The organism is Psychroserpens jangbogonensis (assembly GCF_000797465.1).
Lineage (GTDB): Bacteria > Bacteroidota > Bacteroidia > Flavobacteriales > Flavobacteriaceae > Psychroserpens > Psychroserpens jangbogonensis.
Map to the genome: position 1 here is coordinate 115,343 of NZ_JSWG01000008.1, position 57,671 is coordinate 173,013.

Annotated in this window: 63 protein-coding genes (1 of these 63 cut by a window edge); 28 read left to right on the forward strand and 35 right to left on the reverse strand. The window is 32.3% G+C overall.

Translation table 11 applies throughout. The features are described 5' to 3' along the window. From RH81_RS06320 to RH81_RS06335, 4 genes are all read right to left on the reverse strand, one after another. On the reverse strand, nucleotides 1-9 hold the 5' portion of the coding sequence (locus RH81_RS06320) for a TetR/AcrR family transcriptional regulator (RefSeq protein ID WP_033959095.1). It extends 552 nt beyond the left edge of the window; the window shows 9 of its 561 coding nt (coding positions 1-9); it begins with the start codon at nucleotides 7-9; its stop codon lies beyond the left edge, outside the window. 324 nt (nucleotides 10-333) lie between these two features. Further along, entirely contained in the window at nucleotides 334-939 is a 606-nt protein-coding gene (locus RH81_RS06325) for a WG repeat-containing protein (protein ID WP_033959096.1), read from the reverse strand. Nucleotides 940-1,194: 255 nt separating this feature from the next. Further along, nucleotides 1,195-2,055 carry a hypothetical protein gene (locus RH81_RS06330; protein ID WP_033959097.1) on the reverse strand — a complete coding sequence of 287 codons (861 nt, stop codon included), beginning with the start codon at nucleotides 2,053-2,055 and terminating at the stop codon, nucleotides 1,195-1,197. Nucleotides 2,056-2,151: 96 nt separating this feature from the next. Further along, nucleotides 2,152-2,577: a hypothetical protein gene (locus tag RH81_RS06335; RefSeq protein ID WP_033959098.1), complete on the reverse strand. Its 426-nt coding sequence runs from the start codon at nucleotides 2,575-2,577 to the stop codon at nucleotides 2,152-2,154. Nucleotides 2,578-2,728: 151 nt separating this feature from the next. Between RH81_RS06335 and RH81_RS06340 the strand changes: the two genes are divergently transcribed. From RH81_RS06340 to RH81_RS06395, 12 genes are all read left to right on the forward strand, one after another. Continuing rightward, the gene (locus RH81_RS06340; protein ID WP_033959099.1) at nucleotides 2,729-4,609 is read left to right on the forward strand and encodes a PAS domain-containing sensor histidine kinase; all 1,881 of its coding nucleotides are present in this window, start codon (nucleotides 2,729-2,731) and stop codon (nucleotides 4,607-4,609) included. Further along, on the forward strand, nucleotides 4,606-5,661 hold the full coding sequence (locus tag RH81_RS06345) for a response regulator (protein WP_033959100.1): 1,056 nt from the start codon (nucleotides 4,606-4,608) through the stop codon (nucleotides 5,659-5,661). The genes RH81_RS06340 and RH81_RS06345 overlap by 4 nt, the downstream gene beginning before the upstream one ends. A 71-nt stretch (nucleotides 5,662-5,732) precedes the next feature. Next, nucleotides 5,733-6,581: a universal stress protein gene (locus RH81_RS06350; RefSeq protein WP_033959101.1), complete on the forward strand. Its 849-nt coding sequence runs from the start codon at nucleotides 5,733-5,735 to the stop codon at nucleotides 6,579-6,581. A 4-nt stretch (nucleotides 6,582-6,585) separates the two neighbouring features. Beyond that, nucleotides 6,586-6,972: a hypothetical protein gene (locus RH81_RS06355; protein ID WP_033959102.1), complete on the forward strand. Its 387-nt coding sequence runs from the start codon at nucleotides 6,586-6,588 to the stop codon at nucleotides 6,970-6,972. A 313-nt stretch (nucleotides 6,973-7,285) separates the two neighbouring features. After that, nucleotides 7,286-8,134 carry a universal stress protein gene (locus RH81_RS06360; protein WP_033959103.1) on the forward strand — a complete coding sequence of 283 codons (849 nt, stop codon included), beginning with the start codon at nucleotides 7,286-7,288 and terminating at the stop codon, nucleotides 8,132-8,134. Nucleotides 8,135-8,155: 21 nt separating this feature from the next. Beyond that, complete coding sequence (locus RH81_RS06365) at nucleotides 8,156-8,986, forward strand: universal stress protein (RefSeq protein WP_033959104.1); 831 nt, start codon at nucleotides 8,156-8,158, stop codon at nucleotides 8,984-8,986. A gap of 65 nt (nucleotides 8,987-9,051) precedes the next feature. After that, nucleotides 9,052-9,459, forward strand: a complete 408-nt coding sequence (locus tag RH81_RS06370) for a hypothetical protein (RefSeq protein ID WP_033959106.1) — start codon at nucleotides 9,052-9,054, stop codon at nucleotides 9,457-9,459. Between the two features lie 81 nt (nucleotides 9,460-9,540). Next, nucleotides 9,541-10,380 (forward strand): ATP cone domain-containing protein, encoded by an 840-nt coding sequence (locus RH81_RS06375; RefSeq protein ID WP_033959108.1) that lies wholly within the window; start codon nucleotides 9,541-9,543, stop codon nucleotides 10,378-10,380. 13 nt (nucleotides 10,381-10,393) lie between these two features. Then, nucleotides 10,394-11,767 carry an MBL fold metallo-hydrolase RNA specificity domain-containing protein gene (locus RH81_RS06380; protein ID WP_033959343.1) on the forward strand — a complete coding sequence of 458 codons (1,374 nt, stop codon included), beginning with the start codon at nucleotides 10,394-10,396 and terminating at the stop codon, nucleotides 11,765-11,767. A 105-nt stretch (nucleotides 11,768-11,872) separates the two neighbouring features. Next, entirely contained in the window at nucleotides 11,873-12,325 is a 453-nt protein-coding gene (locus RH81_RS06385; protein WP_033959110.1) for an Hsp20/alpha crystallin family protein, read from the forward strand. Nucleotides 12,326-12,388: 63 nt separating this feature from the next. Beyond that, nucleotides 12,389-12,838 (forward strand): hypothetical protein, encoded by a 450-nt coding sequence (locus tag RH81_RS06390; protein WP_033959112.1) that lies wholly within the window; start codon nucleotides 12,389-12,391, stop codon nucleotides 12,836-12,838. A gap of 16 nt (nucleotides 12,839-12,854) precedes the next feature. Beyond that, nucleotides 12,855-13,544, forward strand: coding sequence for a hypothetical protein (locus RH81_RS06395; protein WP_033959345.1), 690 nt, complete (start codon nucleotides 12,855-12,857; stop codon nucleotides 13,542-13,544). 56 nt (nucleotides 13,545-13,600) lie between these two features. On the opposite strand, the gene RH81_RS16410 is transcribed toward RH81_RS06395, so the two are convergent. From RH81_RS16410 to RH81_RS06410, 3 genes are all read right to left on the reverse strand, one after another. Then, the gene (locus RH81_RS16410) at nucleotides 13,601-14,368 is read right to left on the reverse strand and encodes a hypothetical protein (protein WP_052172451.1); all 768 of its coding nucleotides are present in this window, start codon (nucleotides 14,366-14,368) and stop codon (nucleotides 13,601-13,603) included. Between the two features lie 396 nt (nucleotides 14,369-14,764). Continuing rightward, a complete protein-coding gene (locus RH81_RS06405; protein WP_033959113.1) occupies nucleotides 14,765-15,487 on the reverse strand; it encodes a retropepsin-like aspartic protease in 723 nt (240 codons plus the stop codon). A gap of 71 nt (nucleotides 15,488-15,558) precedes the next feature. After that, nucleotides 15,559-17,865, reverse strand: coding sequence for a transglycosylase domain-containing protein (locus RH81_RS06410; RefSeq protein WP_033959114.1), 2,307 nt, complete (start codon nucleotides 17,863-17,865; stop codon nucleotides 15,559-15,561). Between the two features lie 145 nt (nucleotides 17,866-18,010). Here RH81_RS06410 and RH81_RS06415 point away from each other — a divergent pair, with 145 nt between their 5' ends. Next, nucleotides 18,011-18,739, forward strand: a complete 729-nt coding sequence (locus RH81_RS06415) for a nitroreductase family protein (protein WP_033959115.1) — start codon at nucleotides 18,011-18,013, stop codon at nucleotides 18,737-18,739. On the opposite strand, the gene RH81_RS06420 is transcribed toward RH81_RS06415, so the two are convergent. The 5 genes from RH81_RS06420 to RH81_RS06440 all read right to left on the reverse strand — a co-directional run bounded on the left by RH81_RS06420 (nucleotide 18,740) and on the right by RH81_RS06440 (nucleotide 23,281). Next, complete coding sequence (locus RH81_RS06420) at nucleotides 18,740-21,148, reverse strand: protein-disulfide reductase DsbD family protein (RefSeq protein ID WP_152604798.1); 2,409 nt, start codon at nucleotides 21,146-21,148, stop codon at nucleotides 18,740-18,742. It lies immediately after the preceding gene. A gap of 146 nt (nucleotides 21,149-21,294) precedes the next feature. Continuing rightward, nucleotides 21,295-21,693 carry a rhodanese-like domain-containing protein gene (locus RH81_RS06425; RefSeq protein ID WP_033959117.1) on the reverse strand — a complete coding sequence of 133 codons (399 nt, stop codon included), beginning with the start codon at nucleotides 21,691-21,693 and terminating at the stop codon, nucleotides 21,295-21,297. An 11-nt stretch (nucleotides 21,694-21,704) separates the two neighbouring features. Next, nucleotides 21,705-22,019 carry a rhodanese-like domain-containing protein gene (locus RH81_RS06430; RefSeq protein ID WP_033959118.1) on the reverse strand — a complete coding sequence of 105 codons (315 nt, stop codon included), beginning with the start codon at nucleotides 22,017-22,019 and terminating at the stop codon, nucleotides 21,705-21,707. A gap of 120 nt (nucleotides 22,020-22,139) precedes the next feature. Further along, nucleotides 22,140-22,754 (reverse strand): thioredoxin family protein, encoded by a 615-nt coding sequence (locus tag RH81_RS06435; RefSeq protein ID WP_033959120.1) that lies wholly within the window; start codon nucleotides 22,752-22,754, stop codon nucleotides 22,140-22,142. Between the two features lie 8 nt (nucleotides 22,755-22,762). After that, the gene (locus RH81_RS06440) at nucleotides 22,763-23,281 is read right to left on the reverse strand and encodes a TlpA family protein disulfide reductase (protein WP_033959123.1); all 519 of its coding nucleotides are present in this window, start codon (nucleotides 23,279-23,281) and stop codon (nucleotides 22,763-22,765) included. A 108-nt stretch (nucleotides 23,282-23,389) separates the two neighbouring features. Between RH81_RS06440 and RH81_RS06445 the strand changes: the two genes are divergently transcribed. The 14 genes from RH81_RS06445 to RH81_RS06510 all read left to right on the forward strand — a co-directional run bounded on the left by RH81_RS06445 (nucleotide 23,390) and on the right by RH81_RS06510 (nucleotide 34,046). Next, nucleotides 23,390-23,845, forward strand: a complete 456-nt coding sequence (locus RH81_RS06445; protein ID WP_033959124.1) for a MarR family winged helix-turn-helix transcriptional regulator — start codon at nucleotides 23,390-23,392, stop codon at nucleotides 23,843-23,845. Nucleotides 23,846-23,886: 41 nt separating this feature from the next. Continuing rightward, a complete protein-coding gene (locus tag RH81_RS06450) occupies nucleotides 23,887-24,459 on the forward strand; it encodes a YceI family protein (RefSeq protein WP_033959125.1) in 573 nt (190 codons plus the stop codon). A gap of 261 nt (nucleotides 24,460-24,720) precedes the next feature. Beyond that, the gene (locus RH81_RS06455) at nucleotides 24,721-26,121 is read left to right on the forward strand and encodes an anthranilate synthase component I family protein (protein ID WP_033959127.1); all 1,401 of its coding nucleotides are present in this window, start codon (nucleotides 24,721-24,723) and stop codon (nucleotides 26,119-26,121) included. Continuing rightward, nucleotides 26,118-26,681, forward strand: coding sequence for an anthranilate synthase component II (locus RH81_RS06460; RefSeq protein WP_033959129.1), 564 nt, complete (start codon nucleotides 26,118-26,120; stop codon nucleotides 26,679-26,681). Before RH81_RS06455 ends, RH81_RS06460 begins: the two co-directional genes overlap by 4 nt. 1 nt (nucleotide 26,682) lies before the next feature. After that, on the forward strand, nucleotides 26,683-27,675 hold the full coding sequence (gene trpD / locus RH81_RS06465) for an anthranilate phosphoribosyltransferase (protein WP_033959131.1): 993 nt from the start codon (nucleotides 26,683-26,685) through the stop codon (nucleotides 27,673-27,675). Next, nucleotides 27,675-28,460 carry an indole-3-glycerol phosphate synthase TrpC gene (gene trpC / locus RH81_RS06470; protein ID WP_033959132.1) on the forward strand — a complete coding sequence of 262 codons (786 nt, stop codon included), beginning with the start codon at nucleotides 27,675-27,677 and terminating at the stop codon, nucleotides 28,458-28,460. Before trpD ends, trpC begins: the two co-directional genes overlap by 1 nt. Next, nucleotides 28,457-29,092, forward strand: coding sequence for a phosphoribosylanthranilate isomerase (locus RH81_RS06475; RefSeq protein WP_033959133.1), 636 nt, complete (start codon nucleotides 28,457-28,459; stop codon nucleotides 29,090-29,092). Before trpC ends, RH81_RS06475 begins: the two co-directional genes overlap by 4 nt. Next, the gene (gene trpB / locus RH81_RS06480; RefSeq protein ID WP_033959134.1) at nucleotides 29,082-30,263 is read left to right on the forward strand and encodes a tryptophan synthase subunit beta; all 1,182 of its coding nucleotides are present in this window, start codon (nucleotides 29,082-29,084) and stop codon (nucleotides 30,261-30,263) included. The genes RH81_RS06475 and trpB overlap by 11 nt, the downstream gene beginning before the upstream one ends. 1 nt (nucleotide 30,264) lies before the next feature. Further along, the gene (trpA, locus tag RH81_RS06485) at nucleotides 30,265-31,029 is read left to right on the forward strand and encodes a tryptophan synthase subunit alpha (RefSeq protein WP_033959350.1); all 765 of its coding nucleotides are present in this window, start codon (nucleotides 30,265-30,267) and stop codon (nucleotides 31,027-31,029) included. Between the two features lie 32 nt (nucleotides 31,030-31,061). Then, the gene (locus tag RH81_RS06490; RefSeq protein ID WP_033959136.1) at nucleotides 31,062-31,469 is read left to right on the forward strand and encodes a DUF805 domain-containing protein; all 408 of its coding nucleotides are present in this window, start codon (nucleotides 31,062-31,064) and stop codon (nucleotides 31,467-31,469) included. Between the two features lie 90 nt (nucleotides 31,470-31,559). Continuing rightward, the gene (locus tag RH81_RS06495; RefSeq protein WP_033959137.1) at nucleotides 31,560-31,784 is read left to right on the forward strand and encodes a hypothetical protein; all 225 of its coding nucleotides are present in this window, start codon (nucleotides 31,560-31,562) and stop codon (nucleotides 31,782-31,784) included. Beyond that, nucleotides 31,774-32,229 carry a tRNA (cytidine(34)-2'-O)-methyltransferase gene (locus RH81_RS06500; protein WP_033959139.1) on the forward strand — a complete coding sequence of 152 codons (456 nt, stop codon included), beginning with the start codon at nucleotides 31,774-31,776 and terminating at the stop codon, nucleotides 32,227-32,229. The genes RH81_RS06495 and RH81_RS06500 overlap by 11 nt, the downstream gene beginning before the upstream one ends. 9 nt (nucleotides 32,230-32,238) lie before the next feature. After that, a complete protein-coding gene (locus RH81_RS06505) occupies nucleotides 32,239-33,114 on the forward strand; it encodes a class I SAM-dependent methyltransferase (RefSeq protein WP_033959140.1) in 876 nt (291 codons plus the stop codon). Between the two features lie 17 nt (nucleotides 33,115-33,131). Next, entirely contained in the window at nucleotides 33,132-34,046 is a 915-nt protein-coding gene (locus tag RH81_RS06510) for a YitT family protein (RefSeq protein ID WP_033959142.1), read from the forward strand. Here RH81_RS06510 and RH81_RS06515 read toward each other — a convergent pair whose 3' ends face one another. The 12 genes from RH81_RS06515 to RH81_RS06570 form a co-directional block, all read right to left on the reverse strand. Then, nucleotides 34,047-34,271: a VF530 family protein gene (locus RH81_RS06515; protein WP_033959143.1), complete on the reverse strand. Its 225-nt coding sequence runs from the start codon at nucleotides 34,269-34,271 to the stop codon at nucleotides 34,047-34,049. Further along, nucleotides 34,271-34,486, reverse strand: a complete 216-nt coding sequence (locus RH81_RS06520) for a DUF6500 family protein (RefSeq protein WP_033959144.1) — start codon at nucleotides 34,484-34,486, stop codon at nucleotides 34,271-34,273. Before RH81_RS06520 ends, RH81_RS06515 begins: the two co-directional genes overlap by 1 nt. Nucleotide 34,487: 1 nt before the next feature. Continuing rightward, nucleotides 34,488-35,765 (reverse strand): DEAD/DEAH box helicase, encoded by a 1,278-nt coding sequence (locus tag RH81_RS06525; protein ID WP_033959145.1) that lies wholly within the window; start codon nucleotides 35,763-35,765, stop codon nucleotides 34,488-34,490. 128 nt (nucleotides 35,766-35,893) lie between these two features. Then, nucleotides 35,894-37,030 (reverse strand): N-acetyl-alpha-D-glucosaminyl L-malate synthase BshA, encoded by a 1,137-nt coding sequence (gene bshA / locus RH81_RS06530; protein ID WP_033959147.1) that lies wholly within the window; start codon nucleotides 37,028-37,030, stop codon nucleotides 35,894-35,896. Between the two features lie 138 nt (nucleotides 37,031-37,168). After that, nucleotides 37,169-40,087, reverse strand: coding sequence for a serine hydrolase domain-containing protein (locus tag RH81_RS06535; protein WP_033959148.1), 2,919 nt, complete (start codon nucleotides 40,085-40,087; stop codon nucleotides 37,169-37,171). A 129-nt stretch (nucleotides 40,088-40,216) separates the two neighbouring features. Further along, the gene (serB, locus tag RH81_RS06540; protein WP_033959149.1) at nucleotides 40,217-41,440 is read right to left on the reverse strand and encodes a phosphoserine phosphatase SerB; all 1,224 of its coding nucleotides are present in this window, start codon (nucleotides 41,438-41,440) and stop codon (nucleotides 40,217-40,219) included. A gap of 18 nt (nucleotides 41,441-41,458) precedes the next feature. Continuing rightward, nucleotides 41,459-41,944 (reverse strand): hypothetical protein, encoded by a 486-nt coding sequence (locus tag RH81_RS06545; protein ID WP_033959150.1) that lies wholly within the window; start codon nucleotides 41,942-41,944, stop codon nucleotides 41,459-41,461. Nucleotides 41,945-41,953: 9 nt separating this feature from the next. Next, nucleotides 41,954-42,148: a hypothetical protein gene (locus RH81_RS06550; protein WP_033959152.1), complete on the reverse strand. Its 195-nt coding sequence runs from the start codon at nucleotides 42,146-42,148 to the stop codon at nucleotides 41,954-41,956. Nucleotide 42,149: 1 nt separating this feature from the next. Next, nucleotides 42,150-42,941, reverse strand: a complete 792-nt coding sequence (locus RH81_RS06555) for a (Fe-S)-binding protein (RefSeq protein ID WP_033959153.1) — start codon at nucleotides 42,939-42,941, stop codon at nucleotides 42,150-42,152. Between the two features lie 4 nt (nucleotides 42,942-42,945). Beyond that, complete coding sequence (locus RH81_RS06560; protein WP_033959154.1) at nucleotides 42,946-44,253, reverse strand: 4Fe-4S dicluster domain-containing protein; 1,308 nt, start codon at nucleotides 44,251-44,253, stop codon at nucleotides 42,946-42,948. 8 nt (nucleotides 44,254-44,261) lie between these two features. Next, nucleotides 44,262-45,215, reverse strand: a complete 954-nt coding sequence (locus RH81_RS06565) for an MlaD family protein (protein WP_033959155.1) — start codon at nucleotides 45,213-45,215, stop codon at nucleotides 44,262-44,264. A gap of 54 nt (nucleotides 45,216-45,269) precedes the next feature. Beyond that, entirely contained in the window at nucleotides 45,270-46,388 is a 1,119-nt protein-coding gene (locus tag RH81_RS06570; RefSeq protein WP_033959156.1) for an N-acetylmuramoyl-L-alanine amidase family protein, read from the reverse strand. Nucleotides 46,389-46,515: 127 nt separating this feature from the next. On the opposite strand from RH81_RS06570, the gene RH81_RS06575 reads away from it, so the two are divergent. After that, complete coding sequence (locus RH81_RS06575; RefSeq protein WP_033959158.1) at nucleotides 46,516-49,293, forward strand: putative LPS assembly protein LptD; 2,778 nt, start codon at nucleotides 46,516-46,518, stop codon at nucleotides 49,291-49,293. On the opposite strand, the gene rimO is transcribed toward RH81_RS06575, so the two are convergent. The 11 genes from rimO to RH81_RS06625 all read right to left on the reverse strand — a co-directional run bounded on the left by rimO (nucleotide 49,290) and on the right by RH81_RS06625 (nucleotide 57,508). Further along, nucleotides 49,290-50,591, reverse strand: a complete 1,302-nt coding sequence (rimO, locus tag RH81_RS06580; protein WP_033959159.1) for a 30S ribosomal protein S12 methylthiotransferase RimO — start codon at nucleotides 50,589-50,591, stop codon at nucleotides 49,290-49,292. The genes RH81_RS06575 and rimO overlap by 4 nt on opposite strands. A 40-nt stretch (nucleotides 50,592-50,631) precedes the next feature. After that, nucleotides 50,632-52,272 carry an amidase family protein gene (locus tag RH81_RS06585; RefSeq protein ID WP_033959160.1) on the reverse strand — a complete coding sequence of 547 codons (1,641 nt, stop codon included), beginning with the start codon at nucleotides 52,270-52,272 and terminating at the stop codon, nucleotides 50,632-50,634. Between the two features lie 43 nt (nucleotides 52,273-52,315). Next, on the reverse strand, nucleotides 52,316-52,666 hold the full coding sequence (locus RH81_RS17200; protein ID WP_033959161.1) for a hypothetical protein: 351 nt from the start codon (nucleotides 52,664-52,666) through the stop codon (nucleotides 52,316-52,318). Between the two features lie 32 nt (nucleotides 52,667-52,698). After that, nucleotides 52,699-53,673 (reverse strand): signal recognition particle-docking protein FtsY, encoded by a 975-nt coding sequence (gene ftsY / locus RH81_RS06595; protein ID WP_033959163.1) that lies wholly within the window; start codon nucleotides 53,671-53,673, stop codon nucleotides 52,699-52,701. A 145-nt stretch (nucleotides 53,674-53,818) separates the two neighbouring features. Next, nucleotides 53,819-53,971, reverse strand: coding sequence for a DUF4295 domain-containing protein (locus RH81_RS16740; RefSeq protein WP_008271041.1), 153 nt, complete (start codon nucleotides 53,969-53,971; stop codon nucleotides 53,819-53,821). A gap of 7 nt (nucleotides 53,972-53,978) precedes the next feature. Then, nucleotides 53,979-54,161, reverse strand: coding sequence for a 50S ribosomal protein L33 (rpmG, locus tag RH81_RS06600; RefSeq protein ID WP_033959164.1), 183 nt, complete (start codon nucleotides 54,159-54,161; stop codon nucleotides 53,979-53,981). Between the two features lie 27 nt (nucleotides 54,162-54,188). Beyond that, nucleotides 54,189-54,425, reverse strand: a complete 237-nt coding sequence (rpmB, locus tag RH81_RS06605; RefSeq protein ID WP_033959166.1) for a 50S ribosomal protein L28 — start codon at nucleotides 54,423-54,425, stop codon at nucleotides 54,189-54,191. Nucleotides 54,426-54,505: 80 nt separating this feature from the next. Continuing rightward, nucleotides 54,506-55,753, reverse strand: coding sequence for a competence/damage-inducible protein A (locus RH81_RS06610; protein ID WP_033959168.1), 1,248 nt, complete (start codon nucleotides 55,751-55,753; stop codon nucleotides 54,506-54,508). Then, nucleotides 55,753-56,094, reverse strand: a complete 342-nt coding sequence (locus tag RH81_RS06615) for a hypothetical protein (RefSeq protein WP_033959169.1) — start codon at nucleotides 56,092-56,094, stop codon at nucleotides 55,753-55,755. Before RH81_RS06615 ends, RH81_RS06610 begins: the two co-directional genes overlap by 1 nt. After that, nucleotides 56,095-56,706, reverse strand: a complete 612-nt coding sequence (locus RH81_RS06620) for a fumarylacetoacetate hydrolase family protein (RefSeq protein ID WP_033959170.1) — start codon at nucleotides 56,704-56,706, stop codon at nucleotides 56,095-56,097. A 25-nt stretch (nucleotides 56,707-56,731) separates the two neighbouring features. Continuing rightward, on the reverse strand, nucleotides 56,732-57,508 hold the full coding sequence (locus RH81_RS06625) for a 3'-5' exonuclease (RefSeq protein ID WP_033959171.1): 777 nt from the start codon (nucleotides 57,506-57,508) through the stop codon (nucleotides 56,732-56,734). Nucleotides 57,509-57,671: the final 163 nt, after the last annotated feature.

Sequence of the window (57,671 nt, forward strand, 5' to 3'; positions counted from 1 at the left end):
TTTTTTCATAGGACAAACTTAAGGTAAATGTTTTAAAGTACAGACAAGTCAGTACTATTTTAACATTTAATTAACATTATAGGTTGTAAAAATTTAGTGAATTTATTGTCAATAAAATCGACTCAAGACCTATTTACAGTGACTTACTAGGTCTAAAATTTTTATTTTGAACCTTATTTGCAATAACATCTCGCTTCTTAACATCCAATATTACAAGGTTTAAGATTCTATACAAATAACAATATTGATAATACGAGCAGTACAATCGCAAATAGTAGTTTTAATTGAATTTTCAAAATCTGTTTTTCAATATTTATAAAAGATAAATACCATCTATAATTTAATAACGGTCCATTTATTATTTTTGCTTTTCACTGCGTAAAGGTCTTTTGAAATATACTTAGATGTGATTTCTGGTGGTGCTTTTAAAAATTTCTTGTCTAAAATAACATTAACACGTTCAGGACTTAAATATGCTTTGATATGTCCTTGAGTATCAATGATGCCTTGTAGATATTTATAATAAACTATACTTTTACCTAAAGCCTCATTTCTAGCTACTTCTTCCTTAAACACCTCTAATACTATCGCTGAACCTTCATTAAAGTTTGTAGCATTTAAAAATTGTGGCTCAATAACCATTTTGCCGCAAGTATTGATATAACCGAAATAGGAAATACCATCGCGTTTATCTTCAATTAAACATCTATCGCTCTTAAAAATAGGAAAATTACCATCAGCAGTTTCTGTCATAACTAAATCGTTTCTATAATCTATAATGATTTCACCTTTCAGATTAATAAAAGCCCATTGTTCATCTTTTTTAACTGCTGCTATATCATTATGAAATGGTGAGATATAATCTATATTTTCAACAAGTTGTGTGAATCCAAAAAACGGAATTGATACGACTAAAAACAGAATGATTGCTTTTTTCATGATTTCATCATTTTAAGGTTAATATTCCAAAATTAGTGTTGAAAATATTGCTGTAAAATGATATTGATCAGACTCTAACAATTATAACATTCTATTATGATTATTTTAATTCAAGGTTAACATTAGTAAGGCTTCAAACATTTAACAACAACACAATAGTTTTAGATACTATTAAAAGTAATTTGGATATCTACTTCAAAAAAAAAGGAAGACAAATACTTGTCTTCCTTTTTTTGAAACTATAATCCTTTTGAATTAAAATACGTTAGCTGGTAATTTTGATAAAGCTAACCAGTCTCCGCTTTCTGGTGAAAGTTTAGTAATGTAATTAAAAGTACCTGTTTCTAAATTAATAGTACCAAAAGCACCATTTTGATCCAAACCATATAATATTCCATTTGCATCTTTTTCAATACATCTAATATATGCTAGATAATTTCCACCTCCAAGTCTATCATCTGCTGGAAAACCTGATCCGGTTATTTCAATAACTTCAGAAACTAAACCGTTTAAATCCGATACAACAATTTCTCTTTCATAAGACATCAAAATCTCATTACTATTAGCTCCATATTCCAATCCCATACCACAACAAATATTATAGTCATCCCCTTGATATGTGAAATATTTACGATCGAAAACTGTTCCATCTAAATTGAACCAAACTAGACCTGAATATTCTTCATAGTTATACTCGTCCCAATATACAGTTCCTAATAGTTTACCATTAGATAATTCAATTCCTGGGACTGCATACCAATCATCATTTGCATTGTCATTAAGTACAGTAGCAACTAGAGTTGAAGGGTTAATGCTGTAAATTTTTCCTTCGGCTGGACTATTAGCATTAGAAGTTGCATAAATAGTAGCATTACTAGATCTATACACAACATCTCTCAAGCCTGTTAATATTTCTCCGTTCATGGTTATTGAGCCTAAAGTTGTCAATGCACCATCAACTTTATTAATGGCTGAAAAAACACCTGTAGTTCTGTTATAAACAACCATAATATCATTTATTACTGGTGTTGAATCATTGTCATCGTCGTTACTGCATGCTAAAAATGCGGTAAAGATTAATGTAATTCCTAATAATTTTAAAAGTAGTGTTTTCATGATATTTTATATTTAATGATTAATACGCCAAATATAAATTTGAAAGTATTTTCACACAATGATATCCGTCAGTACGAAAATAATTATTTCATTTGATTATGACTTTTGTAAACTAGAACTAGCATTCGTGTCCTTAAATTCAACACTTAATTTAGCCAACATAATAAGTTCTGACTTATTCTCTCGACTGAAACTTGATGCAATCTTTCCAGACGTTTTTAATATAAGTGACTTCATTTCACTATTAAAAAATTCTTCATGTCCTTTTTTAAAGCTTAAAAAGCTATCATAACATACTTCAGAATCGTATTCATTGTCAGTTCGTAACCACTTAAAAGTGTTTATAATTAAAGCCTTATTAGTAGTACTAAAATTGTCTAAAACTATCCATTCCTTTTCTAGGACTTCTTCAAGTTTTTCAAGTTCTTCATCTCTAATGTAATTGTCTGATGCAGCGATTGCATAAAACAGTTTACCAAGGCATTGGTGAAATTCAATATTTGTGTTTTGTTTTGGATCCAAAATTATTTATTTGAATCTAAAATTACGAGATTATGCTTTTTATACAATGATATAAATCAGTTACATATAGCTAAAAATTAACAAGATGAGTTAGGTAAACTTGTCTATATTGATTAAATTTAAGGTTAATCATTTTGATTAATCTCTAACCATGCTTAAGCAAGATCAAGAAATATTTAACATATTACTAGAGGCAGTTTCAGAAGGTGTTATTATCGTTGATAATCATCAACACATCATGGAAGTCAATAGAACTGCAGAGGTTTTATTTGGATATAATAAAAGTGAGCTTATTCAAAAAGATTTAAATCTCTTACTTCCTTCAAATTATCATGAAAATCATACTAGTCATTTTGAGGCGTTTGTCAAAAAAGGGAAACCAAGAAGCATGGGAGAAGCCACAGATTTATATGGCTTAAAAAAGAATGGCGATATCATTGCAATTGAGGTAGAACTCAACCCGTTTACTATTTACAATAAGACTTATGTCATGGCTTTAATTAAAGATGTCTCAGATAGAAAAGAGACTGAAAAAATTTTAATGCTTAAAAGTAGTGCTCTGCAGTCTGCAAGTAATGGCATTATAATAACTGATGCACTAAAGCCGAATAATCCAATAATATATTTCAATTCTGCATTCCAAAACCTTACTGGTTATTCAAGTAAAGAAATCCTTAATCACAATTGTAAGTTTTTACAAAGGGAAGACAGAGATCAAGAACCAATAATTGAATTAAGAAAAGCCATTAAGAATGGTGAAAGTTGCCAGGTTACAGTGCGTAATTATAAAAAGGATGGAACTATGTTTTGGAATGATTTATATATCATACCCATTATTGATAAAAAAGGCATCGTAACAAATTTTATAGGGATTCAAAATGATGTTACACAAAAAAAAGAAGCAGAAGCTGAACGGAACCATTTAGCTACTATTTTTGATGAGTCGTTAAATGAAATTTATGTTTTTGATGCCAAAACATTAAAATTCATAAACGTTAATTATGGTGCACTAAAGAATATTGGCTATAGTATTGAAGAGCTAAAAAATATGACACCTTTAGATTTAAAAACTCATGAGGATAAAATTACATTTAGAAATAACATAGATTCTATAATTAAAAATAAGGTTGAAAAATTAGAATTTGAAACTGTACACCAACGAAAAGATGGAACAACTTACCCTGTTGAAGTTCATTTGCAACTCTCTGGTCTTTTAGAAAACGAGGTTTTTGTAGCAATAATTTTAGATATAACTGAACGTAAAAACTACACTAAAAAACTCGAAAAGAAAGTGAAAGAAAGAACAGAGCAACTCAATGTTGCACTGTCTAAAGAAAAAGAACTTAATAAACTTAAGACTCAGTTTTTATCTCTCGTATCTCATGAATTCAAAACGCCTTTAAGTGGTATTTTAACGTCATCTGCTCTCTTAGACAAATACAAACTAACTGAGCAACAAAATAAACGTGATAAACATATTAAAACAATATCTGACAAAGTACATTACTTGAATAATATTCTAAATGATTTTCTATCTCTTGAAAAACTTGAAACTGGTAAACTGACGTATCGTTTTGATCATTTTAAATTGACTAAAGTCATCGATGAAGTGATATATAATGCAAACATGCTTTTAAAAGAAGGTCAGTATATTATTTACCCAGATAACATAAACGATCTTTCCCTCTTTCAAGATGAAAAAACGATAGTATTGATCCTTTCTAATTTGATAAATAATGCCATTAAATATTCTCCAGAACATTCGGTTATAACTATAGATATTGAACAAAATAATGAACTAACTACCATTCATATTAAAGACAATGGAATTGGAATACCTCTTAAAGATCAGAAAAGCATTTTTGAACGCTATTTTAGAGCTGAAAATGTTATGAATACCCAAGGCACAGGAATAGGCCTAAATATCACTAAAAATCATTTAGAAAACTTAGATGGTACGATTTGTTTTGAGAGTGAAGAACAAAAAGGAACTACCTTTACAATAACAATACCTAATACTGCAACACAATGACAACCATTTTACTTATAGAGGATGATATTGTCTTAAGAGAGAATACTGCAGAGCTTTTAGAACTTTCTTTTTACAAAATAATTACGGCTTCTAATGGGAAAATTGGTGTTGATATGGCAAAAAAACACTTGCCTGATGTTATTATTTGTGACATCATGATGCCCGAACTTGATGGTTATGCTGCTCTTAAAATTTTATCTCAAAACGAAACTACAAAATACATTCCTTTTATTTTTTTGTCAGCAAAAACAGAACATAAAGATGTTAGAAAAGGAATGAATTTGGGCGCTGATGATTACATCACAAAACCATTTAGTGAAGATGAACTCATCAGCGCAATTGAAAGTCGATTAGCCAAAACTTCAATTCTAAAAGATTTAAGAATCAACTCGAACATTCCCATTCAAGAAAAAAATAAAAATGAAATCAGGACTCTTAACGATTTAAAAAACTTTTTTGATGATAATGGAACTACTTTTAATTTCGAAAAGGATACTATAATTTATCGTGAAGGAGACCATTCAAATTATATTTATTTAATAAATAAAGGCACTGTAAAATGTCACCAAATTGATGAACAAGGGAAAGAACTAGTTACCTCTTTGTTCAGGGAAGATGATTTATTTGGCTATACGTCTTTCACCAATAACCAACCACATAAAGAAACAGCCACAGTTATTGAAAACACTGAGGTTATTGGTATTTCTACTATTGAATTCAATCAAATATTAAATGATAACCCTAAAGTAGCTTTAGAACTTATCCAGTTACTATCTGATGATCTTTTGATCATTAAAAACCAGTTATTGGAAATGGCTTACGGTTCAGTAAATAAAAAAACCGCAACAACAATTTTAAAGTTTGCTGAAAAAATAAACAGCAAACCAGAAGACCCAATTAACATCTCTAGAAGCGACTTGGCTAGTGTTGCTGGAATAGCAACTGAAACATTAATTAGGACATTAACAAATTTCAAAAAACAAGGCATCATTGAAGCTGACGGTAGAAACATTATAGTAATAGACTTAGAAAAATTAAAACGCATTAGTTAACCAAAAATGACCAATATCATTTCAAGAACGACATCGTGTAGATAAATTTGTTCCTTTAAAGATATTGTTCGATGAAAAATATATTATTACCCACTGATTTTTCAGAAAATTCATGGAATGCTATTAAATATGCTGTTCAGTTTTTTGAAAATTTAAAATGCAACTTTTATCTATTACATATTATTAGATCAAATACTATTGTTGCTCATAACTCACCATATAATTTAGATCAAAACGTAATAGAAGATCTGTACACAAAACCAACCAAGTTAAAATTAAACAAGATCCTTAATCGTATTACTGAACTTTCACCAAACCAGGAAAATCATAAATTTTATACACTTACAGATTATGGCTTTTTCATAGAATCCATTCGTAAAAATGTTGAAGAAAAACAAATAGATTTTATAGTTATGGGAACTAAAGGAGCTTCTGGATTAGAGAAGATTATTCTAGGAACAAACACAGCCGATGTTATTACCAAAGTAAAATGCAACACCTTAGCGATTCCAGAAAATTCTGAATTTGAAACACCTAAAGAAATAGCTTTCCCTACCGACTTTTCATTATCTCATAATCTTCAAGTTTTACAACCAATTTCCGATATTATTCAACGATTTGCATCATCAATACGTATTGTACATATCAACAAAAATAAAGTTGATTTAAACAATGATCAAAAGAAAAACAAAGAGTTATTAGACGATTATTTTAATACTCTAAAACCTAGTTTTCACTATTTAAAAAACAATAAAGTAGAAGATGCTGTTCAATGTTTTATTGAAAGCAGAGATATTAATATGATTTGTATGGTGGCTAAAAACCTAAATTACTTTCAACAAATCTTATTCCATTCAAAAGTTGAAAAAATAAGTTATCACACAGATATCCCCTTTTTAGTATTACACGAAAAAAATTAAAACTATGGATAATTCAATTTTCTTGGCAAAATTTTGGGGATGGTATCTCCTAATATTCTTTTTTGTATTAAGCCTTAATCCCAAACGAATAAGACAAATATTTAAAGACCTTAATGATGAAAAATTTCTCATCCTCGCTTCTTTTATAGCTATCATCATTGGTTTACTTAATATTCTAGCACATAACATTTGGGAATTAAATTACAAGCTAATTATCACTTGTATTGGCTGGGCATCTATGATTAAAGGATTGGCTCTGTTTATATTTCCAAAACCAACTGTGAATTGGTTGATTTTTATGAATATTAAACTAGTTCAAGTTATTTATTTGCTTCTCTTTTTTGTTGGTCTTTTTCTATTAAACACGGCATATGGTATCGTAATAATTTAAAAAAAACGCTATAACTGATATATATCATTGATACTTTAAGCATATCAAGTTATATTTATATTGCCAAATATTTTTGGCTATTGAAAATGGGGATTTTCTTTAGATTTGCAACTAAATTTGAAAGATGCCAAACGTAAGTTTGGCATCTTTTTTTCCATATACTTTAATTTTTACTGCACTTCAGACAGTCGAGGATTCTAAAACTATTGTACTATGAATAGTTATAATCCATAAAAAAATTCATCTGATATATATCATAGGCTTTTATAAATCTACAGCATAAATTTGTTCAACAATATTAAAATCAACAGTTATGCTATCAATTCTTTTACCCACTGATTTTTCTGAAAACTCTATGAATGCAATTAAGTATGCTTTAGAATTTTTCAAATACCAGAATGTGAAATTCTTTTTTATGCATGCTTATAGAAACGAGTTTTACGACCATGATGATTTGGTGTCTCGCGAGGTTTTTGATGATGTTTTGAATAAGATAAAAAACGAATCTCAACACAATCTCGGAAATCTCATTATTAAGGTAAAAAAAATAGCACCAAACCCAAGGTTTTCATATCAGACCATTTCAGCATATAACACACTAGTCGAAGAAGCCAATGCCATTGTAGACGAACACGATATAGATTTAATTGTCATGGGTACAAAAGGTAAATCTAATGATCGTCATATTGTATTTGGAAGTCATACATTTCAAGTTTTAAAATATGTTCAGTGCCCAGTTCTAGTGATTCCTTCAAATTATACAAACACACAACCAAAACATATTCTATTTCCTACCAATTATTTAATCCCTTATAAACGTCGAGAGCTAAAATTACTGTCAGTATTAGCTAAATCATATAGGAGCATTATAGATGTGCTATACATCTCTAAAAGCGATAATCTATCAATAAGACAAGAAGACAATAAAATATTCATTCAAGATACATTAGGTGATAACAAGGTGAATTTTTACCAAAAGGACAGTAAAAAAATAGATGAGGCTATTACAACTTATATAGCTGAAAAAAATATAGACATTTTAACTATGGTTAATACCCAACATTCGTTTTTAGAAGACTTACTATTTCCTTCTGCACTAGATAAAGTTAGTATTGGACTTGAAATACCTTTACTAGCTATGCAAAACGCCACACGTTCTTGATGAACAACAAAAACTAAGATTATGAAACATATACTTTTACCCACAGATTTTTCAGACAATGCATGGAGTGCAACAGTATATGCTTTAAGATTATATGCACTTGAAAACTGTACATTCTACTTTTTGAATTCGTCAACAATAAAAGTTTCTGTGATGTCTAGCATGTCAAATAAACTAATTCAGATAATGGCAGATAATGCCAGGAAAGAGCTCGCAGAATTAAAAAAAATGGCAGAAAACACAAGTGCAAATGTCAATTATAAATTTGAAATTATATTCAGTACTGAAGACATACAAGGTGCCATAGAGACTGCTGTTACAAAACATAAAATTGATCTGGTTATTATGGGAACAAAGGGATCTAGTAAAGCCAAAGGAGTTTTCTTTGGAAGCAACACTATCCATATCATTAAAAAAATGAAACTTTGTCCAATATTGATTGTTCCTGATGAATTTGACTTTGAAAAGCCAAAGCAAATTGCGTTTCCAACGGATTTTAATCGCGATTTTGGCAAAGAGTTAGTACCATTAAAACGTTTAGCAGAACTCTACAACTCGAATATTAAAATTGTTCATATTAACGAAGAGAATAATTTAACAGAGGAACAAGGCTACAATCTCACCAAGCTAAAAGACGACTTAGAAGATTATACTCTTAGCTTCCATTGGATGCCAGACTACGATAATAAAGAACAAGTCATTAAGGATTTTATTGAAGAACTCAATATTAATATTTTGGTAATGATAAACTACAACCATAGTTTTATTGAAAGCATCGTTAACGAACCAGTTATCAAAAACATAGGATTTCAACCAACAGTTCCATTTCTAGTTATTCCTTGTTTGAGCTGATGGATATCATTTCCTTTTAGAAGGCTAGACTTTAATTTTATGCTAATAAGTTAAACAGATATAAAATGAGACAGACAGGCATTTGGATTGATAGAGACAAAGCACATATTGTAACTATTGAAAACGGAGTAGAAAGATTAAACACAATTACATCTAACATGGACCATTTTAAACCACATGGTGGTTCTGGAACACGATTAAAAGGTGGTCCACAAAATGTTGTCCAAGACAGTAAATATTTAGAACGTGAGAAACATCAATTAAAACAATATTATACTGTTATCGCTACTCAAATTAAAGACACAGATGAATTAGTGATTTTTGGACCAGCAGACACTAATGAAAAATTAAGCAAAGAATTACACGAAAACTATAGCAGTTTAAGCAAAAAAATAAAAGATGTAAAAAAAGCTGATAGCATGACAGACAATCAAGTTAAGGCTTTGGTAAGAGACTTCTATGAGTTGAATTAAATTTCGACAATTTACTTAGTTAGTGAAGTGAAACTGCCATTATCGATTTTGATTTTGGCAGTTTTTTTTAAAACATAAACAATGAAAAATACAGACTTAGAGATAACCAAATCATCTGGTGAGAAAGTGAAGTTTTCATTAGATAAGTTGCGCACATCATTAAAACGAACTGGAGCAGAGAAAGTGACTATAGACCAAATAATAGATAATGTTCGTGATGAATTATATCAAGGAATATCTACGAAAGAAATTTATAATAGAGCCTTTGCACTTCTCAAAAAGAAGAAAAGCTATTTAGCTTCAAAATACAAACTAAAAAAAGCCATCTATGAGTTAGGACCTACTGGGTTTCCGTTTGAACGCTTTGTAAGTGCAATTCTAAAATATTCAGGATACAAAACTGAAGTTGGTAAAATTTTACAAGGTAAATGTGTAAAGCATGAAGTTGATGTTATTGCCCATAAAAAAAACGAAACCACAATTATAGAATGTAAGTTTCATAGTGATCAAGGTCTTAATTGCAATGTCAAAATTCCACTATACATTAACTCGCGATATCAAGATGTAAAAACCCATTGGGACGCCAATCCAAAAAATGATACCATTCTCACTAAAGGTTGGTTAGTAACCAATACAAGGTTTACTGAAGATGCATTGCGATATGGTAATTGCTGTGGTCTTTATTTATTAAGTTGGGATTACCCTAAAGGCGATGGCTTAAAGGATAGAATTGATCGATTAGGACTATATCCAATAACCGTGTCAACACAACTTACCAACAGAGAAAAACAATTTTTATTAAGCAGAAATATTGTTTTATGCAGAGAGTTAATAGGAGATGTTTTCTATCTCGATCATTTAGGTATTTCTGAAATAAGAAAAGAGAAAATATTAAATGAAATTTCTCAATTATGTCGCTAAATATATAATCAACATGGAAAAATTTGCGAAAATCACGTTTTTAGGAGCTTCAGGAGTTGTTACAGGATCTAAATTTCTGATAGAAACTTCAGAAAAGAATATATTAGTTGATTGTGGTATGTTTCAAGGTTTGAAAGAACTTCGAGAATTAAATTGGGACAATTTGCCTATTGATGTCGAAACCATAGACATCGTTTTACTTACTCATGGCCATTTAGATCATGTTGGGTATTTACCACGTTTACTAAAACAAGGCTTTAAAGGGAAAATTAAAGGAACTGCTCCAACACTAGCAATCGCTGAGATAATCCTTAAAGATAGTGCCAAAATACACGAAGAAGAAGCAGAAAAAGCTAATAAAGAAAAGTATACTAAACATAGTCCTGCACTTCCCTTCTACACCATTATCGATGCTGAGAAAACAATACGACAGTTTGAAGTAGAGATTGAAGATAAATGGATTTCATTATCAGAAAACATATCTTATCGTTTTCAGTATAATGGACATATTATTGGAGCTACATTCATAGAAATTGATATCAATGGTAAACGATTTGTGTTTTCTGGAGATATTGGTAGAACTGATGATTATTTATTGAATGATCCAAAAACACCAGAATGGGCAGATTTTTTATTCATTGAGAGCACCTATGGCAATAAACTACATCCTGAAGAAAATATAGAAGACATTCTAACTACAATTATCCACGAAACCATTCATAAAAAAGGGAATCTTATTATTCCGAGTTTTGCTGTTGAACGGCTGCAAACACTCATGTACATCTTATGGAAATTATATAAGAAAAATAAGATTCCAAATATTCCAATTTTCATAGATAGCCCAATGGGAAATAATGTTTTAGAAGTATTTAATCGATTTCCAAAATGGCATAAACTATCCACACAAGAATACAATGCGATGTGCAACCATGTAAACATTGTACAGTCTTATAGAGAAACATGGGAAACCATTGATGATAAAAGATCTAAAATTGTCATCGCCGGAAGCGGTATGGTTACTGGTGGCCGCGTACTAACATATTTAAAGCAACTCATAGACGAACCTTCAACAACCGTTTTATTAGTTGGCTATCAAGCTGAAGGCACACGAGGACGACAATTGCAAGATGGCGCTCATGAAATAAAGTTTTTCGGAAAATATTATCCTGTAAAAGCAACAATTAAAAATATTGAAAGTCTTTCTGCTCATGCCGATCAAGAAGATCTGCTCAACTGGATTAAAACCATTAAAAATATTCCTGAAAACGTGTATTTAATTCATGGTGAACCTACAGCTTTAGATGCGTTTAGAGTAAAAATTAAAGATACTTATAATTGGAATGTAATCATTCCCAAATTAACAGATATAGAGGAGGTAATTCTTTGATCCTACTAAAATAATAGATCAAACTGATTGATATCATTTCGAAAGATATAATTCATGAGTACATTAGTAATTGACAATTAAGTTTAACTCTTAAATATAAAAATTATGTCACTTATTAAATTTAACAACGGAAACAGATTATCCCCTTCGTGGGCAAATGACAGTTTAAAAAACTTTTTAAGTAGCGATGATTTTTTCAATCATGACTTTTTAGAAGAAGACAGTTTGATGCCTGCAATGAACGTCAAAGAACACAATCAAGACTTTGAAATTGAATTTGCAGCTCCTGGTTTTTCAAAAAAGGATTTTGAAGTTACCATCGAAGACAACACCCTCAAAGTGTGTGGAGAAAAGAAAAAAGAGACTGAAGAAAAGGATGAAGGTTACAATCTTAAAGAGTTTAGTTACAATTCATTTAAAAGAACTTTAAAACTTCCTAAATCTGTTAACACAGACCAAGATGTAAAAGCTACATACAAAAATGGGATTCTTAAGTTAAATCTTCAAAAGAAAGAAGAAGCAAAAGAACAACCTAAAAAAGTAATTGAAGTTTTGTAATAATCACGAAAGCAGATTGTAGTTTGAGGGACTACTTTCTGCTTTCTCATAAAAATTTACGTCATGACAACAACAAAAACATACGCTCATTATGTAGAATGGTTAAATTCAGACCAAATGCATTATGCTTCCAAAGAATGGCTTTCAGAATTAAGATTTATAAGAGATGAACATCACTTTTTTGAAGACCTCATAACCACATTTACATCGCTAATAATAGAAACTGGGAAATTTTCAGATACCAAAGAAATTATTGATGCCATAAACAGATCTCATAAGCGAACTAATTTACTTATTGAAGTCGTAAAGACACATCAAAATGATCTTCAAATAATGGTTGATGGAATAGATCAGTTAGAACAAGAAAAAGCTTACACCCAAGAGCATAGAGTTTTAATAATTACGATCGCTGACTTCTTAAAAGAATACAAATCATTGAAATTGCAACTCTTCGACATCATAAAAAACATTAAAAAAGAAGAGAAGCAAAAGCATCTAATTGATAAAAAATAACTCAAATAAAATTGTTATGAAAAAATCACTCCTAATAATAGTCTTCCTCTTTTTGATTAGTTGTTCTTCAACTCAATTAGTTGAAAGCTGGAAAAATCCAGACATTGATAATTATGAACCCTATAAAGTGTTCGTTGTTGGATTAACGTCTGATATCGATGCAAGACAGCAATTTGAAAAAAAACTTAAAGATGAGTTAGAGCATAGAGGGTATGAAGCTGTTATGAGTATAAATGTATTAGATGATGCTCAAAAAAATGATAAAATGTCGGAAACAGAATTAAATGCATTAGAAAACAAGTTAATTTTAGAAGGCTTTGACACAGTTCTATTGACTAAGATTGTTGGAGTTGAAGAAAAAATTAATTACAAAAAAAACTACGATGACTACGAAGAGACTTTCCGAAGATTTAAGGAAGAATATTTAATGTATCAGGATGTTTTTTATAATCCCGAATATTATGAAGAGTATAATATATACAAAGCAGAAACCTCAATGTATTGCATTTGCCCTACAAAGGACAGAGAACTTATTTGGAAAGGCTACATTAATATTACCGATCCTCAATCACAATCAATAGGAAAAACTGTAAATGATTATGTGAGGTTGGCCATTGTTGTTCTAGAAGAAGAACTATTGATTGGACCAGTCGTTATTAAAAACGAGGAAACTACTGAAGGAACAGTTCAAATTTTGTTCGATTAACTCCACAAAAAAACCGCTCGATATGAGCGGTTTTTATTATTTTAACTTATGTAAGATTAATCTCCACTTAGGTGTTTATTATACTCCCAAATTTCATCCCATCTGTTAGTAAATGTATCATCCAATGTATCAAGAAACGTTTCCCACGATTTTTCGCCATATAACTTTTCATAAGCGGCTTTAAAATTTCTATCTTCATCCATCTCTGCCCAGTTTTTCATAAAACCAACTGTAGCTACATGTCTTCCTAAATCACCTTGTAAAAAAGCATTGTAGTATAAACCCCAAGGATTTTCACCTGGTAATGACTTGATAGTTTTACTTACTTGTTCGAATACTTGATCCATTGTATAATCATGGTCATCAGAGATTTCAAAGTATCTAATATACATTAGAGGATATAAGTTATCTGGCCCTAACATACTTGTGTTTGATTTTTTATCATCTTGAGACCAATATTCAATAGTATGAATCTTTTTAATGTACGGCATCACATTATCACGCCAATCAGCATCATGACCATTTGCTCCAGGACGAGAATCATTGTGCTTAAGCATCATTGACCCCATTTGCCAAACCATTTTACCAGCATTTGGGCCAGTACTAATATTGTAAACTGTAGCCTTATAAGGTCCTTCCTTATGATACGTTTCATTGTGCTTGCGCATGTTATCACTAAACGTTTTTAATTGTGTATAATCAGCAGTAAACATCATGTTTTCCCACATGTTATAATCTTCAGATTCTTCTTGGGCATTTGCTGGATTTGAAAACGCAAATACCATAGCTAGCATCATTAGAGATGCAATTGATTTTTTCAACATAATTTATAGTTTTTGTTGGTTAGATTAGCGCTCTGTAAACTTTTAAGCACTGTATTAATTTAAAAATTGAAATAGCATATAATAAATAGAGTTATAAACTCTTATTTAAGATAAAGATCAGATTTGAAGACAAAGTAAATATATACTAGAACAATCCTAAAACCAACTGACTTAGGACGAAACCAACAAAATAGTGTACAGAGGTTCGTTTATACTTACCGAAGCGAATTTTAATCAATTAGTAGGTTACTGTATTGGTTTGAAGTAAACTCTTGCGTTATTGAAATCTATAATCCAATTGAATTCTTTGAGCACTGTTCCGCCCAAAATAGCTGTAAAATCAGTGCTTGCTGGAGTCAAATTAAAGTTAACTTGTAAATTTTCAATGGTGCTTTTTCACAGCATCACTTTAGGAATAATAACTTGATTAGACTTAATTACCGTTCCATCAGTGCCAGAAGATTGGCTATTTCGCTTTGTTTCATATTGATTCGCTAATTCAAATTTCGAAACGATTTTATGATACACAATTAGGATTCCATTAAATCCAGTATCAATCATAACAGGAAACACTACAGATTCGTCATCTTTGAAGATTGTAAAATCTATGAATGGGACTTCACCTGTCATTGTCATTTTTACGTTTTCATATTTATCGATACTGTTAATCGTTTTTTTAGATCCATGCAATACTAGTTTTTGAAGTTCATAATTGATTTCAACTAAATAGTCCTCAAAAAAAGGATAACCAATAACACCATCAAAAACATATGAATTTGGATAAGCAATAGCAATCAATTCTTCATTCCTTCGTTCAAACTTACCTATATGTAAGTCATTAGAAGAACTCACTCTTTGATTGGTCACGCCATTTGCACCTGTGTTTTCAGTACTACTATCAAACTCCAAATTAAGTTTAGAATCTGTTTTGGTAGTATTCACAACCATAGCATTAGCTCCAGTATCAAAAATAAAATCTAAGGGTTCTGAATCATTTATGGTTGCCTTAATATAAATCCTGTTATCGTTCCCTAACTTAAATGGAATAGAGTCTTGAGCTTCGACAAGAGTGATTGAAAAGTAAAATATTATAAGAAAAAGTTTAAAAAATGTTTTCATTCAATTTCAAAAATAGCAATTATACTATTTGAAAAGTACAACTTTTATTTTTGCATAAAATTGTGTTTACACTACTGTTTTTCCTTTTTCTTTAAGAATGAAAAAATGCTTTTCTTTTTTTTCTTTGTGTCTTCAGTACCAGAATCAAACTCACGTTCTTTTTGGTCTTTAGTGAAGAGTCGTTTTAGAAATCCATCTCGCTTTTCTTGTTCGCAATCTAAGGCTGCAATAATAGCTTCAGATGGTGTTTCAAACTTCGCCTTAGTAATATCATTATATTTTGAATCAGCATTCAACTGCTTTAAAAATAAAGCCACAGTTGGCAAAGCTGAATTAGCACCTTGTCCAATAGTCGTATTACTAAAACCAATACGATGGTCATCATTTCCAACCCAAGATGCCATGACTAAATTTGGGCTTATGCCAATAAACCAACCATCTTTATTATTTTGTGTTGTTCCTGTTTTTCCAGCTAAATCATTATCCAATCCATAAGTGCTTCTCATTCGCCTTGCTGATCCTGAATTTATTGTTGATTTCATCATCTCAATCATGATTTGCCTTGTGTCTTGAGAAAAAGCTTCAGTTCCTATGTAACTATTAGATCGTTGGTAAATAATTTTTCCAGCTTTGTCCTCAATTTTAGTAATATAAAACGGTTTTGAAACATGAGCTTCATTAGCAAAACTTGTATAGGCACCAATCAATTCTAACATTGAAAGTTCTGCAGTTCCTAAAGCTAATGATGGTACTCTTGGCAAGTCTGATTGTATTCCCATACGTTGTGCTTGTTCAATTACAGCGTCAACACCAACATCTTCAAGAACTTTTACAGCGATAGTATTTACAGATTCACTCAACGCTTTTTCAAAGGAATAATTAAGGTGTCGATCCACTTCTTCTTTACCTCCATTTGTAGGTGTCCATCCTTTTTGATTGGTATATGTAATTTCTTTTATCGGATAATAGGTACAAGCATCCATACCTTTTTCTAAGGCTGTTGTATATACTATAGGTTTAAATGTAGAACCAACTTGTCGCTTTGAAGCAGATACATGATCAAATTTAAAACGTTCAAAATTGATACCTCCAACATAAGCTTTCACAGCTCCAGATTTCGGATTCACAGCAACAAATCCAGTATTTAAAAACTTCATGGTATGCTTTAGACTATCAATAACTGAAGCGTCTTTAATGATTTCACCTTCCCAAGAGAATAGACTCTTTTTAGTCTTTACCTTTAAAGAATCCATGATGGCTTTTTCGCTCCACTTTTGCTTCTTTAATCTTCTATATAGTGGTAAATCTTTTATTCGTTTTTCAATCAATGAAGTGTTAGTAATCCAAGGTGCTCGCTTTCCATATGAGGTTTCTAATTGCGACTGTAAAAATGCTAGATGTTGTTGCATCGCAGTTTCTGCATAGCGTTGCATATCAATATCTAAAGTAGTATGAATTGTCAATCCGTCCTTATACAAATTATAAGATTCGCTATTTGCTGTAGATAAACTATCAAGAATTCCCTTTACATCTAACCTCACCTTTTCTCTAAAGTAAGGTGCAGTGCCTTCAGAATGATTGAATTTTCTATAATCTACAACCAAGGATTGCTCACTTGTTTCTGTCCTTACCGCTTTAGTAATGTATTGGTACTTTTCCATTTGTTGTAAGACAACATCACGTCTTAACTGGCTTCTTTCAGGAAATAATCTCGGATTATAACTATGTGGAGCTTTTAAAGTGCCTATTAAAGTTGCCGATTGCGATAAATCGAGGTCATTCGTTGTTGTACTAAAAAACCGTTGTGAAGCACTTTCTAGTCCGAAGACATTCTCACTAAAAGGAACAGTATTTAAATACATGGCTATGATTTCTTGCTTCGAATACAAGTCTTCAAAACGTGTGGCAATAATCATTTCTTTGGTTTTATTTACTGGCATCGAAAACCAACCATGATTATCCCTTCCGTAGATATTTTTCGCCAATTGCTGGCTAATTGTACTTCCTCCACCTGAAGAGTTATTTTGCAATAGAATGGATTTAAAAAACACTCGAAATAGACTTCTATAATCGACGCCATCATGTTCATAAAACCGAACATCTTCAGTAGCTACTAATGCGTCAACCAAATGCTTCGGAAGATCTTTATGTTCAATTATTTGTCTATCGAAAATGAAATATTTACCTAATAACTCTTGATTTGCATCTAGTAACAAACTAGCTTCAGCTTGCTTGATGTTTGAAATATCTTCTTTAGATGGCAACTTTCCCCAAAGTCCGAAATACACTGAAAACCAAAAAAGTAAAATCAAAATTATGCCACTTAAAGACAATTTAAGCAATACTTTCAACCAAGATTTTTTGAATTTCAAACTCATATATAAATATTAGATACTATTTATATACGTAAGAAAAATCATATTCGATGTTTTAAGATTAAAAAAATTATGACTTTTAATTTCATTGGAATATCAATCACTCCAAAACACGTCATCATATTAATTAATTGTGTAATTTTCATCTATGGAAAAAACAGTATCCGAAGCTATCGCTTATAGACGATCAACACGAGTTTACAAAGATGAACCTATAGATAACGAGAAAGTAAAGCAATGTTTACATAACGCATCTTTAGCACCAACGAGTAGTAACTTACAACTTTGGGAATTTTATCATGTGACTTCAAAGGATACTTTAGAGAAATTAACCAAAGCGTGTTTTAATCAAAATGCTGCTAAAACGGCTCAGCAATTAGTCGTTGTTGTCACTCGAAAAGATCTATGGAAAAAACGTGCTCAAGCGAATATTAATTTTTTGAATAAAGCTTTTGACAAACCCGATTTAGAACCTAGACTCGAAAAACGAAAAAAGCAAGCTACAGATTATTACAAAAAACTGATTCCGACCATCTATTTTGATTTTTTGGGCATACTCGGATTTATAAAATATTGGGTATTTCAAGTCATTGGATTGTTTCGACCAATTTACAGACAGACTAGATTAAGTGATATGCGCATAGTAGCACATAAAAGCGCTGGATTGGCTGCACAAAATTTTATGGTCAGTATGGCTGGAATAGGTTATGATACATGTCCAATGGAAGGCAGTGATACCTTAAGAGTTAAGCGAATTTTAGGTTTACCTCGTGGTGCCGAAATCAATATGATTATTGGTTGCGGAATTAGAGACGAATCTGGTATTTACGGACCTCGTTTTCGTGTGCCCTTTGAAGAGGTTTATTTTGAAAAATAATTAATTATCAAAATTACTAATCCCCTCAGATAACCAATCGTGATAATCGTCAGCATCTGGCGTATAGCTCACTGGGTCATTTAGGTTTTCTTCGTTATGATCCATTAAAACATAAAAAGGTTGTGTATTGGTCTTATATTTTATGGTTTGTAATTCACTCCATTTCTGACCAATATATCTTAGTTTTTTACCAGGTTTCAATTTTGAATCTGTAACATCATCATCAGATAATTTTCGTTTATCATCTACATATAATGAAATGAGTACAACATCATTTTTCAATCTATTCAATACCTTATCTTTTACCCAAACATTCTGTTCCATCTTACGACAATTAACACATGCCCAACCTGTGAAATCAATCATAACTGGTTTTCCAACTTCTTTGGCATAGGCTAATCCTTTATCATAATCGTTAAAAGCGAGAATATCGTGTGGTGCCAATAAATGTGCACCATCTGGTAAATCTGAATGATCAGTTGAACTTACAGAACTCCCTCCTTTTGAGTTACCAACACCATAAGGAGATTCACTATAATCTAATGGTGGTGGAAATGCACTAATTAAATTTAAAGGCGCTCCCCAAAGTCCAGGAATCATATAAACGGTGAACGATAAGGTCAATAAACCTAATAATAAACGTCCAACCGAAATATGTTTTAATGGTGAATCATGAGGCAATTGAATTTTTCCGAGGAGATATAATGACAATGCTCCAAAAATGGCAATCCAAATAGCGATAAAGACTTCACGCTCTAAGAAATGTAATTGTAATACTAAATCGGCTTGTGATAAAAATTTGAACGCAAACGCTAATTCTAAAAACCCTAAAACAACTTTAACCGTATTTAACCAACCTCCTGATTTTGGCAACGAATTTAACCAACCAGGAAATGCTGCAAATAATGCAAATGGCAACGCTAAGGCTAACGAAAATCCTAGCATTCCTATCATTGGAGCTAAACCTCCTTCAGAAGCAGAAAGCACAATTATATTACCAACAAAAGGTCCTGTACATGAAAAAGATACAATCGCTAATGCTAAAGCCATAAAGAAAATACCTGTGTATCCTCCTCGATCTGCTTTTCTATCAATTTTATTTGCCCAAGAATTAGGTAACATAATTTCAAATGCTCCTAAAAACGAAATAGCAAAAATAACAAGGATTGCAAAAAAGACAAGATTGAAAGTTACACTTGTGGAAAATTCATTAATTGCACTTGCACCAAAAATGGCGACAACTCCAGTTCCAAGAATAACGTAAATTACTATAATAGACAATCCATAAATGATTGCGTTTTTTATACCTTCAGCTTTATTTTTACTTTGTTTAGTGAAAAAACTAACCGTCATTGGGATTAATGGGAATACACATGGTGTAAATAATGCAATAAAACCAGCTCCTAAACCTAGGATGAAAATAGTCCATAATCCTTCCTTACTACCTTCTTTTTCTGAAGAACCATCATCACTTACCTGCTTGGCTTCAACACTTTTAGTTAAATCAAAATTTAAATCTACATAACTTGGTGTTAAACATTTTTCATCATCACAAGCCATAAATCCTACTTCTCCAACAATTGAAGTAATATCTGTTTTGGACAATTTTATACGTTGTCTAAATTCTGCAGAAGTCTTAAAGAATTTAATCTTCATATTAAAGACTTTATCTTCTACTTCCTTCCCTTTTTCTTCAGAAGTTTTGCCAGCTAAATCAGCACCTTCAGGCAATTGATATGTGAATTCGGTAGGTATTGGTCCATCTTCAGGCACAGATTGTGAGTATAATTTCCAGCCTTTATCTACTGTTGCTTTAGACACTAAGACATACTCTGAATCTGAAATTTTCTCTACAGCTGTAGTCCATTTTACAGGTTCTAAAATTTGAGACGTATCATCAGAAGCTCCCATTTGAAAAGGATTACTTTTTTCAGTATTAGTATCAGATTTTGTAGCTGCAGCTAAATTGAAATTTAAATCTATATATTCTGGAGGTAAGCATTTGCTATCATCACAAACCATGAATTCAACTTCACCTTTTACTACCGATAATTCTTTGTTTAAGACTTTAATACGCTGTCTAAATTCCGCACGATCTCCAAAATACTTGATTTTCATCTCGAATATTGGATCATCTACCGTATGACCTTCTTCTTCTGAAGTATCTCTTAAGGTTTCAAAATCTGAAGTTGTAGTATATATAAATGTAGTTGGAATTGGTCCATCCTCAGGTACATTTTGAGAATATAAATGCCATCCGCTATCTATTGTAGCCGTTGATATTAAGTCATATTCAGTATCTGAAACTTTCTCAACTGAAGTCTCCCATTTTACAGGCTCAAACACTTGTGCTTTAGCAGTGATAGAACACACTATGAAGCTACAAAGTGCAATTATTAAGTTTTTCATCAGCAATAATTAGGTATTGAAAGGAGCTAATTTATAAAAAACAAAGGGATAAATACATAGTATTAAGTCTTGATTAACAAATATCAATTTTGGTCACAAAAAAACCGAACACATGGTTCGGTTTATATTTGGTTTATATAGTGCTGTTATTCAAAGGTTTTTATTTCGTGACCCTTAAATTTCCATTGTGTTATTCCGCCTTTAAGGTCATAGATTTTAACAAATCCAGCGTCTTTAAGTTTTTTAGTGCATTTAGCACTTCGACCTCCTGATTTGCAATATAAAACAACAGGTTTTGTTTTATCCAATTTTGTGATGTCCTCATCAAAAGTTGGAGATTTAAAATCGATGTTTTGTGAGTTATCGATAAATCCATTTTTGTATTCCTCTGGAGTGCGTACATCCACAATTTGAACATCATCTAGCTCTAAAATGGTTTGCATTTCTTCAGGAGAAATAACTTTAATTTCTGATTGTGTTTCTTGTTCGCAATTTGTTAGAGTTAGCGCGAACATGAGACTAAGAACGATACTTATTTTTTTCATTTTTGATTGATTTATATAGAAGAAACTTCACCTTTCCAAACACTGAAGCCTCCTAATAGATTGTATGTTTTATTAAATCCGAGTTGATTCATAACAGCACACGCTTGTCCACTTCTTACTCCAGCTTTACAATACACAAAATATGTTTTAGTTTTATCAAGCTGTTGAACTTCATCAATAAAGCCTTGACCTTTAAAAATATCTATATGTATTGCATTAGGTATAATACCTTCTGCAACCTCTTCAGGTGTTCTAACGTCTAAAACTACAGCTTTATTATCTGCTCCTAGTTCTGAAATCCACTCTTGTTGTGTTAAATCTGCCATAATAATTTTATAAAATAATACGTATCAAAAACCATGCTAATTTAACGTTTCCTTATGATAAAGACGAAAAAAAACCCAAAGCGTTACACTTCGGGTTGTTAAAATTATAAGATTTATGGATCACACCTTGATAGAACAGCCTATTGCTCTAGTTTGTTTTTCTTCAATTTCTTTACCAGAAAGCAAAGCATCAACTGCATCTTCAACATATTTTTTATTTACTGCATTGGCATCTAGATAATTGTCATCTATAGCTCCCATATACTTTACAACATTACCTTTTTTGGTTTTTTGTAGTATGTATATATGTGGTGTTTTTGTTGCACCATACTTCGGATATATTTTTTGCCCTTCATCCATTAAATACGGGAACGTAAATCCTTTTGCTTTCGCACGAGCTTTCATAGCCTCCATACTATCTCCAGGTTTAACCTCGGTATTATTAGGCATAATAGCTACAACAGGGTAACCAAGATTTGCGTACTTCTTATTTAATGCTTCTACTCGATCTTCATAAGCTACAGCGTAAGGACAAGTGTTGCATGTAAATACAACTATAAATCCCTTAGCGGATTTAAAGTCTGACAATGATACTGTTTTACCATCAATGTTTTCAAGTTCAAAATCTGTTGCAACATCACCAATATGATATCCATGACCACCACCTAAATTGGCAAATGAAGACAGAGCTACTATAGTTAATACTGCAAAAAATGTTTTAAGTGTGTTTTTCATGATTTAGTTTATTTAAGGAATTGTTTGACTTCGGTTTCTAGTTCGTCATAATTAAATGACTTTTCGTAAAATTGGCGTTTATTTTTATTGTAAATAATAGTCGCTGGAATGGCTCCAGTCCAACTTTCATCTACTTTAGGAATCCATGTATTTGAATCTACATCATTTAATGCTACGACTTTAGATTTCAAGTTTTTATTTATAATATAAGGCTTTAATTTAGTCTCATATTTACTAGGAAAATCAAGGCTCACTAAAATTACTTCTACATCTTCTGAATAATTTTTATTAAGCTTCTCGAAATATGGTAATTCCTTAATACAAGGAGCACACCAAGTGGCCCAGAAATTAACAACATAAGTTTTATCATCAGTAGTACTCAAAAACTTTTGTAGTCCATCAAAATCATACACTTCGAGAGATATTTCTGTTTCTAATATCTGCTTTACTTCAGCTACCTGTTCTTTTTCAGTTGCATCTTTACAAGAGAAAAATAACACCAAACCTATTATCCATGCGTACTTCATGATATAAAGTTATTAATCCTAATGTTGCATTGTCAAACTTTAACAAAATATTAGACAAACGGTCCATCATTTATATTACATTTGTATGCACAACAATTGTATATACATATGTCAATAGAAGAAGATATTAAAAGCACAGTTATACTTGACAAAAAAGAAAAGACTGTTATTAATTTATTATATACGGGAAGTTGGCTAAAAGAAAAAGAATTCACTTTCTTTAAAAATTATGAACTATCATCAGAACAATATAATGTTCTTAGGATATTAAGAGGTCAAAAAGGGAAGCCTGCGAATTTAAGTACTATTCAAGAACGTATGCTTAACAAAATGAGTAACACAACACGTTTAGTAGATAAATTAATAAAAAAAGATTTGGTTACACGACAAGTATGCATGACAAATAGAAGAAAAATAGAAATTCAAATTACTCAAAAGGGTTTGGATCTATTGATTCAATTGGACAGTAAAATTAAATTAAATAATAAAAAAATCACAAAAAGTTTAGATCAATCAGAACTCACACTACTAAATAATTTATTAGACAAATTAAGAACTCAATAAACAATTTCAAATATTAAATCAATTTCAAACAAAAAAAAACAATGAAAAACAACATTTTAAAAACAGGATTTATCGTGGTATTAGCAATGACCATTGCTTCTTTCACATCAGTATCAGAAAAAAGTGTAAACGTTAAAGAAAGCAGCATTACGTGGACTGGCCACAAAGTAACTGGATCTCATGAAGGAACCATCAATTTATCTGAAGGTGCTTTAATGTTTGAAGATGATAATTTAGTTGGTGGAAGTTTTACTATGGATATGACATCAATTGTCGTTACAGATATAGATGCAGGAAGTGGAAAAGAAAAATTAGAAGGACATTTAAAATCTGATGATTTCTTTGGAGTTAAAGACCACAAGAAGGCAATGTTCAAAATCAATAAAGTTGATGGGAAAAATGGCACATACCGTGTATATGGTGATTTAACTATTAAAGGAATATCAAAACCTGCAACGTTTCAAATGATGGTAAAAGGCAATACAGTAACAGCTAATTTCAAAGTTGATAGAACAAAATATGACATTAGATATGGTTCTGCTAGTTTCTTTGATGATTTAAAAGACAAAGCTATTTATGATGATTTTGATTTAAATGTAACCCTAAAGTTTTAACCCTATAACTTGATTAATAGCACATTTAGAAAAAAGATTCTCATTAATTTGGGAATCTTTTTTTATTTTGGTTGAATAAATTTGAATTCTAGAAATTCATTTCTATATTTGAATATCACAACAACTATGAACACAAACTTAAATAATACTTGGTGGTGGAATTCTCGAAACTCATACTTCGTGAACTAACCCTATAGTATATTTAAAATAAAATATCAAAAAGGCTTGTCATTCACGACAAGCCTTTTTTAATTTCAAAAAATGAAAACATTTAGTTTATATACGCATTACAAGAAAATATTAGCAGACACTATAACACCTGTTAGCATTTATCTTAAGATTAGAGATAAATATCCTAACAGCATACTTCTAGAGAGTAGTGATTATCATGCTAACGATAATAGTTTTTCATATATCTGTTTTAACCCAATTGCATCTATAAAAGTTAATGATGATATTATCGAGCAACATTATCCAGATGGAAGCTCGAAAAAGAACTACACCAATAAAGTTTCTGTAACTGAAGAGATCCATAAATTCACAAAGCGTTTCAAAGTAAATTCAGATGCGGATTTCAAATTTATTAATAATGGGATTTTTGGTTATACAGCTTATGATGCCGTAAAGTACTTCGAAGATATTGAAATCAGTAAAAAACCAAATTCATTAGAGATTCCAGATATTTATTACGCTGTATATCAAAACATCATCGCCATTAATCATTTTAAAAATGAAGCCTATATTTTTGCACATTGTTTTGAAACTGAAAACAATATAGATGAAATTCTACATTTGATTAGTTCAAAAAACTTTGCGTCATATAATTTTAAAACCGATTCTGATATCTCTTCAAATCTTACAGACCAAGAATATAAAGATCAAGTTGAGTTAGCAAAAAAACACTGTGCTCGAGGTGATGTATTTCAATTGGTATTGTCTAAAAAGTTTTCTCAAAGCTATAAAGGAGACGAGTTTAATGTGTATCGAGCTTTACGAAGCATAAATCCGTCGCCATATTTATTCTATTTTGACTATGGTGATTTTAAAATCTTCGGAAGCTCTCCAGAAGCTCAACTTGTTGTTAATAAAGGACAAGCTGAAATTCACCCAATAGCAGGAACATTTAAAAGAACTGGTAACGATGAGGAAGATCAAATCCTAGCAAAGAAACTAGCACAAGACGATAAAGAAAATGCAGAACATGTCATGCTAGTTGACTTAGCCAGAAACGACTTAAGTCGACATGGAAGTCAGGTTAAAGTAGAAACCTATAGAGAGGCACAATTTTTCTCTCATGTGATTCATTTAGTAAGTAAAGTCACAGGGAAAATTCATGATAATACGCCTACCATGCAAGTTGTAGCAGACACCTTTCCAGCAGGAACCTTAAGTGGTGCTCCCAAATACAGAGCCATGCAATTGATTGAAAAATATGAAAAAACTAGTAGAGCCTTTTATGGTGGAGCTATTGGTTTTATGGATTTTGAAGGCAATTACAATCAAGCTATAATGATTAGAACTTTTATGAGTAAAAATCATAAACTCCATTGGCAAGCAGGCGCAGGATTAGTTTCTAAATCTAATCCAGAAAATGAATTACAAGAAGTATATAATAAACTAGGTGCTTTAACAAAAGCAATAGAATTAGCAGAAGACATATGAAAGTATTAGTAATAGATAACTACGATAGTTTTACTTACAATTTAGTTCATTATTTCGAGGATCTAAACTGTGAAGTGACTGTAAAACGGAATGACAAATTAACCCTAGAGGAAGTAGACGCTTTTCAAAAGATCGTGTTATCTCCAGGACCAGGAATTCCAGATGAAGCTGGCCTTTTAAAAGCTATAATTAAAACCTATGCATCAACCAAAAGCATATTAGGTGTTTGTCTTGGACAACAAGCCATTGGAGAAGTTTTTGGAGGAACACTTGTTAACCTTGATGAAGTATATCATGGTGTAGCTACTCCAGTTGAAATTACTGTTGATGATGAAACTTTATTCAAAAACATGGGTAAAACGATTGAAGTTGGTCGCTATCACTCATGGGTTGTTAATGCAAATTTACCTGAAGTATTAGAAGCCACTTCGATTGATAGTAACGGACAAGTAATGTCATTAAGACATAAGTTTTATGATGTAAAAGGTGTACAATACCATCCTGAATCGGTGTTGACACCAAATGGAAAACAAATTTTAGAAAATTGGATCAAGAGTTAATATGAAACAAGTACTTAACAGATTAATAAATCATGAAAGCATCTCAAGTGAAGAAGCCAAACGTGTATTGGTTGATATTTCAGATGGAAAATTCAACCAAAGTCAGATTGCATCTTTCTTAACTATTTTCATGATGAGAAGTATAACTCTTGAAGAGTTACAAGGCTTTCGTGATGCATTACTAGAACTTTGTATTCCGGTAGATTTATCAGATTTTAATGCCATTGATTTATGCGGAACAGGTGGTGACGGAAAAGACACATTTAATATTTCTACATTAGCTTCATTTATAACTGCAGGAGCTGGAGTGAACGTTTCAAAACATGGAAACTACGGCGTATCTTCTGCATCTGGATCTTCAAATGTTATGGAAGCCTTAGGTGTGAAATTCACTAACGATGTTGATCAATTAAAACATAGTATTGATAAAGCTGGAATTTGCGTGATGCACGCACCTTTATTTCATCCAGCTATGAAAAACGTTGCTCCAATTAGAAAGGAATTAGGAGTTAAAACTTTTTTCAACATGCTTGGTCCAATGGTAAATCCATCATTTCCAAAAAATCAAATGGTTGGTGTTTTCAATCTAGAATTACAACGAATTTACGGTTACCTCTACCAAAATACAGATAAAAATTATAGCATTGTCCATGCATTAGATGGTTATGATGAGATTTCATTAACAGGAAATACAAAAATCATATCCAATACTTCTGAAACGATGTTAAAACCATCAGATTTAGACGTTCCTCAAATAGAACAACATGAAATATTTGGAGGCTCAACTGTTGATGAGGCTGCTAAAATTTTCAAAAAGATCATTAATAATAAAGGGACCGAAGCGCAAAACAATGTGGTTTGCGCCAATGCAGGATTAGCTATTGCAACTGTTAAGAAAATTACACATCAAGAAGGGTTTCAATTAGCACAAGAAAGCCTTGAAAGCGGAAATGCAAAAACAAGTTTAGAGAGATTAATAGCGTTAAGTAAGTAATGGATATTTTAACTAAAATAATAAACGACAAACGCATCGAAGTTAATCTTCGAAAGCAACTCATTCCAACCAAACAATTGGAGCAATCTGTTTTGTTTGAACGCAATACAGTTTCATTAGCTAAAAGACTTCGACATAGTAACACAGGTATTATTGCTGAACACAAACGACGTTCACCATCAAAACACGTTATCAATCATGATTTAAATGTGTATGATGTCGCAAGAGGTTATGAAAACGCAGGTGTTTGTGGCATGTCTGTTCTTACCGATGGAAAATATTTTGGTGGAAGTTTAGACGATTTGCTAACAGCACGTTCCAGTTGTAATTTACCTTTACTTCGAAAAGAATTTATAATTGATGACTATCAAATACTAGAAGCCAAAGCATATGGAGCTGATGTCATTTTATTGATAGCAGCAATTTTAACGAGAGATGAAATCAAGCAATTTTCAGAATTTGCAAAGCAATTACAATTAGATGTATTACTTGAAATTCATAATGAAGAAGAACTTAATAAATCGATTATGCTAAGTATAGATATGCTAGGTGTGAACAATAGAAATCTGAAAACTTTTGAAGTCAGTCTAGAAACGAGTAAACAATTAAGTGAATTGATTCCTAACGATTTTGTAAAAGTGTCAGAAAGTGGCATTAGCAGTATTGAAGCCATTAAGATATTGCAACCTTTTGGCTACAAAGGATTTTTAATTGGTGAAAATTTCATGAAAACCGATAATCCAGGAGAGCATGCTTCTCAATTTATTAAAAACTTACAATTATGAAATTAAAGATCTGTGGAATGAAAAATGAAGGCAACATTTTAAATGTTGCCAAATTAAATCCAGATTTTATGGGTTTCATTTTCTACAAAAATTCGCCACGCTATTTTAATAGTGTAATTCCAGAATTACCTGAGGGCATTAAAAAAATTGGAGTATTCGTTGATGCAACTTTTGATTACATAAAAGGTATTGTGGGTAAACATAATTTACAAGGTGTGCAATTACATGGTAACGAATCTCCAGAACTATGTAAACAACTACAAGATTTGGATTGTACAGTAATAAAAGTGTTTTCTATAAAAGACACCTTTGACTTCAAAAACCTAGAGCCTTACGAAGACGCTTGTGATTACTATTTATTCGATACAAAAGGGAAACAACCAGGAGGAAATGGTTTCACTTTTGATTGGAGTGTTTTAAAAAAATACTCATCAATAAAACCATTTTTTTTAAGTGGTGGTATTGGACCTAATGAATTAGAAAATTTGTTGTCATTTCTAAAAAGACCTGAAGCAATTTTTTGCCACTCATTAGATTTAAATAGTAAGTTCGAAACTAACTTAGGATTGAAAAATACAGAAAAATTAAAAGCATTTAAAGATCAACTTATAGCGAACAATTATGACGTATAATATTGACGACAAGGGCTACTATGGAGAATTTGGAGGTGCATATATTCCAGAAATGCTGTATCCAAATGTAGAAGAATTGCGACTAAACTATCTGAAGATAATGGCTGAGCCTTCTTTTAAAAAGGAATTTGATCAGTTACTAAAAGATTATGTTGGACGTCCTTCTCCACTCTATTTTGCAAAACGACTTAGCGAAAAATATAGCACAAAAATTTATCTAAAACGTGAAGATTTAAATCATACAGGAGCACATAAAATCAATAATACAATTGGTCAAATTTTAGTGGCTCAGCGTTTGGGCAAAACTAGAATCATTGCCGAAACTGGAGCTGGACAACATGGTGTTGCTACAGCAACGGTTTGTGCTTTAATGGGACTAGAATGCATCGTTTATATGGGAGAAATTGACATTGCACGTCAAGCGCCAAATGTGGCTCGTATGAAAATGTTAGGTACAAAAGTAAGACCAGCTTTATCTGGAAGTCGCACTTTAAAAGATGCTACTAATGAAGCTATTCGTGATTGGATTAATAATCCTTTAGACACACATTACATTATTGGAAGTGTGGTAGGTCCACATCCTTATCCAGATATGGTCGCTCGTTTTCAATCTGTTGTTTCTGAAGAAATTCAATGGCAACTTAAAGAAAAAGAAAACACCACCAAACCAGATTATGTTATAGCTTGTGTTGGTGGAGGAAGTAATGCTGCTGGTGCATTTTATCATTATTTAGACGATACAGACGTTAAACTCATTGCTGTAGAAGCTGCAGGAAAAGGCATTCATAGCGGAGAAAGTGCTGCCACATCAGTTCTAGGTCGTGAAGGTATTATTCATGGAAGTAAAACATTGTTGATGCAAACAAGCGACGGACAGATAACTGAACCCTACTCTATTTCTGCTGGTTTAGATTATCCAGGTGTTGGACCAATGCATGCGCATTTGTACAAATCTGGACGTGCAGAGTTCATGTCTATTACAGATAACGAAGCCATGATTGCTGGCTTAGAATTAAGTCAATTAGAAGGTATAATTCCTGCCATTGAAACATCACATTCGTTAGCCATTTTTGAAAAAAAGAAGTTTACAGCAGATGACATCGTAATTATTAACCTATCTGGTCGAGGCGATAAAGATTTACAAAACTATATTGATTATTTTAAATTGTAAAATGAACAGAATAAACCAAAAACTAACAGAAGACAAAAAGTTACTATCCATATACTTTTCAGCAGGATATCCAAGTCTACACGATACGGTTTCAATCATAGAAAATCTTGAAAAATGTGGTGTTGACATGATAGAAATCGGATTACCTTTTAGTGATCCATTGGCTGATGGACCAACAATTCAAGCAAGTTCTACTCAAGCTTTAAAAAATGGAATGACTTCAGAAATACTATTTGATCAATTAAAAGGTATTCGAAATACGGTTTCTATCCCTTTGATTATTATGGGTTATTTTAATCCGATGTTACAATATGGCGTTGAAGCTTTTTGCAAGAAGTGTCAGGAAATTGGTATTGACGGACTCATAATTCCTGACTTACCAGTAGATGTTTACAACGAACAATATAAAACTACTTTTGAAAAATATGATTTAATTAATGTGTTTCTAATTACACCTCAAACATCAGTAGAACGGATTCGCTTTATTGATTCCATTTCAAATGGTTTTATTTATATGGTAAGCTCAGCCAGTGTCACAGGAAGTAGTTCAGGTTTTGGAGATGAACAAACAGCTTACTTTAAACGCATTGCAGATATGAATCTTAAAAACCAGCAAATTGTAGGGTTTGGAATTTCAAACAACAACACTTTTAGTCAAGCCACACAATATGCTAAAGGCGCTATAATTGGAAGTGCATTTATAAAACACCTATCTGATAAGCCAATTCATAAAATAGACGAATTTGTATTATCTATAAATAATTAAAAATTTATATTTGACAAACAAAACTATTATTTATGGAATGGTATTTAAAAGTTATTAAAGATAATTATGTTAATTTCGAAGGACGAGCAAGACGTACAGAGTATTGGATGTTCAATTTGATACATATCATTATCGTATTTGCACTTGCTTTTTTAGGAGGTTTCTTTGGGGACTCAGAAGCGTCTTTAATAATAATGATCCCATTACTTATCTACGTACTAGGAACATTTTTACCAGCATTAGCAGTTACTGTAAGAAGATTACATGATACTGGGAAAAGCGGTTGGTACTATCTTTTTACTTTGATACCTTATATTGGAAGTTTTATCTTGTTAATTTTTATGGTTATTGATGGAGACACAGGCCAAAACAAATATGGACCTGACCCAAAAGCAATTTCTAATGAAGAAATAAATGAAATTGGAAAGCCTCTTGAATAGCTGCCGAAATGAAATTAGTATTGAAAGCAAATCAAGCTTGATTCCCTCTTAAATATAGTATGAAGTTTGTTCCTTATTTAGACTTTTTTCATGAAATTAATAAACAGTTTTAAAGTTATTATCATCCTTTGCTTAACCTTAGGTTTAGCACCATATTTTCCAGAACCACATATCTGGGGAAAATTAAAATGGATAACTGGTGGTGCCAACGGAATGTTACTAAAAGATTGGTTTGATGTTGTCTTACATGGCTTCCCATGGATCCTTCTTGTTCGATTGATAATAATTAAATCTTATACCAAAAATGGCGCTTAACATTGTTTTATTTGAACCTGAAATACCGAACAACACAGGTAATATTGGTCGATTAACTTTAGCCTCTGGCTCAAAGCTACATTTAGTAAAACCGTTTGGTTTCGAATTAAGTAATAGCAGGCTAAAACGTGCAGGACTAGATTATTGGCAACATCTTGATGTTACTATATACGAATCTATTGAAGACTTTTTCAGAATTCAACATGACAAAAATTTCGTTTTCTTATCAAGTCATGGAACTAAATCTCATTGGGAGATTTCCTTTAAAGATGATATGTTTCTTATCTTCGGAAAAGAATCGGTTGGATTGCCAAAACAACTAATAGAAGACTATAAAAATCACCTTTATAAAATACCTTTATATAGTGATCATATAAGAAGTCTAAATTTAGCAAATGCAGTGAGTGTTGTCATTTACGAAGGCATAAGACAATTAAACAACTAACAATTATTTATGAATAAAGAATCTCTTAGGAAATTTTGGTATAGCATATCTCCAAGGCATCGTTTTTTAATTAGACGTTTATATTACTTTCCTGCAGATTTATTAGATAAAATTCAAGGCAAACGTCATAAATATGTTCCACCTAGAGGCTCTATTTATACTGGTTCTCCGGCAAACGCTGAAGCTTATATTGATCAAGGCAAACGACAACTTGTTTTACTAAAAAACCATATCGATTTAAAGTCCAATGATGAAATTTTGGATATAGGAAGCGGAATTGGCAGAACTGCTATTGCTTTAACAGAATTTCTAGAACCAGAAGGCGGTTATAAAGGCTTTGATGTTGTTAAACTTGGTATTGATTGGTGCAATTCTAAAATAGCAAAAGACTTTCCAAATTTTGAATTTAAATATGTTCCACTTTTTAATGATTTGTATAATACATCAGATTTAAAAGCCGAAGATTTTGTTTTTCCATATGATAACGATGCCTTTAATAAAATCTTCTCCTTTTCAGTTTTTACGCACATGCAAATTGATGAAATTCAAAATTATTTTAAGGAAGTGAATAGAGTTCTTAAAACCGATGGTTTAGCCTTTTCTACTTTTTTTCTATATGATGATACTATTGAAAATTATATAAGTACTGAGAATGAATTTAAATTTCCAATCAAAAAAAGTGGTTATCGCTTAATGAATAAAGAAGTGAAATCTGGGAATATAGCTATCCATAAAGACACTTTAAAAGCCATGTTGAATAAAGAAAAACTAGAAATCGTAGAAATAATTGATGGGTTTTGGAAAGATAAAAGCACATATTCAAAAAATGGAAGTTATCAGGATGTTGCCGTTTTTAAAAAGAAACAAGCTATCTCAGATCATTAATTTAAACCATAAAACCTATGCTATCAAAACGCACTAAATATATTCAACTGTTTTCTGAGTATTTTCAGATCGCTTTAGGAATTGTACTCGCAAGTATTGGTTTAAAAGCTTTTTTATTACCAAACGGATTTTTAGATGGAGGCGTTACAGGAATGGCGCTATTAGTTAAATCCCAAGTTGACATTAATTTATCGTATTTATTAATAGTGTTCAGTATACCATTTTTAATTCTAGGCTACTATACAGTATCAAAACGTATTGTTATCAAATCAATAATAAGCATTTTAGGTTTGGCACTTTTTATTCATTTTGAAAATTTTGAGACCATAACAGACGACAAATTTCTCATCTCGATTTTTGGTGGCCTCTTTTTAGGTGCTGGAATTGGAATAGCCATTCGTAACGGTTCTGTTCTTGATGGTTCAGAGATTTTAGGCGTGTTTATCAACGATAGATTTGGAATAAGTATAGGAAAAGTCATTTTGGCTTTTAATATCATTTTATTCAGTATTACTGCATTTGTAATTTCAACAGAGGTCGCTATGTATTCTATTCTAACTTATATCGTAACAGCTAAAGTAACCGATTTGGTTATTGAAGGCTTTGAAGATTTTATTGGAGTGACTATTGTGTCTAAAGACTTTGCGAAAATTGAAGCATCAATTATCACTAAACTTGGTGCTGGAATGACTTTATACAAAGGCAGAAAAGGTTTTGGAAGCACAGGTGAGAAACAAGATTTTGATATTATTCATACCATAATCAATCGTATTGATATCAAAAAAATGTATCGCATTGTCGCAGATATTGATGAAAATGCCTTTATCGTTGAGTTTGATGTGAATAATGTAAAAGGTGGTGTATTACGACGTTATTTAGACCGAAAAAAAGGAAAAAAATTAGCTCAATTCCTAGAAGAACAAAACTTATAGTTACTTATTATTCTTTAAATAATTTAGGTACATCTGTTCTACTTTAGTTCTAGCCCAAGGTGTACGTCTTAAAAATTTTAAACTTGATTTTATAGTTGGATTTTCATTAAAACATCTAATATTAATTTCGTGACCCATATATTCCCAACCATAGTGGTTTTGTAAATCAGTAACAATTTGCTCTAATTTAATGCCATGTAAGGGATTGTTCTTCTGAGTTTCCATTATAAGTGTTCGACTAGTTTTTTAATCTTTACTGCTTTTTCGAAATGATCTAATTTGTGAGTTTTAATCCACCACGTTGCAGCCTCCATTAATAATTCTGGATTGTCATTTTTATTTTTAAAAAACGCATAAAATGAAACACCAACAGCGTCTCCTTTTTGAGCAATCTTTTTATCGCAAACGTCTATAATTTTGTGCTTTAAACTAACGGTCATACTAGTTTCGTCTGTCGTTACGACGTCTTGAATTATTACTCTTGCTTCTGTTATTTCTATTACCACCAGAATTATTAGAGTTTCTAGATCCAGAATTTCGATTTTGCCTATTCTGACCAGGTTTAATTGGTTCTGTTGAAGCATTCGGATCTGGTTCAAAACCTTCAAGAACCTCTACATCAATCTTTTGTCCGATTAACTTTTCAATGTCACGTAAAAATGTTGTTTCATCTGCACTTACTAGAGATATAGCTTGACCATTTGCGCCTGCTCTACCTGTTCTACCAATTCGATGAACATAGTCCTCAGAAATATTAGGCAATTCAAAATTTACAACATGAGGCAATAAAGGAATATCTAATCCACGAGCAGCAATATCTGTCGCGACTAATACTTTTACACTTCCATTTTTAAAACCAGATAAAGCTTTCGTTCTTGCACCTTGGCTTTTATTTCCATGAATAGCAGCTGCAGTAATACCCGAACTTATCATTTTTTTACACAGCTTATTGGCACCATGCTTTGTTCTAGTAAATACGAGAACTTGTTTCCAGTTCCCATCGATAATAAGCTTAATAATTAAACCCGTTTTTAATCCTTTAGCAACACGATATACCTTTTGAGAAATCGCTTCTACAGTTGTATTTTCAGGAGTCGCTTCAACTTGAACTGGATTGTTCAAAATACCATTTGCTAACTTTCTAATATCTTTAGAAAACGTAGCTGAAAACATCAAATTCTGACGTTTCTCTGGCATTAATTTCATAACACGTTCTATATCTCTCAAAAATCCCATATCGAGCATACGATCGGCTTCATCAAGTACAAATACCTCAACACGATTTAGAGATAATAGGTTTTGATTATGTAAATCTAATAAACGTCCTGGAGTAGCAACCAAAATATCCACACCACGACGAATCGTAGCTGCTTGTGGCTTTTGATTAACACCTCCAAAAATCACAGTACTCCTAATATCCAAAAACTCACTATAGTCTTTAACACTTTCATGAACTTGAGCTGCAAGTTCGCGCGTTGGTGTTAAAATTAGAGCACGAATTGGTCTAAATTTTGCTTTTGGGTTTTCAGATAAATAATGCAACAATGGTAATGTAAAACCTGCTGTTTTACCAGTTCCTGTTTGCGCAGAAGCCAATACATCACGACCTTCCAATACTGGAGGAATCGCTTTTTCTTGAATTGGACTGGGAGTTTTGTATCCTTTTTTGCTAATTGCTTTTAACAAGGCATCAGATAAGCCTAAAGATTGAAATGACATAAATAATAGTTGTGAGATAAACACTGTTATTTAGGTTACCTCTTTAATTAGCAGCAAATGTAAGGCAAATAATTCGATACATAGAATTTAGTTGCTTTTAAGCTAATGCTACTTGTAATTATTCGGTTTTAGAGAACTAAACACTTTCGTAAGGTATCTTCGTATATTTTTTCATATTGTGGAACAATCGCATGAATATCAAATCGCTTAGATGCTTCCTTCGCATTCACTTTAAATTGTGCTAAACGATTATCATCACTTAAAATATGAAAGGCATTTTTTGACATCCCTTCAATATCATTTACGGGACTTAGAAATCCTGAAAAACCATTAGTGTTAACTTCAGGAATTCCACCTGTATCACTAGAAATCACAGGTACTCCAGAAGCCATAGCTTCTAATGCGGCTAAACCAAAACTCTCTGTTATTGATGGCAGCAAGAACAAATCACTAAAGCAAAGTATTTTGTCTATCTCGTTACTGTTTCCGAAGAAAACCACCTTATCACTTAAACCTAATTCAGCACATAATTGTTCAGCTGGCTCACGTTCTGGACCTTCACCTACCATCATCAATTTAGCTGGAATTTTCTTTTGAATTTCATTAAACACTTTGATAACATCAGGAATTTGTTTGACTTCTCTAAAATTACTAATGTGTGTGATTATTTTTTCTTCATCAGTTGCCATCATACCACGTTGGCAATCGGTAAAATGATTTTCATGTTTACTTAAATCGATAAAATTTGGTACAACTTCAATCTCATTTTTAATATCAAACAAACGTAAAGTATCATCTTTTAAACTTTGAGATACAGATGTCACAGCATCAGATTTATTGATACTAAAGGTTACTGCAGTTTTATAGAATGGATGACTTCCAACTAAGGTAATATCAGTTCCGTGAAGTGTTGTAACAATTGGAATGTAAATGCCTTCCTCCTGTAACATCTTTTTAGCCATATATGCTGCATATGCATGTGGAATAGCGTAGTGTACATGTAAAACCTCAATGTCATGAAGTTTCACCATGTCTACTAACTTGCTAGATAAAGCTAATTCATAAGGTTGATATAAAAACAAAGCATATTCTGGAACCGTTACTTCGTGGTAATGAACATTATTACTCAATAACTCTAATCGTACAGGTTGACTATAGGTAATGAAATGAATTTCATGACCTCGTTTTGACAATTCTATTCCTAATTCTGTGGCTACAACTCCACTACCTCCAAAAGTTGGATAACATACAATTCCTATTCTCATTGAATATTGGTTTTAGTTGAAAAGGTTTCGATTGTGCTCAACCGATAATTCAACTATTTAATTAGACTGATTGTAAAGATAAAGATTAATAGACCTTATTGAGAAGTCTTTTAACATTTTGAAAGGGTTTGACCGCTACTAATCTATAATAGCTTCATAAATAGCTTCTTGAATATCTGTTCTAATATTTTCCCGTAGCAATAAATTTTTTCCAGCTTTAGGATAGGTCCTATTTGCTAAAAAGATATATACGATATCTTCTTCAGGATCTGCCCAAGCATACGTTCCTGTAAACCCAGAATGCCCAAAACTTGTCATTGACAAACAACCACATGTTGGACCTTCGTCACCTAATTGAGGTTTATCAAATCCAATTCCGCGTCTATTATCATCTTCACAATAGTAGCAGGTATTAAACTTATCTAAAGTTTCTGTATTCAAGTATCGTTTTCCACCATAATAACCTCTTTGCAAATACAACTGCATAATTTTTGCCACATCATTGGCATTACTAAATACACCTGCGTGACCACCAACACCATTTTGCATGGCTGCTCCCATATCATGCACATAACCATGAACTTCTTGGTAACGATAGTAATCATCAACTTCGGTTGGAATGATATTTTTATTACTAAATTTCACTGATGGATTATAAGTGGTATAATTCGCTCCTAGCGATTGATAAAAGTGATCTTGAACCAATTCATCTAAAGGTTTATCATAATACTTTTCAATGTATTTTTTTAAAATATAGTATGGCATATCACTGTAACGATAGCGTAACCTGGACAACAAATCACTGTCTTTAATTATTTTTTGAATAGAATCTGGATAATCTTTTCTGAGGTATAGATTTTCAGCAACCTTAATATTAAACTTAGAACTGGCTTCTTTTCTATAATATTTTGGATCTGGCTTTTTAGTCACCGAATCTAAGGTCGATACATAAAATGGAATCCAAGGTTTTAACCTCGCATAATGCGATAGCATCTGTTTTATAGTTACATTTTTTTTATTCGAAGACGTATATTCGGGAAGCATCTTTGACAGCTTAGTATCTAAAGTTACTGCACCGTTTTCTTCCAACTCCATTACTAAGGGCAATGTTGCTAATATTTTAGTTAGTGAGGCAACATCATACACATCCTCAAACTTCACTGCTTGTTTTTTACTATAGGTATGATGACCAAAATTCTTATTATAAATGACTTTTCCTTTTCTAGCTATTAGTAATTGAATACCTGGTGTCATTTTATTATCTACAGCATATTGAGCTATTGAATCGACACGTTTTAAAAGTTCTGAACTCATACCAACACGTTCGGGCAAGCCATAACTAAGGGAATTAATTGCGTTATAAGTAATTCCATCGTTAACCTTAAAATACTCACCTGCAGAAACTGGTAAAGTTGCCTTTACAGCAATTGCACCAAAAATAGCTTGAGCAGATTTTTGTTGCGCAATTTCACTGTTCTGATAACTCATTACAATGCCATCAATATTTTCAACCGTTTTCAAATCTATAAGCGCGTAAGGCCTTGTAAATACATCTAAAATTACGGTATTGGTTCTAGCTATTTCATAGAGCCAAACCAATTCCTTATCAGTAAATTCAAACTTTTCCCAAGCATGTTTATTAGATCTATGTAAACCTATTATAACGGTATTATAGTTTTGTAATTTGGTCATCATTTCGTCAAGCTTTAATGCTTTAACGTGATGAACTTTACTGTATTTCTTTAATTCATTATAAAACGTTGAACCATCATCATCACCAAATTGAACGTAGGCGATTTTTTTTGTCTGAAGATTTCGTAATGGTAATAAGTCTGATTTGTTTCGAACTACAGTAATTGCGTTTTCTAAAAGCTCTTCATACAAGACATCATCTTTGAGACGATTAAGATCATCGAACAAAGTTGCAGTACCAATTGGACTATAATCCTGAAGGCCAACTTTATATTTCGCCATCAGTATTTTTTTGACCGAATGTGCTAGTCGTTCTTCTGAAATCTCTTCGCCATTATAAGCTTCAATAATTTTTTCGATTGCTTTTGGAACGTCTTCAGAAATTAAGAGCACATCATTACCAGCTCTAAAAGCCGCCAAATCAATATCTCCTGGAGCGCTATAATTTGACACCCCTTTCATTTCAAGTGCATCTGTAAAAATCAATCCTTTAAACCCTAGAGAATCCTTTAATATATCTGAAACTATATGTTCAGAAAGGGACGAAGGAAACCCTCTTCGCGGCTCTAAACTAGGAACATTTAAATGAGCAACCATCACGCTAGACAAACCGTATTTAATAAGTTTTCTGTATGGATACAACTCAACAGAATCGATTCGTTTTTCATCAAAACTAATGGTTGGTAATGTTTTATGAGAATCACTTTCGGTATCTCCATGACCAGGAAAATGTTTCGCATTTGCCAACACTCCTGCATCTTGCATGCCTTTCATAAAAGCCAAAGCCTTTTCGGTTACATTATCTCGATCTTCACCAAAGGAACGGTTACCAATTATTGGATTCTTAGGATTTGTATTTATATCTACTACTGGAGCAAAATTAAAATGTACTCCAATTCGTTTACAATGCTCTCCAATTTGAAATCCTGTACGTTCAATAAGTTTGTTATCACGAATAGCTCCAAGCGTCATATTCCAAGGAAAAGCATATGTAGAATCCAAACGCATACTCAAACCCCATTCTGCATCCATACCTATCAATAAAGGTGTTTTAGAAATAGCTTGATATAAGTTATTCAGTTTGGCTTGTCTCACTGGACCACCACTTGAAAAAATCAAACCTCCAATATGATTTTCGTTTATAAGTTTTGCAACCGCATTTTCGTGTGCCTTGGATTGATTAGAAAAAGCTCTAACCATAAACAATTGGCCTACTTTTTCTTCTAAAGACATTAAACTATAAAGGCTATCCACCCATTTTTGTTGGGCTTGAATATCTTTAGCTAATAAAGGATGGTTGCCATCTTGAGATGCAACCGTGTTTGAAAAAATAATAAGGGTAATAAGGGACAGTATATATCGCATAAATCTAATCTACAGTTTAAGTCTATTAAACATAACTAAAAACTATGCCAAAATAGTATTTTTAGACCTAAGTCTATAGACTTTAAGATAGATTTATAAAGAAGGTTGTAAACAAATCAATTGTAATTCTTATTCAATTAAATCAATGTGTCTGTCATGATAACCTAATAAGTAAAGCACGCCATCTAATCCAATACTTGATATTGAACTTTGAGCATTATCTTTTACGGTAGGTTTGGCATGAAAAGCGATCCCTAATCCTGCCAAATTTAGCATTGGCAAATCGTTAGCACCATCACCAACAGCTATAGTTTGACTAATATCTATACCTTCTTTAATAGCTATTTCCTTGAGATATTCCGCTTTTTTATTACCATCTACAATGTCGCCTAAATAGCCACCTGTTAAAACTCCGTTTTTAATTTCTAATTGATTGGCATATACATAGTCCATGCCTAATTCCTTTTTTAAATATTCACCAAAAAAAGAAAATCCGCCAGAAAGAATAGCTGTTTTAAATCCGTAACTTTTTAGGGTATCAATAAGTCTTTTTGCTCCTTTAGTAATTGGCAAATTAACTGCTACGTCGTGAAGCACGTCTTCACTCAATCCTTTTAGCAGTTTCATTCGTTTTATAAAACTCTCATTAAAATCTATTTCGCCTAGCATCGCAGATTCAGTGATGGCCTTTACTTCTGGACCAACTCCTGCCAATTCAGCTAATTTATCAATGACTTCTGCTTGAATAAGAGTAGAATCCATATCGAAACAAACGAGGCGTCGATTTCTTCTAAAAATATTATCTTCTTGAAATGCAATATCAACATCTAAATCTCTTGAAATTTGCATGAATTTCTCAGTGAAATCTGCTTTACAGTCGATTTTCCCTCTAATAGACAATTGAATTGAAGCACGAGGATACTTTTCTTCATTAACAAGAGACATGCGTCCTGTTAGTCGTTTAATCGCGTCAATATTTAAGTTTTTATCAGAAATCACTTTAGTGACTTGAGATATTTGTTCAGCAGATAGTTTTTCTCCTAAAATGGTTATGATATAACGATCTTTACCTTGCAACTTCACCCACTTTTCGTAATCTTCAAGAGAAATTGGCGAGAATTTAGCAGTAACACCTAATTCATAGGCCTTAAAAAGTAAATCTTTTAATACTGAAGATGAATTATGTCCAGATTCAATTTCAAACATAAAACCTAAAGATAAGGTGTCATGTATGTTTGCCTGACCTATATCCAAAATTTTGGCACCATATTCTGACAAAACACTCATTAAACTAGAAGTTAGTCCTGGTTTATCTTGTCCAGATATGTTCATTAAAAAAATATCTTTCGTCATATTAAATTGAAACTAGATTTATTTTAAGAATCTACTATGCCAGCTTTCACTTGCAGGAACTTCCCAATTCTCATTGAATTCCGCAATATTATTCACCATATTATTAAAGACAATTGTGTTTTTAGAAACAGCTTTATCTTTAGCCATTTTTTTGAAATCTAACAGTGTTTTGTAAGCAACATATTCCCCTTGTTTATAGGAAACATTCATTTTATCCATGAGATCTACATTGTATTCTTTTTCTAATTGCTGAATAAAATGGACTGATGCGTCGATGCTACAGCCAGTCGCATTATTTAGGTTTTGATTAAGAGCTACAACAATGAAACGTTTGTATTTTATTGTATATCCAGACTGCAAATCGCTTCCATGAGCTGTCCAATTTTCAATAAATATGTTAAGCTTATCTTCTATTTCTGAAATCTCTTGTTCAGTAAATGAGCGATTGGCCTGATATATCCAAACGCGTGATTCTTCTGGTAAAGTATTGAAATCAACTAACATAAAGGGTAGTTATTTTTGATGTTTTTTAAAATTCCTGTAGGTCAAAAACCCATACATAATAACGCCAAAAACAAAATAGAAAACCAACCGTAGCCAAGAAAAATCTCTGCCCATAAGTTTGTCAACAAGAAGAACAACTAGAGAAAATATAGCTCCTCCAATTAGACCTGCTTTTATAATTTGTTTCTTGCTTGCTTTTGCCATTTTATAAGTCTTGAGAATCTGCAATTAACTCTGCGATATCTAAAACCTTAATATCGCTTTCCTTTTCTTTAAACTTCACACCATCTGTCATCATAGTATTACAATACGGACAGCCTGTAGCTATAATTTCGGGATTTGTTTCGATAGCATCTTCAGTTCTAAGAACATTAATTTCTTTATTTCCTGGCTCAGCATCTTTAAACATCTGCGCTCCTCCAGCTCCACAACATAAAGCAGAACCTTTATGACGTTTCATTTCAACTAAGGTTGCATTCGTTTTTTTAAGTACATTTCTAGGAGCTTCATAAACACTATTTGCTCTTCCTAAGTAACAAGGATCATGAAATGTAATACGTTTTCCTTTATACTTATCTCCTTCAACTTTTAAACGTCCAGAGCTTATTAATTCTTCTATAAATTGAGTATGATGAATGACTTCAAAAACACCTCCTAAACTTGGATATTCGTTTTTTAAGCAATTAAAAGAGTGTGGATCACAAGTTACTATTCTCTTTACTTCGTAAGCATTAAGAACTTCAATATTCATTACAGCTTGCATTTGAAATAAGAACTCATTACCTGCGCGTTTAGCAACATCACCTGTATTACTCTCTTCTGTTCCCAATACAGCAAAATCAACATTAGCTTTGTTTAATATTTTCACAAAAGCTTTAGTGATTTTTTTAGCTCTATCATCATAACTACCAGCTGAACCAACCCAAAACAAAATGTCTGGTTTTTTACCTTCAGCCATAAATTCAGCCATAGTTGGCACCGTAAGTTGTTCGCTCATATCTCTATTCGTTTTTCCAATTTAATCGATCCTGTTGGTTGTATGGCCAAGGTGCTCCATTATTTTCAATATTGGTCATCATGGTATTGAGTTCCATTGGTGCAGCACTTTGTTCCATTACCAAATATTGACGCATTTGCATGATAATATTAAGTGGATCAATACTTACTGGACAAGCTTCTACACAAGCATTACATGTTGTACAGGCCCAAAGCTCTTCATTAGTGATATAATCACCTAACAATTGCTTACCATCATCTTTAAATTCGCCTTTATTAGCATCTATATTTTTTCCAACCTCTTCTAAACGATCACGAGTATCCATCATGATTTTACGAGGTGATAATTTTTTACCTGTTTGATTTGCTGGACATTCACTTGTACATCGACCACATTCTGTACACGTATATGCATTCAATAAGTTTACCCAACTTAAATCTTGCACATCACTTGCTCCAAACTTAGCTGGAATAGCAGCTTCAGCTCCTTCAGGAGGTGCAGCAAACGGATCGACATTTGGATCCATCATCATCTTTACCTCTTTGGTTACAGCTTCTAAATTTTCAAACTGTCCTTTTGGAGTTAGCTTTCCGTAGTATGTGTTTGGGAACGCAAGTAAAATATGTAAATGTTTTGAAAAATAGAGGTAGTTCAAGAATGTTAGAATACCTATTATATGAATCCACCACGCAGATCTTTCGATAAGGTGAATTGAACTTTCTGAAAAACCACTAAACCAAGGTGAGATAAATTGGCTTATAACATTACCAGAATCCATAGCTTGAAATTGAAGATCAGTTGCATTCATTACTAAGAATAAACACATTAATACAACTTCAAAATAAAGAATGATATTACCATCACTTTTTGGCCAACCCTTCATTTCTGCGCTTAAAAAACGTTTTAGTTTAATCACATTTCGTCGCAACCAGAATACAATTACGGCTACTAAGACAAGGACTGCCAAAATTTCAAACGCGCTTATTAATACACCATAAAGGCTTCCTATTGAAGAAAAAATACGATGTGTTCCAAATAAACCATCAATTATAATCTCAAGAACTTCAATATTGATAATTACGAAGCCAACATAAACAATAACATGCAAGAAACCAGCAATGGGACGTTTTACCATTTTGCTTTGACCTAAAGCAATCATACTCATGTTTTTCCAACGTTGTGGTTTATCATCCGAAACATCAACATCTCGACCTAATTTTATGTTTCTGAAAAGCTTTTTTACATTGTTAGCAAAATAACCAATGCCAATGGTAAGAATAATGGCAAATATTATGTTTGGTAAATATTCCATATCGCAGTCTAATTATTTTGGTCTTCTTCTGTTGATGGTTTATATGGTATTTCCTTTTTTGACAAAATACGTCTGTAACGTGCTGGATGTAATTTTATATCTCTAACTAACTCTTCCATTTCTTTAGAAGCAGCTTCCATATTGTCATATAAGCCATCTTCTTTTAATAATTTCCCAATAGTACCTTCACCATTGTTAATGCTAACCATTATAGCATCAAAGTTTTTAATAGTAGAGTGAAGATCTTTCATTGTTTGAGCCAAATTTGCATTAGCCAGAGAATCTGATAATTTTGAAAAATTTTCAGATGTAGTTTCAAAATTTGACATTGTTGCTGTAATGCTTTCTTGATTACTATCAACAAGTCTATTTAAAGATATCGATGTCTTTTTAAATGACTTAATAGTTGCGTTCAATTCTGCTACACCTTCTTTGATATTATTTTTGGTTTCATCATCAAGAATATCATTCAAATTAGCAAATAATGAATCCGCCTGATCCATAACGATTTCTATTTTTTCTTGCAAAGGTGTTAAGCGTTGATTTAGGAGTTCTGTAAGACCAGCTTTAACTGTAGTTTCCAGATAAGACCCAGTTACGGCATTTTCACCATTGTCAAATGCAGGAATAATTGCAACTGCTCTACCTCCTAGCAATCCGAGATCATACAATTCTGCCTTACTGTTTTTTGAAAATTCAAAATCATTATCGACCAATAGTGTCACTAATAATTTCCCAGAACCGTCTCCATTAAAAGCGATACTTTTTACCTTTCCTACTGTCATACCATTAATGGTCACAGGAGTTGAAGGCGCAAGACCTTCTACATTATCATAAAGCGTATAATACGTTCGTGAAGAATCTAATATATTTTCTCCTTTAAGATAATTGAATAAGAAAACAAAAAGTAGGATGCCAGATATGACTAATACTGCTGTTTTTACTTCTCTTGATATTTTCAATGCGTCTAATATTTGATTATAACAAACTTAGCCATAAATATATAAAGAATGTTTCTAATTCGAGCTTGTTTTTAGTGCTTCTGACAGTTTAATTTGCTCTCCATCTTCAAAGGCAACTACAAAACTACTTGTATAGCCTTTTTGTTTAGCAATGGCTTCTAAACGTCTAATTTCATTTAAATCTGAAGTATTTCCGTAATAGTATTTATAAAGACCTCCAACATTTACTTTTGAAATTTCTGTAAGTCCTTTAAAATTATACGATTTTGGTTCTAAATCTCTTGAACTAGCAGCTATTTGAACTTTAAACACAATATTGTCATATACCAGAGTTGTATGTGTTGTTTCGTTTGAATCTGTAGGAGTCATTTCTTCGTAGATGTTTTCTCCAATATTTTGGTCTAGATTTTTTTTGTAAGCAAAAATAGCTTCTATAATAGAGCTTGACATTTTCGATTGTCCATTTTTAGAATTTAAATAAGCTCCTTCTTTTTTATACGTTAAAAAACCAGTCTCTATCAATATACTAGGCATGTAAGTATTGTGCAACACCCAAAATCCCGCTTGTTTTACTCCTCGACTGTTTCGTTTTCTTTTAAACTTAAAACTATCTTCAACAAGACGAGCTAGACGAATACTTTGTTCTAAATATTCTTCTTGCATTAATGTAATTCCTATCAACGATTCTGGCGAATTAGGATCAAAGCCTTCATAATGCTTTTGATAATCAGTCTCCAAAAAGATAACTTCGTTTTCTTTCTTTGCAATTTCAAAGTTTCTCTGATTTGCATGCAAACCTAGCACAAACGTTTCTGTACCATGAGCTGCTGAGTTATGCGCATTGCAATGCACAGACACAAACAAATCTGCACCAGCATCATTTGCTATTTTAGCTCGACCTCTTAACGTAACAAACTTGTCACCTTTTCTTGTGTAAATAACCTTAATATCTTTATTTTCCTCCAGTTTTTTGCCAACTTCCAAAACGATTTTAAGTGCAATCTCTTTTTCCTTGTATCCACTCCCTAAATTACCAGAATCATGACCTCCATGTCCTGCATCTAGAACTACTACAAACTTTTCTTTATTCTTTGTAATGCTATCTGCAGATGTTAAAAAACATGTAAATATTAAGGCAATCCATACGATTATATAATGTAAGTTCGTTTTCATATTTGTTCTAACGGTTAATACTTTCGGTTTATTTTAAAAATATCAGTATATACTTGTAATAACTGAGTTTCAACACTTTTTATAAAAAAATTAAATTATAAACTAATCATAAAAAATATATGTAATTTTGGCAATTCAAAAACCGCGCCATACTTTAGCAAAAATACATTTAAAAGCATTGCATACAAAAAGCTTTAATATACTTTTTACCTTAAGTTTTACCGTGTTTATCAACATGTTCTGCTTTGCACAAGAATTGGAAAAACCCAAAAATCCAATTAAGCCGAAATTAATTACTGATTCGACCGTAGTAAAAACAGATTCACTTTTAGGTTTACCAATACCTATCAAGGAAATTGATAGCACAAGCAAAGATTCTGTTGCCAAGAAAAAAGAATTTCTGACAGACATTGTAAAGTATAAAGCTAAAGATTACGTCTCTTTAAACCAGCGATTACAACAAACTAGACTCTACAATGAAGCGCAAGTAAACTATGGCGACATGAACATTACTGCTGGTGTTATTGTTATAGACCACAATAAAGACTTGGTATATGCTGGGAGAATTAAAGATACGGCTGGTGTTTATTCACAATCTCCAGTTTTTACTCAAGGCACTAATGTTGTTGAACCAGATTCTATAATTTTTAATACGGTCTCCAAAAAGGCTCTTATCTTTAATTCTAGAACTGAACAAAGTGGTGGTACTATCATGTCAGATATCACTAAAAAAGAAAATGATTCAGTGTTTTTCGTGAAGGATGCAAAATTTACAACTTCAGAAAATTTGGATGACCCTGAATATTATATTTATATGAGAAGGGCTAAAATTGTCCCTGGAAAAAAAGTAATTACAGGTTTAGCAAATATGTATATATACGATGTTCCAACTCCTATTGGAATACCGTTTGCCTATTTCCCTATGAGTGACAAGCATACATCTGGTGTTATTTTCCCGTCTTTTGGTGAAGACAATGGTAATGACAGAGGTTACTTCTTACAAAATGGAGGTTATTATTTTGCAATAAGTGATCACCTTGATTTAGCTGTTCTTGGTGATTATTATACAAATGGTAGTTATGGTTTGCGATTTGAAACTAACTATGCTACTCGATACAGATTTAATGGAAATTTAAGTTTTAGATATGAGAACCTAATTAATAGTGAAAGAGGATTTCCTGAATTCTCAAAATCTACGATATACAATTTAAGATGGTCTCACAGTCAAGATACCAAAGCTAATCCGAGTTCAAGGTTTTCAGCATCTGTTAACCTAGGAAGTAGTACTTATTTTAGACAATCTATAAACCAACTCAACATTCCGAATTCACAAAACAACACATTAGCATCCTCTGTTTCATATTCGAAAACGTTTCAAGGTGAACCTCAAGCTAATATGAGCATTACCGCAACGCACTCTCAAAACACTAATACAGAAGCTATTAATATGACTTTACCAACATTTCAAGGTAGTGTGAGTCGTGTTTTTCCTTTTGAACCAAAAGTAGGTGCAAAAAAAGGAATCATACAGAATATTAACTTTCAGTATAATGTAAGAGCAGAAAACAGGATTCAAACTACAGACTCCTTATTTTTTAAAAAGGAAATGTTTGATGACGCAAAAATTGGAGCATTGCATTCGATTCCTATTTCGACCAACTTCAAGGTGTTTAAATATTTTAGCATGAGTGGTAGTGCTAATTTTGAAGAAAATTGGACTTACAACACTATTAATAAGTTTCAGGATGAGGATGGTGACATTATCACTGAAGACCTTACTGGTTTTGATCGTTTTTACACCTACAATTTTAGTACAAGTATAGGAACAACTATTTATGGACTATTCAATTTTCAGAAAGAAGGCAAAGACCCAAAAATACAAGCTATTAGACATGTTATACGACCATCCATTAGCTACAATATCAATCCAGCTTTTGATCAATACTACGATTCGTTCGAGGTCATTGATGCAGATGGAACGACAACAGACGATTTAGAAAGGGAAGAATATACTCGTTTTCAAGGTTCAATTTTCGGAGCTCCAAATCAAAATTTTTCAAGCTCTTTAGGGCTTTCTGTTGGAAATAACTTTGAAGCAAAAGTAAGAGACAAAGACAGTACTGCAACTGAACCTAAAAAGGTAATATTACTTAATAATCTTAATTTTTCTACATCTTATAATTTTGCAGCCGACTCTTTAAGATGGAGCCCAATGAGAGTCACAGGTGGAACATCAATTTTAAATGACAAAATGAGCATCAATTTCGGTGCTACTCTAGACCCTTATGCTCTTGATAATAACAACAGGAGAATTAATCAATACAATATTGATAATGGCGGAAGTTTATTTAGGTTAACTACTGCCAATATAAACATGAGTTACACACTGTCTAGTAAAACATTTGATGGCACAGATGATCAACAAGATGATGCTTCTATACAAGAATCAATAAGGAGTGGCGGACGTGCTGATGATTTATTTGGTAAGCCCGAAGACTTTGCTGATCGAAGGCTAAATGATGAGGAAAAAGATGAAGATGAAGACAAAGAAATGTCCGAGCTCTATAGCTACAATATGCCATGGAGTTTACGTTTAGCTTATGCTGTTAATTATTCTAATAACACCAGACAAAACGAAGTATCGTCACATTCCTTAATGTTTTCAGGTGATGTAGATTTATCACCTCGATGGTCAGTTGGTGCCTCTTCCGGTTATGATTTCAAGAACCAAGGGTTTACTTTAACTCAATTTAGATTTGAGCGCGACCTACTATCGTGGCGACTAAATTTTAGTTGGGTGCCTTTTGGAGATTATAATTCATGGAACTTTTTTGTAGGTATTAAATCTAACCTACTTAAGGATCTTAAATACGATAAGCGAAGACAACGAGATCAACAGCTTTAAATAACTTCAGCATAAAGGTCGAAATCTTCAGCTTCAATTACTTTCACTGTGCTAAATTCACCTGTTTTCAAATAAGTGTTAGTAGCATCTATACGCACTTCATTATCTACGTCTGGAGAATCATATTCTGTACGACCAACAAAGTAATTCCCTTCTTTTCTATCAATCACTACCTTAAATTCTTGTCCTATTTTAGCCTGATTCAATTCCCAAGAAATTTGAGATTGAAGTTCCATTATCTGATTTGCTCTATCGATTTTCACGTCTTCAGGAACATCATCATCTAAATTATACGCATGCGTATTTTCTTCATGAGAATATGTAAAACAACCTAAACGTTCAAAACGCATCTCTTTTACCCAATCTCTAAGAGTTTCAAAATCTTCTTCTGTTTCTCCAGGATAACCAACAATCAAAGTTGTTCTAATGGTCATTTCTGGAACTTTAGCTCTGAATTCTTTAAGCAGCTTTGTCGTTTTTTCTTTTGTTGTACCACGACGCATACTTTTTAATATTGAATCACTAATATGTTGTAATGGAATATCTAAATAGTTACAAACTTTTGGTTCGCGATTCATTACATCTAATACATCCATCGGAAAACCTGTTGGAAACGCATAATGCAATCGAATCCATTCAATACCATCTACTTTAACCAAATGCTCTAATAATTCAGCAAGGTTTCGCTTTTTGTATAAATCAAGTCCGTAATACGTTAAATCCTGAGCAATCAATATGAGTTCCTTAACACCTTTAGCCGCCAATTTTTCAGCTTCTATAACAATCTCTTCAATTGGAGTACTCTTGTGCTTCCCTCTCATTAATGGGATTGCACAAAAACTACAAGGTCTGTCACAACCTTCTGCAATTTTTAAATAAGCATAATTTTTAGGTGTTGTTGTTAATCGTTCTCCAATTAACTCATGCTTATAATCTGCTCCTAAAGCCTTTAATAATTGTGGTAATTCTGTAGTTCCAAAATATTCATCCACATTCGGAATCTCTTTCTGCAAGTCTGGCTTGTATCGTTCACTTAAGCATCCTGTTACAAATACTTTATCAACTTCTCCTGCTTCCTTTTTCTGCATAAATTCCAAAATGGTATTTACACTTTCTTCTTTAGCATTATTAATAAAACCACAGGTATTGATTACAACAACATTACCATCTTCTTCATGAACAACATCTTTACCACTAGCTTTTAACTGTCCCATTAGGACTTCACTATCGTAAACATTTTTGCTACAACCAAGCGTTACAACATTGATTCTATTTTTCTTAAGCGATTTAGTTCTCATAATCAAATTTCAGTTTGCAAAGATACGCCTAAAAATCTGTCTAATTATAATTTTTAGGTGCAACTCTCATCTTAGAAGCTTGCTCGTAAGCGTAAGCCCATTGTAATAATGAATATTCTGATAATGGTTTTGATATAAAGGTTAAACCTTCTGGAACACCTTTTTCAGTATAACCCATAGGAACTGTAAGTGCTGGATATTCTGCTACAGCTGCTTCACCTGCATGGTAATTATTGATGGAAATTATGCCATCAAGACTTTGACTATCCATTGGGACATCAAAAAATTGCCTTCCATTAGTCTTCAAGATATTCTTTATAGCATCAAACTCTTCTTTGGTACTGCTATCATTAGAAACACCTTCAAATAATGATTGGCCATAAGGCATTGCTTTGTCTGAATTGTTTTTATTGAATTCCATAACATCTTCAATGGTCGTGTAAGTCAAATTTTTATTTGCTGAAGTTTTAAAATAAGTTGCTAAATCTACTTTCATATCTAAATTCAACAATCTTAAAAAGTCAGGTAATTCGATTTTCTCTTCAGTAATTTCAACAATTTCTGCTCCTTGTTTTTTCAGAACATCTAGAGCTTGAACATAAAGTTTATCTTCCATTAATTCTTTAAATGCTCCTAAACGTTTTCCTTTTAGACTTTCTGTAGAAAGGTTATTAAAAAATTGTTTCGCATCAAGGATTGGCTCTACTGATTTAAAATCATTTTTATCAAACCCTTTCATAGCATCTAACATAATAGCATTATCTATTACATTTTTTGTAATTGGTCCAGGAGTATCTAAGGTTGAAGAAATAGGTATAATTCCTGTTCTACTAAGCAATCCTATAGTAGGTTTTAAACCTACAGCAGAGTTTTGACTAGCAGGTGACAAAATTGACCCAGAAGTTTCACTACCAACAGCTGCAGCACAAAAATTTGCTGTTACTGCCACACCACTTCCAGAACTTGAACCGCCTGTATCAATAATTCTTCGACCATAAGGATTAAATGTTTGTCCACCAACAGCACTATAACCGCTTGGACATTCACCACAGAAAAAATAAGCCCATTCACTTAGGTTCGCTTTTCCTAAAATTATTGCTCCAGATTCCTTTAGTGATTTTGTAATAAACGCATCTGAAGTCCTATTTTTTTGCAAGGCAAGAGATCCTGCTGTTGTTGGCATTTCGGCCGTATTAATATTATCTTTTAATAATACAGGCATTCCAAACACAGGATGCTTTATTTTTTTATTCAAAAGCTCACGATCTTTCTGTTTTGCCTCTTCAATGGCTTTCGGGTTTAATGAAATCACTGAGTTTAATGATAAGTCGTTCTCTCTATCAAAGGCTTTAATGCGAAATAAATAAAACTTCACAAGTACTTCGTAGCTTAGCTTCCCATCTGATATGTGTTTTTGAAGGGTTGGAATATCTTGATCTAAAATTAGAGATTTGAGAGCACTGTACTTTTCTTCAGAAAAATCTGCCAATTGTTCATCTAAAGTCTTCCAAATTGCTTCATTACTAATCAGCTTAGAATCTGAGATTTTAAAATCCCTAAAATCTTTGGTTGAAATGGCACTAATATCTGTGGAAGATTCTGCGTCCAGTTCTATTTTTTTATCGTCTTTCTTGCAAGAAAACACAACTATAGCTAAGCAAAGGAAAAGTAAATATCTCATAGTTTTATTTTTTATAAAAATACGAAATACACTTTAAATCCTACTACGAACCATATGGATTGATATGCATTAGATATTCATAAATTTTCCATTGAAAAATGAAGAATAAAAACACCATTCCAAATAAGAAAAAAACAACATGAAATTGATATTGCTTAGTTTTTAAAAAGCGAATACAAATAAGGATTACGACTAGAAAAAATGGTAAAATAAAATATGCTGGAAAAGCTATGTAATAGGTAAGGTATTCAGGAATTAATGGATTCTTAGGTTTAAAAACAAATCCAGCTAGATTTTCAATATAATTAAAGAACATTAAAATCGAATATAATAATATTACAATTGTAATGGGCTTTAAAATTTTATTGTCTTTAAAATTGAAACTTGAATTCATTATAAAGAGGTTCCTATTTTATTGGGAATCTACTACTTAAAGAAAGAGTCTACAAACTCGTACTTATTAAATACTTGTAAATCTTCGATACCTTCACCAACACCAATATATTTCACAGGAATTTTAAATTGGTCACTAATTCCAATCACAACACCACCTTTGGCAGTACCATCAAGTTTAGTAACTGCTAGTGACGTCACTTCGGTTGAAGCCGTAAATTGTTTAGCTTGTTCAAATGCATTTTGACCAGTAGAACCATCAAGTACTAAAAGAACATCGTGTGGTGCATCAACAATTACCTTTTGCATGACACGTTTCACTTTGGTCAACTCGTTCATTAAATTCACTTTGTTGTGTAAGCGACCTGCTGTATCTATTATAATAACGTCTGCATTTTGATTAACACCAGACTGTAAGGCATCAAAAGCTACACTTGCCGGATCACTACCCATTTCTTGTTTTATCATTGGCACATCAACACGATCTGCCCAAACTTGAAGTTGATCAATTGCTGCTGCTCTAAATGTATCTGCAGCTCCAAGAACGACATTAAAGCCTTGCTTCTTAAACTGGTATGCTAACTTCCCAATAGTTGTTGTTTTACCAACACCATTAACACCAACAACCATTAATACATAAGGTGTTTTAGAACCATCTGCCTGTTTTGGCAATTCAGGAATAACATAATCGGTATCTTCACCTGAATTAGTTTCAGATAAGAGGCCAGCTATTTCATCTCTTAAAATTTGATTTAATTCAGAAGTCCCTAAATACTTGTCTTTTGAAACGCGTTCTTCAATACGTCCAATAACCTTTAGGGTTGTATTTACGCCTACATCACTACTTACAAGGATTTCTTCCAAGTTATCTAAGACATCATCGTCAACTTTAGATTTTCCTGCAACTGCTTTATTTAATTTTGAAAAAAAAGTTGTTTTAGATTTCGCTAAACCTTTGTCTAAGGTTTCTTTTTTTTCTGAAGAAAATATTTTTTTAAAAAAACTCATTCGTAATTCTTATTTGTAAATACTGGTCAAATGTCGAGCCGAAATTATTGTACTGCTATAATGGCAGAATACTGCTCAAATATAGACATAAAAAAACTGCTTTCAAATTTGAAAGCAGTTCCTATTTAGACTAAAAATGTCTAAATTATTTTTTGTTTAAAAAATCATTGACAAACTCTGGTGCCATTACTGACTCCACAAACATATAAGCGCCTGTTTTTGGTGACTTTACCATTTTGATCGCTTTTGTAAGTCTTTTAGATCCTGTTTGTAATGATGCTACTGATTTCTTTGCCATGACTTAATTATTTTATCTCTTTATGAACTGTCATACGCTTTAAGATTGGATTAAATTTCTTAATCTCCATTCTATCTGGCGTATTCTTTTTATTTTTTGTTGTAATGTAACGAGACGTACCTGGTTGCCCAGATTCTTTGTGCTCTGTACATTCTAGTATTACCTGTATTCTATTTCCTCTTTTTGCCATTTTACGTGTATTTAACGCGTTATGCTATTATTTTAAAAATCCTTTGGATTTCGCTTCCTTTATTACAGCAGTAATACCAAGTTTATTGATAGTCTTTAATGCTGAAGTAGACACTTTTAAAGTAACCCACTTATCTTCTTCAGGAAGATAGAAACGTTTCTTTATTAAGTTAACATTAAATTTACGCTTCGTTTTATTCATTGCATGCGACACGTTGTTTCCAACCATCGCTTTTTTTCCTGTAAGTTCACAAACTCTTGACATTTCTCTCTGACTTTAATTATGTTATTTTAAAACAGGGTGCAAATTTAGTAAATCTTTACAATATCAACAAACTAAAAGTGTTACTTTTTTAAAATTTCTTTTTGTAGCATTTCAAAGGCTTTGTTTGCAGCTTTATTTATCACTTTAACACGATGGTTTCCAAAGCTAAACTGTTCAGAATACACCTTGTCTTTTGTTGCGATAGCTATGTACACAATTCCTAAACCTTCCTCAGTATCATCTTTTGTTGGACCAGCATTGCCAGTTGTGGCAATTGCATAATCTGTATGCATTATTTGCAATGCATTTTTCGCCATAGCTTCAGCAACTTCTGCACTAACAACAGAATGTTTGTTAATTATATCTTCGGAAACCTTTAGAACATTAACCTTAATCTCTTTTGTATAACTGACGATACTGCCTTTAAAATATTTTGAAGCACCTGCATTTGTAGTAAAGCGTTCGGCAATTAAGCCACCTGTACAACTTTCAGCTGTCGCAACTGTTTTTCCAGTTTCTGTCAGTTGCTTACCTATAACTGCTTCAATAGACAAGTCTTGTTCAAAGCCTACAAAAATATCTTCTATTTGAGGTAATAGCAAATCGGTTTGGTTTTGCATTTCAGCTTCAACAACCGTCTTATCATTTCCTTTAGCTGATAATCGTAAACGTACACGACCTAAGCTCGGCAAATAGGCCAATTTAATAAAGTTTGGTAATTGGTTTTCAAAAGATTCGATACGTGCAGCTAGTGAACTTTCACCTAAACCATAAGTTAAAAATGTTTTATGTTGAATGAATGGTAACTTAAAACTTGCTCTCAATTTCGGAAGGACTTCATCTGTAATTAATGACTTCATCTCATAAGGAACTCCTGGCAGAGATATAAAAACAGTATTGTTTTTTTCAAGCCACATACCTGGAGCGCTTCCATATTTATTCATTAAAACACTAGCCTTTGAAGGCACTAAAGCTTGATCCAAATTAACTTGAGTCACAGGTTTTTTTACAAACACCTCCCATAGGTGTTCAATGTTTTTTCTAACCGAAATATCTTCAGTTAAAGTATCATCAAAATAGTCTGCAATTGTTTTTTTGGTAATATCGTCTTTTGTTGGCCCTAAACCACCTGTAAGAATTACAATATCGGCATTAGCTTCAGCTTCTGCTAATGATTTTAAAATATGAGTTCTATCATCTTGAACAGATGTAATCTGGTACACTGAAACACCAATTTTATTTAATTGCTTTCCAATGAAGGCCGAATTAGAATCCACAATTTGACCAATGAGAATCTCATCACCAATTGTAATTATTTCTGCTAGCATTATAAGTTGAAGTCTTGCTTAATTTCTGCAGTTACATTCTCTACTGCAGTTAATACCAATTGTAATTCTTTAGAACAGTCTTCTCCTGCTTTTTCAAGTTTTCCCCAATCTTGAACTGTGATAAGGTCCTGAAGCACACCAAGTTCGAACAAATCTATAGTTGGCTTCATCTTATGCGCAGCTTGATAGGTATTGTAAAAATCTTGCTCAGCGACTGCTATTTTCAAACGTTCTGCATCAACTGGGACTTCTTCTAGAAATGCTGCTGCAAGTGCAGCAACGAAATCTTCGTCATTATCAGCCAATTCACGTACTCTGTATAATTTATAATGTTGTTCCATTTATTTTACTGTTATTGAAAACATTTGCTTGTCTTCTATAAATCCTTTTAATTTATCATTAGCAATAACTTTGCCAACTCCAGCAGGAGTTCCCGTAAATATAATATCTCCAATCTTTAAAGTAAAATATTTTGAGACATATTCGATGATATCGTCAATTTTATACAACATCAAACTTGTATTTCCCTCTTGCACAATGGTTTCATTTTTACGCAAACTAAAGTTGATATTATTAACATCTTCAAAATCTAGTTTTGGCAACCACTCTCCTATCACAGCTGCGCCATCAAAGGCTTTCGCCTTTTCCCAAGGCAAACCTTTAGCTTTTAACTTTGACTGCAAATCACGAGCGGTAAAATCGATCCCTAAACCTATATAATCATAATACTTATGTGCGAATTTTTTTGAAATATGTTTTCCAACCTTATTAATCTTGACTAATATTTCTACCTCATGATGTACATCTTCAGAAAAGTCTGGAATAAAAAACGGTTGCTTCTTTAATAAAATTGAAGTATCTGGTTTTAAAAACACCACAGGATCTGAAGGCCTTTCATTCTCCAGTTCTTTGATGTGCTCTGTATAATTTCGACCAATGCAAATCAATTTCATGCTAAGGTAAATTTGAAGGTTAGGTTTATTGTAATTTATTATTGAAGGCTCTTAATTTAATTGCAGTTAGCACCTTTTTGGTATACAATGGAAAATCCGCATTAAGCAACCAACCAAAATAACCAGGTTCTTTTTCAAGGACCTCTGTCACTAGTTTTCCTTTATGCTTTCCAAAAGAGAAACATTCTACACCTTCTTTAGTATACCCAATAAATCCAGCGAAATCTGCAAACTTTTTACGTGAGCTAAACTCCGCTAAGAAATTAGAATCGTTTTCTAGGTCTTCATATCTATCTAATTGTGCTTTCAAAATTTCGTAGGTTGCAATTGTATCAGCTTCAGCACTATGTGCATTATCAAGATTTTTATCACAATAGAATTTATAAGCTGCACTTAATGTACGTTGTTCCATTTTATGAAAAATGGTTTGCACATCGATAGATTGTGTGTTTTTCATATCAAAATCAACCTCAGCACGTAGCATTTCTTCAGCGAGTAATGGTATGTCAAAACGGTTAGAATTGAAACCACCTAAATCACAATCTTTAATCATTGCATGCACCTCTTTAGAAATCTCTTTAAAGGTTGGTTTATCTGCCACATCTGAATCAGAAATTCCATGAACCTGAGTAACCACATATGGAATTGGAATCGTTGGGTTCACACGCTGCGTATACGTTTCTTCTTTTCCATCAGGATGCACCTTATGGATTGAGATTTCAACAATTCGGTCGTTAGTGATATTAATTCCTGTCGTTTCTAGATCGAAAAAACAAATGGGTTTTGTGAGATTGAGTTGCATTAGTAATTGCTTTTTTACAAAGGTAATTAGAATATGTGGAAAAGAGGATTTTGGTTTACGGAATAAAACATTCTAATTAGCTGAACTCAATAATTAGTGAATAGAAACAAAAAAAGCACAATTTTAAGATTGTGCTTTTCTACTTTATATATGAAATTTCTGT

What these genes read in the sequence shown, in the direction of transcription:
- RH81_RS06340 (WP_033959099.1), top strand. Translation starts at nt 2,729, where the DNA reads ATGCTTAAGCAAGATCAAGAAATATTTAACATATTACTAGAGGCAGTT.
- RH81_RS06610 (WP_033959168.1), bottom strand. Translation starts at nt 55,753, where the DNA reads ATGCTAGCAGAAATAATTACAATTGGTGATGAGATTCTCATTGGTCAA.
- RH81_RS06500 (WP_033959139.1), top strand. Translation starts at nt 31,774, where the DNA reads ATGGCGCTTAACATTGTTTTATTTGAACCTGAAATACCGAACAACACA.
- RH81_RS06625 (WP_033959171.1), bottom strand. Translation starts at nt 57,508, where the DNA reads ATGCAACTCAATCTCACAAAACCCATTTGTTTTTTCGATCTAGAAACG.
- RH81_RS06345 (WP_033959100.1), top strand. Translation starts at nt 4,606, where the DNA reads ATGACAACCATTTTACTTATAGAGGATGATATTGTCTTAAGAGAGAAT.
- RH81_RS06545 (WP_033959150.1), bottom strand. Translation starts at nt 41,944, where the DNA reads ATGTTAGTTGATTTCAATACTTTACCAGAAGAATCACGCGTTTGGATA.
- RH81_RS17200 (WP_033959161.1), bottom strand. Translation starts at nt 52,666, where the DNA reads ATGAATTCAAGTTTCAATTTTAAAGACAATAAAATTTTAAAGCCCATT.
- RH81_RS06330 (WP_033959097.1), bottom strand. Translation starts at nt 2,055, where the DNA reads ATGAAAACACTACTTTTAAAATTATTAGGAATTACATTAATCTTTACC.
- RH81_RS06525 (WP_033959145.1), bottom strand. Translation starts at nt 35,765, where the DNA reads ATGTCATTTCAATCTTTAGGCTTATCTGATGCCTTGTTAAAAGCAATT.
- RH81_RS06450 (WP_033959125.1), top strand. Translation starts at nt 23,887, where the DNA reads ATGAAAAACAACATTTTAAAAACAGGATTTATCGTGGTATTAGCAATG.
- trpC (WP_033959132.1), top strand. Translation starts at nt 27,675, where the DNA reads ATGGATATTTTAACTAAAATAATAAACGACAAACGCATCGAAGTTAAT.
- RH81_RS06440 (WP_033959123.1), bottom strand. Translation starts at nt 23,281, where the DNA reads ATGAAGTACGCATGGATAATAGGTTTGGTGTTATTTTTCTCTTGTAAA.
- RH81_RS06535 (WP_033959148.1), bottom strand. Translation starts at nt 40,087, where the DNA reads ATGCGATATATACTGTCCCTTATTACCCTTATTATTTTTTCAAACACG.
- RH81_RS16410 (WP_052172451.1), bottom strand. Translation starts at nt 14,368, where the DNA reads ATGTTGAAAAAATCAATTGCATCTCTAATGATGCTAGCTATGGTATTT.
- RH81_RS06415 (WP_033959115.1), top strand. Translation starts at nt 18,011, where the DNA reads ATGGAAAAAACAGTATCCGAAGCTATCGCTTATAGACGATCAACACGA.
- bshA (WP_033959147.1), bottom strand. Translation starts at nt 37,030, where the DNA reads ATGAGAATAGGAATTGTATGTTATCCAACTTTTGGAGGTAGTGGAGTT.
- RH81_RS06550 (WP_033959152.1), bottom strand. Translation starts at nt 42,148, where the DNA reads ATGGCAAAAGCAAGCAAGAAACAAATTATAAAAGCAGGTCTAATTGGA.
- RH81_RS06510 (WP_033959142.1), top strand. Translation starts at nt 33,132, where the DNA reads ATGCTATCAAAACGCACTAAATATATTCAACTGTTTTCTGAGTATTTT.
- RH81_RS06385 (WP_033959110.1), top strand. Translation starts at nt 11,873, where the DNA reads ATGTCACTTATTAAATTTAACAACGGAAACAGATTATCCCCTTCGTGG.
- RH81_RS06425 (WP_033959117.1), bottom strand. Translation starts at nt 21,693, where the DNA reads ATGAAAAAAATAAGTATCGTTCTTAGTCTCATGTTCGCGCTAACTCTA.
- RH81_RS06410 (WP_033959114.1), bottom strand. Translation starts at nt 17,865, where the DNA reads ATGAGTTTGAAATTCAAAAAATCTTGGTTGAAAGTATTGCTTAAATTG.
- serB (WP_033959149.1), bottom strand. Translation starts at nt 41,440, where the DNA reads ATGACGAAAGATATTTTTTTAATGAACATATCTGGACAAGATAAACCA.
- RH81_RS06375 (WP_033959108.1), top strand. Translation starts at nt 9,541, where the DNA reads ATGAAAAATACAGACTTAGAGATAACCAAATCATCTGGTGAGAAAGTG.
- RH81_RS06405 (WP_033959113.1), bottom strand. Translation starts at nt 15,487, where the DNA reads ATGAAAACATTTTTTAAACTTTTTCTTATAATATTTTACTTTTCAATC.
- RH81_RS06380 (WP_033959343.1), top strand. Translation starts at nt 10,394, where the DNA reads ATGGAAAAATTTGCGAAAATCACGTTTTTAGGAGCTTCAGGAGTTGTT.
- RH81_RS06445 (WP_033959124.1), top strand. Translation starts at nt 23,390, where the DNA reads ATGTCAATAGAAGAAGATATTAAAAGCACAGTTATACTTGACAAAAAA.
- RH81_RS06555 (WP_033959153.1), bottom strand. Translation starts at nt 42,941, where the DNA reads ATGAGCGAACAACTTACGGTGCCAACTATGGCTGAATTTATGGCTGAA.
- RH81_RS06490 (WP_033959136.1), top strand. Translation starts at nt 31,062, where the DNA reads ATGGAATGGTATTTAAAAGTTATTAAAGATAATTATGTTAATTTCGAA.
- RH81_RS06475 (WP_033959133.1), top strand. Translation starts at nt 28,457, where the DNA reads ATGAAATTAAAGATCTGTGGAATGAAAAATGAAGGCAACATTTTAAAT.
- RH81_RS06390 (WP_033959112.1), top strand. Translation starts at nt 12,389, where the DNA reads ATGACAACAACAAAAACATACGCTCATTATGTAGAATGGTTAAATTCA.
- RH81_RS06325 (WP_033959096.1), bottom strand. Translation starts at nt 939, where the DNA reads ATGAAAAAAGCAATCATTCTGTTTTTAGTCGTATCAATTCCGTTTTTT.
- RH81_RS06395 (WP_033959345.1), top strand. Translation starts at nt 12,855, where the DNA reads ATGAAAAAATCACTCCTAATAATAGTCTTCCTCTTTTTGATTAGTTGT.
- rpmB (WP_033959166.1), bottom strand. Translation starts at nt 54,425, where the DNA reads ATGTCAAGAGTTTGTGAACTTACAGGAAAAAAAGCGATGGTTGGAAAC.
- RH81_RS16740 (WP_008271041.1), bottom strand. Translation starts at nt 53,971, where the DNA reads ATGGCAAAGAAATCAGTAGCATCATTACAAACAGGATCTAAAAGACTT.
- RH81_RS06495 (WP_033959137.1), top strand. Translation starts at nt 31,560, where the DNA reads ATGAAATTAATAAACAGTTTTAAAGTTATTATCATCCTTTGCTTAACC.
- RH81_RS06360 (WP_033959103.1), top strand. Translation starts at nt 7,286, where the DNA reads ATGCTATCAATTCTTTTACCCACTGATTTTTCTGAAAACTCTATGAAT.
- trpD (WP_033959131.1), top strand. Translation starts at nt 26,683, where the DNA reads ATGAAACAAGTACTTAACAGATTAATAAATCATGAAAGCATCTCAAGT.
- RH81_RS06520 (WP_033959144.1), bottom strand. Translation starts at nt 34,486, where the DNA reads ATGACCGTTAGTTTAAAGCACAAAATTATAGACGTTTGCGATAAAAAG.
- trpB (WP_033959134.1), top strand. Translation starts at nt 29,082, where the DNA reads ATGACGTATAATATTGACGACAAGGGCTACTATGGAGAATTTGGAGGT.
- RH81_RS06435 (WP_033959120.1), bottom strand. Translation starts at nt 22,754, where the DNA reads ATGAAAAACACACTTAAAACATTTTTTGCAGTATTAACTATAGTAGCT.
- ftsY (WP_033959163.1), bottom strand. Translation starts at nt 53,673, where the DNA reads ATGAGTTTTTTTAAAAAAATATTTTCTTCAGAAAAAAAAGAAACCTTA.
- RH81_RS06585 (WP_033959160.1), bottom strand. Translation starts at nt 52,272, where the DNA reads ATGAGATATTTACTTTTCCTTTGCTTAGCTATAGTTGTGTTTTCTTGC.
- RH81_RS06560 (WP_033959154.1), bottom strand. Translation starts at nt 44,253, where the DNA reads ATGGAATATTTACCAAACATAATATTTGCCATTATTCTTACCATTGGC.
- RH81_RS06620 (WP_033959170.1), bottom strand. Translation starts at nt 56,706, where the DNA reads ATGAAATTGATTTGCATTGGTCGAAATTATACAGAGCACATCAAAGAA.
- RH81_RS06515 (WP_033959143.1), bottom strand. Translation starts at nt 34,271, where the DNA reads ATGGAAACTCAGAAGAACAATCCCTTACATGGCATTAAATTAGAGCAA.
- RH81_RS06420 (WP_152604798.1), bottom strand. Translation starts at nt 21,148, where the DNA reads ATGAAAAACTTAATAATTGCACTTTGTAGCTTCATAGTGTGTTCTATC.
- RH81_RS06355 (WP_033959102.1), top strand. Translation starts at nt 6,586, where the DNA reads ATGGATAATTCAATTTTCTTGGCAAAATTTTGGGGATGGTATCTCCTA.
- RH81_RS06365 (WP_033959104.1), top strand. Translation starts at nt 8,156, where the DNA reads ATGAAACATATACTTTTACCCACAGATTTTTCAGACAATGCATGGAGT.
- trpA (WP_033959350.1), top strand. Translation starts at nt 30,265, where the DNA reads ATGAACAGAATAAACCAAAAACTAACAGAAGACAAAAAGTTACTATCC.
- RH81_RS06430 (WP_033959118.1), bottom strand. Translation starts at nt 22,019, where the DNA reads ATGGCAGATTTAACACAACAAGAGTGGATTTCAGAACTAGGAGCAGAT.
- RH81_RS06455 (WP_033959127.1), top strand. Translation starts at nt 24,721, where the DNA reads ATGAAAACATTTAGTTTATATACGCATTACAAGAAAATATTAGCAGAC.
- RH81_RS06460 (WP_033959129.1), top strand. Translation starts at nt 26,118, where the DNA reads ATGAAAGTATTAGTAATAGATAACTACGATAGTTTTACTTACAATTTA.
- RH81_RS06370 (WP_033959106.1), top strand. Translation starts at nt 9,052, where the DNA reads ATGAGACAGACAGGCATTTGGATTGATAGAGACAAAGCACATATTGTA.
- RH81_RS06615 (WP_033959169.1), bottom strand. Translation starts at nt 56,094, where the DNA reads ATGGAACAACATTATAAATTATACAGAGTACGTGAATTGGCTGATAAT.
- RH81_RS06505 (WP_033959140.1), top strand. Translation starts at nt 32,239, where the DNA reads ATGAATAAAGAATCTCTTAGGAAATTTTGGTATAGCATATCTCCAAGG.
- rpmG (WP_033959164.1), bottom strand. Translation starts at nt 54,161, where the DNA reads ATGGCAAAAAGAGGAAATAGAATACAGGTAATACTAGAATGTACAGAG.
- RH81_RS06570 (WP_033959156.1), bottom strand. Translation starts at nt 46,388, where the DNA reads ATGAAAACGAACTTACATTATATAATCGTATGGATTGCCTTAATATTT.
- rimO (WP_033959159.1), bottom strand. Translation starts at nt 50,591, where the DNA reads ATGAGAACTAAATCGCTTAAGAAAAATAGAATCAATGTTGTAACGCTT.
- RH81_RS06350 (WP_033959101.1), top strand. Translation starts at nt 5,733, where the DNA reads ATGAAAAATATATTATTACCCACTGATTTTTCAGAAAATTCATGGAAT.